This window comes from Adhaeribacter soli (assembly GCF_008727925.1).
GTDB lineage: Bacteria > Bacteroidota > Bacteroidia > Cytophagales > Hymenobacteraceae > Adhaeribacter_A > Adhaeribacter_A soli.
Genome location: NZ_VTWT01000013.1, coordinates 57,672 through 115,342, shown reverse-complemented (window position 1 = coordinate 115,342; position 57,671 = coordinate 57,672). Strand labels below are relative to the sequence as shown.

Here is a 57,671-nt window from a genome sequence, read left to right as displayed (position 1 = left end):
CATGTAAAGCGTTAGTCCCAGTGGCAGTTTAGAGAAATAATTCAGGATGCCGGCAAAGCCGCGTTCCCGCCATTCGTTAAAGAACCCGAATTCCGTTTTGGTTTGCAGCGGCGGCAGAAAGCTTACCAGATCGTAGCGCCCCGGATCCAGTAAAAAGTTGACCGCCCCCCGGAAATGCAACCAGGAATAGAGCCCGATATTTTCTTTTATAATGGCAAAACTTTCCTTCTCAATGTGCTTAAGCCGTTCCTCCAGATTAGCATAATCGGCATCGGTCTGGTTGATCTTTTTAAGAATGGCCTGGGCCGAATCCATGCCGTGCAGGTGCGTTAAAAGGGCATAAGTATTGTAATCGGAGAGGTTGTAGGTTTTAATGGATGTGTAATGAAAGTACCCCGTAACCTGCTGGTTGTAAAAGCATAATGCAAAAATTGAAAAAGGCATGATCAGGCTTTGCAGCAACAATATTTTCTTCCGGTTCTTCCAAACCAGATAAGCCATAAACAGCATATTAGGCAGCCAGAAATAAACCAGAACCGGTTTGGTAAGCACCGCGAGTGCCAGCAGCAGGTTGTAGAAAAGCATCCAGCGCGGGTGCGGCCATTTCAGATACAAAATCAGGAAAAAGAATGACCAGAACAGGCAGGTTTCCAGCACCAGCTCGCTCATGACCATGTTGGTATAAACCAGGTGGGTAGGGAAGAAGACGAGAGCAATAAAGAGAATGCTATGCAGGTATTTCTTCGGTAGTTTTACGTCTTTCAAAAGCCAGACCAAACCGGTAAAATTAAGGAAGGCCAGCAGGTTCTGTAAAACCAGGATCCCGAAATGCGAGGAGGAAACCAGCTGTGTTAAATAAACCAAGTATCCGTAAACCGGCGTCCGGAGCGTCCACATTTGCAGAATGAACGGTTTTTTCCATTCCCAGCTGTAAAGGCTGCCGTGGTTCTTTATGTTTTCGGCCTGGTAAAGGTATTCCTGCGAATCGGTAATGTAAATACTTTTAAAATGCAGGGCGAGGCAAAAAAAGAGCAACTGTAAGGCTAGGGCAGCCAGTAAAATGGGCGCGTGCGCTTTCAGAAAATTCCGGAATTTCATTCCCGAAATTAACAAAATTTCCAATAGGCCGGAACAAAATAAAACCGGAAGCTTTTACAAACTTCCGGTTCCTGATAAATACTTTTTAGCGCTAAAACATTATCCTTTTCAGTTAAAAAAGTCTTGTGTCTTACGTCTTACATCCAGCGTCTAAAGACTAGTGATGATGTCCGCCTGGTCCGTGCACGTGGCCGTGCGCAATTTCTTCGGCGGTAGCGTCGCGTACTTCCTCAACTTTGCCTTCGAAGAACATGGCCATGCCTGCCAGCGGGTGGTTGAAGTTCATGCGTACTTCAGTATCGGTAATGGCTTCTACTTTGCCCTGCAGCTGATTGCCTTCGGCATCGGCCATCGGCAGGAAATTGCCTACCTGCAGCATTTCGTCGTCGATTTTGCCGTCAACTTCAAATACCGCCTTCGGAATATTCACGATCGCGTTCTCATCCGGATGCCCGTAACCTTCTTCAGCTTCCAGCTTGAACTTGAAGGATTCGCCTTCTTCCTTGCCGGTTAAATACTCTTCAAATTTATCGGGTAAGCCCCCAGCGCCGAACAAAAACACCATCGGGTGCTCTTTTTCTGCGGTTTCTACTAATACGTGTTCGCCGGTTTCATCCTGCACTTTAAGCTCGTAGGTGAGCGAAACCACTTTGTTCTCGCTGATCTTCATAATTATTGCGTTTTTTTCAAAGGTAGGGGAAATAATGATTAATGATTAATGAATAATGATTAATAATAGCAAAAAAATAGTTACGGTATTTGGCAGGTTTTGATTTCAAAAAGTCTCAAACAATTTTATGTAATGAACTTTCCTTTGAAAAACTCAAGCTATTCTTCTGTATTGACCTGAACTACAAAAACTATTAATCATTAATCATTAATCATTAACCATTAATCATTAATAAGCTCCCACGCACTTCTGTAAGCACCTATATCCTCCGTGTATTGCACGAATTCCTGGTAGAATGGGTCATAAGTCAACGTGGCACTTTCGCCGACGATTACCAGTTTCTTTTTGGCGCGGGTCATACCTACGTTCATGCGGCGGATATCGGCCAGGAAACCGATCTCTCCGCGGTCGTTGCTACGCACCATACTGATGTAGATGATGTCGCGTTCCTGCCCCTGAAAACTGTCTACCGTGCCTACCGATAATAGCTTCTTTAAGGTAAGCTCGTGCAGTTCCGGGATCTGTTCGATCTGGTCTTTCAGGTAATTGATCTGGGCGCGGTAAGGCGAAATAACTCCTATTCTTAATTTGTTTTCCCTGCCGTTTTCATCTTCTGTTTTCGGAAATTGCTGAAGCAATTGCTGCAGGTGTTTAATGAGCAGATCGGCTTCTTCGGGATTGGCAACGGAGCTGGTTTCCGAAAAAGATTGCTCGTTGTACCCACAGCCGGCCGTATCGATAAATTCCACCGCCAGACCTTCGGTAAAAGCCGGATTGAAATGATGCAGGTCCGAAAAATGAACCGATTCGTGGGCCTTCAGTTCACCGCCATAGAAACGCTTGTTGGAGAAGGTCATGATCTGGTGGTGCATCCGGTACTGGGTTTTCAGCATTACGGCTACGTTTGGCTGACGGTCGATGCATTTTTCAAACAAGGTCCGGCTTAATCCTAAACGGTCTGCTTTTTCCGATTTTACGGTTGGCGGCAACTGAAAATGGTCGCCGGCCAGTACCACGCGGTTGGCACGGGTAATCGGGATCCAGCAGCCGGGTTCCAGCGCCTGGGCGGCCTCGTCGATGAAAACGGTGTCGTAGGTAAGGTGGCGGATTACGCGGTTGGCTGAACCTACGAGCGTACAGGTAATTACCTGCACGCGGCTCAGCAGATCGTCGATGATGTAACGTTCAATTTCGTCGGCTTCCTGCAGCATCATTTTGCTTTCTTCCTTCAGCAGGCGGCGTTGTTCGCGTTCTTCCCAGCCAAATTTGCGCTTGTGCTGAAAGGCCATGCTCTTGTATTCTTCGGCATTGCGGCGCAACAGTTTCAGGTTTTTGTAATCGCGGTGGTTCATGATCTGCGCATCCAGGGTATGCTGCAGGAGCATTTCCGATACCCGCGAGGGGTGGCCGATTCGGATAACGTTCACACCCTGCTCGGCAATCTTTTCGGTAAGCAAATCAACGGCCGTGTTGCTGGGCGCGCATACCAGAAGCCGCTTCTCTGATTCCAAGGTTCTAAGAACGGCCTGCACCAGCGTAGTAGTTTTGCCCGTGCCCGGCGGACCGTGGATAATGGCCACATCTCTGGCGGCTTCAATATTTTTTACCGCTTCGTTTTGCGAATCATTTAATTGCGGAACAGGCCGGAAAGGGATGTTCGGCTTAAAAGCTGCCGGCTGCACGCCGTAAAGCACTTCCCGCAACTGGGCCAATCGGGTGCCCTCGGTTTCAATCACCTTTTTCAGAGCATATTCCATTTCCCGGTAACTCATCTCGTCGAAGGTCAGGTCGATGCCTAATTTTCCGGCTTCGATCCAGTCGGGGAGGTCTTCTTTGTTCGTGGCTAAAGTCAGCTTATTGCGCTTCAGGGTCATGATCACGCCGCTGAGCTGGTTGCTGTTGTGGCCCTGGTCGTTATGCGAATTGGTGAAAATGGAAGCGGCTTTGCCGGTCTGGAAAAGGTGCAGCTGGTCGCGGCCGCCCTGCCGTTCTATTTCAACCACTACTTTGCCGCCGAAACCAATTTCAGTAGCCGTTATGGCAATGGGGTACCAGCACAAACCGCTTTTCTTGCGTTCGGCAATCGGCGATTTGGCGCTTTTAAGTTTATATTGTTCCAGGTCTTCTTCCTGCTCCATTTTGAGCAGCGTTTGCACCTGGCTGAGTTCTTCTTTTACAGTCATTTTATTTTCAGACACAAGTATTAAGACACAAGTATCAGGATTTTTTTTGTTAAAAATTTATATGGTTGAGAAACCGGATCGGGTTTTTCTTTGAAAATGATACGGTTTCGGGAAGTAAAAGTAAGGATAAATGGAAAGGAATTCCCATTCAGTAGCATAGGGTTTAAACTCTATGCCTTCAACTTAAGACAAAAGGACTCTTCCAGACATCTATTTCTGGAAGCAACCTGCCGGGGACATCTTTGTCCCCGGATGCATAAACGCGGACATGGATGTCCGCACCACCATACGTTTCAGACACAGATGTCTGAAACAGCGGTAATTCTTAATTCACAATCCTTAATTTGACAGAATTGGGTTTAAACCCTACCCTACTGCATGGCTTTCATATTTACTTCGAAAACTTATTGCCGCAACTTTCACACTTGTAAACTTCGGTGCCGGCATAATAGAGTTTTTGCCAGAACGGTAGCTTTTCGGCCTTAAAAACGGCTTCCGATTTGCACCGGGGGCACCGGACATGTTGTTTGGCGGCGGCTACATCGGCCTGGAATTTTGCGGTTATTTGTTCAGCGGCCGCAAAATCCTCTTCCGAAACCAGCAACTCAAAATACTGGCCTTCGCCGAAAGGAATGGCCGGCGGACCACTGTTCTTTACGATTGCGGAAATGCCGGCGTCCTGAAAGGCATTGTAGAGTAAAAGGCCTTCTTCGTAGCTTAAATAATTGGCCGCGCTTATCAGTTTACCTTCCACGTTTCTGGGCTAACTTGGTACGTAATCGGATCACATAAAACAGCAGGAACAAGGCGACAAGGGTGGCAAAAACCGTGATCATGTCGTGCTCGGTTTTGGCGGCTTTGGTTTCCTGTAGGCGGTCTTCCAGCTCTTTTATTCTCTGCAGGCGCTGCTTGTCGCGGGTTTCGAGGTTGGCTACTTGCCGCTTCATTTCAAAAATATTTTCTGAAATCATCCGGGTGTCAGCTTTGCGTTCGGTTTGCAGCTTTTCGGTTTTTACCGTCAGGTCGGCGTTTCGTTTTACATAGCTGGCCTGCACGCTGTTAATAATTTCGGTGTCTTTCTTTATAATGGCCTTCAGGTTATCGATGATCTTCATCAGGTCCTTTTTCGATTTCTTGCCCCAGAAATTACTGTTCTGCGCGTTCAGGAATTCGTATTCTTTTATCAGTTCCTGGCGTTCGCGCACCAGCCGCTGGTATTCATCGTCTTGCGCCGAAAGTTGAAGGCAAAGTAAAAGCAGGCAGCAAAGGCTGAGAAGTTTCTTCATGAGGTAATTGGTAGTTTGTATCAGGAATCAAGTATCAAGTATCAGGTAGCGGGAATTAAATCCTCTGAATTAAAACGCAAATTAGTAAATACTCCCCTAAATGTTTCTGGTAATACAAATTCCAGATACCAGATACTAATTCTGAAACCTGATACCTGATACCTGCTCCCTGATACTTGCTACCTGATACCATACTCTAACTCACCAGCTCAGTAGTTTTCGCCTTTAAAATCTTAGCCTTTTTCTTTGATTCAGCCGGTTTGTAGAAATACAGCAGCAAAACCGGCAAAAGGAAAATTTCGGCGGCAATGCCGAAAATAAGGGTTAAGCCAATAAGCAATCCGGTATAGAAAGTGCCGTCGAAACTGGAGAAAAGCAGGGTGAAAAAGCCGCAAACCAGAATGCTGGAGTTGATAATGATGGCCTTACCGGCGTGCTTGAAGGTATAGCGAATGGCTTTGAAAAGGGATGGTTCTTTTAAAGTAACCAGCTTGAATTTGCTGATAAAGTGGATGGTATCGTCGATGGCTATGCCGAAGGCGATGGTGAAAATGATGGACGTGGAAACTTTCATGTTCACCCCGAAAATACCCATTACCGCTCCGATCATGAGAATGGGCACCAGGTTAGGTATAATGGTAATCAGGGCCATCCGGAAACTCCGGAATAACCCCAGCGCAATCAAAACCACAATTAAAATATCGGTTCCCATGCCCAGCATCATGTTCGTGGTCAGGTCTTCGCCGTTTTTATCCATTAACAGGGAGGTGCCGGTCAGGCGGGTTTGCAGCACGTTCGGGTTGGTGTTTTTTGTGATGAAGTTATTTAATTCCGTGTTCATCACTTTGGCTTTGGCGCTGCCAACGTCGGGCATTTTACCGGTCAGTCTACCGTTTTTTCCGTCTTCGGAAATGAGTTGTTTCAGATCGTCCTTTTTGGCGAAAAGTTTTAGTTTGGCAGAAAGGCGCTTCAGTTCTTTTTCGGTTTCTGGAAGTTTGTAAAAATCGTTGCTGCCAACGTTAAAACTTCGGTTCAGGGCTTTTACCACCGTAACTGGCGAAGCCATAAAATTCAGGCCGTACGTTTGGCTCAGGTAGTTTTCAATTTCTTCGGTTTCGCGCAAGGTTTCCAGGTCGTAAATGGTTTTGCCGGGCGCGGCTTTCAGGTGCATTTCGAACGGTCGGACGCCGGCAAATTTTTCTTCGAAATATAAGAAATCCTGCTTTACCGGATCGTCGTCGGAAAGGTCTTCCAGGAAGGTGGAGTTAATCTGGATCTTCGTGATACTGGCCAGGGAAATGATGATGAATCCGGCGCTTATTCCCATGATCGCCAAACGGTGTTTCACTACACGCCGGAACAAATTGCTGAGCAGATCGAACCAGCTGCGGCCGTCTTTGGAAGGTCGGTGCATTTTGGGTTTATCGAGCAGGATCATCATGGCTGGCAGCAGCGTGTAGGCCAGTACGAACGTAAGCAAAACCGAAGTGCCGGTGTACAAACCAAAATTGCTGATCGGCCCGATGGGTGAAGTTACGAGTGAGAAAAAACCGACGGAAGTAGTAATGGAAGTAAGTAACGAAGCAAACCCGGATTCTTTTAAGGTGATTTTTATCGCTTCCATTTTAGGCGTGCCGAAGTCAATTTCCGTTACGTACCGCGTGAGAATGTGCATCACGTCGCTCATGCCTACTACAAACATCATGGTTGGCAAAAGCACCGTCATCAGGTCGATGGAAGCGCCGAAATACCGCATCATGGCCAGGCCCCAGACGATGGCAAAAAGCACCACCGTAAGCGGCAGCACCACGCCCCACCAGGTCCGGAAGGTAAGCCACAGCACTACAATGAGTAGCAGAATTCCCAGCGACATGAGCACGGCTAGTTCGCTTTGCATCCGGTCCACGAAAATAGATTCCGCTACGGATTTTCCGGCTACGTGCGTTTGGGTTAAGCCAAGCCGGGCGAGTTCGGCATTCACGTTTTGCATCAGCGTGTCGGCCGGCAACTTAAGTAAGTTGGGCGAAGTTTTCAGCGCAATGGAAATTGATTTGCTGTCTTCCGAGAAAAAGCTGTTTATCAGGCCCGGGGTCTGGAAGATCAGGGCCGAATCGGCGGGTAACCGTACGGGTTCGTAGGGGTGGAGGTATGGCACTTCAAAAACACCAAAGTCCTCAATAACTGGATTTTTAAGCGTGGTAGGCGAAACCACTTCCGCAATGTGCCGCTGTTTGTTCAGGAAACCGGAAAGGGTATCTATTTTGGCTAAAAAAGCAGGTTCGAAAACGGTTTTTGACGCGTCAATTCCTAACAGAATATAGTCGTTGTCGTTGCCGAACAGGGCGCGGTATTCGTTGTAATAAGCAAGGTCTTCGTCGCCTTGGGGAAAGAAATGGTCGAAATCGTAATCGAACTGCAGCTGGGAGGCGTGGTAGGCGTTGACTCCGGTAATTGCCAGAATAACCGCAATAACCAGATAACAGATTTTTTTATGAGGCATTTTTGCTACTAAACCGGTTAAAAACTATCTTTGGAACCGGAAACTTTCGTTATATTTACAAAGTTAACAACCCAAGCTAAAAAGTATTTGTTTCATTTTTATAATCATCATCACATGAAAAAATTAACCCTTGCAATCGCCCTTTTTGCCTTTGTTGGTTCTGCTTCTGTTAATGCAGCCGTAATTAAGCCGGAAGGCGAGAAAACGGAAAAAGCTGAGAAAGCCGATAAAAAAGCGAAGAAATCTAAAAAGTCTAAAGCCTGTACCCCAGGCGAAGGTGAAGGCACTAAAGCCTGCTGCAAGAAAAAAGAAGCAAAGTCATAGTTGACCCCTCCCAACCCTCCCCTAAAAACAGGGGAGGGCTTTTTTTTCGTCTGCTAAACCAGACGGTAATAAGTTAATAGCAGCTCTTTGTAGCGTAGGGTTTAAACCCTACGCTACTTTTTTTTGGTTTTGCTTATCGTTTTTGAATGGCATAAGCCAAAATTTCAGGAAAGCAACGTTGTAATTCCGGAATAATTTTCAAATTTTCACATCTCCAAATTTTCAAATTAAAGAAATGAAGCAGTACCTGGATCTCATGCAGCACATTCTGGATAACGGAACCAAGAAAGAGGATCGTACCGGCACCGGCACCATTAGTGTGTTCGGGTATCAGATGCGGTTCAATCTTCAGGAAGGTTTTCCGCTGGTTACTACTAAGAAGGTGCATTTGAAAAGCATTATCCATGAACTGCTCTGGTTTCTGAAAGGCGAAACGAATATTAAATACCTGAAGGAGAATGGCGTAAGCATCTGGGATGAATGGGCGGATGAAAATGGCGAACTGGGTCCGGTTTACGGTTCGCAGTGGCGTAGCTGGCCAACGCCGGATGGCGGCCACATCGACCAGATCCAGCAGGTGGTGAATCAGCTGAAAACGAACCCGGATTCGCGCCGCATCATTGTGAGCGCCTGGAACGTAGCGGAAATTAATAATATGAAACTGCCGCCCTGCCATGCGTTTTTCCAGTTCTACGTTGCAGACGGTAAGCTTTCCTGTCAGCTCTATCAGCGCAGCGCTGATACTTTTCTGGGCGTTCCGTTCAACATTGCTTCGTATGCATTATTAACCTTAATGATGGCCCAGGTATGCGACCTCGAACCGGGTGAATTCATCTGGACCGGCGGCGATACCCATTTGTACAGCAATCATATCGAGCAGGCGCAGTTACAATTAACCCGCGAGCCGAAGCCGTTGCCGCAAATGAAACTGAACCCGGAGGTAAAAGATATTTTCGGATTTAAATACGAAGACTTTAAACTGGAGAACTACGAAAGCTGGCCGGCTATTAAAGCGTCGGTAGCGGTGTAGATTTACGATTTTGGATTTACGATTTTTATAAAGGCAGTTGTTTCGCTTTGAAATAGCTGCCTTTTATAATTTAGATGAATTGATTTTCTTTCAGTTTTAGGTTCAGCCAATCGGGGAGCTCTTTAGAAAATTCCGTTGTGCCGATCTGCTGCAAAATTTTTATGCCAGCCGCATTACTGGTGAAAACCGTTTCGGCTTGCAGCAATTCTTCAGTTAGATAAAATCCTTCCTGAAACGCTAAGCTTTCGGCCTGAAAAACGCGTAGCAAATTTTCGCGCATCACGCCTGCTACGCAACCTGTTCTGATTTCAGGGGTGAAAACCGTTTCATTCCAGATCCAGAAAATATTGGAAGCCAGGCATTCGGAAACGTAGCCTTCGGAACTCAACAAAATAATTTCCTCCAGATTTCGCTGCTGCTTTTCGCAGCCGGCCAAAACGTATTGCAGCGAATTCGGGCCTTTAAAAAAGCTGTAAGAGGAGAAATGGGTGCGAACAGATTCTGCAAAATCTGCTTTTTCTATTATTGCCGGAGTTTGTATTTGCGGCGCTGCTGAAATTAAAACTTCAGCCGTATTTTCTTCCGGTGTATATAGTCCTGTCCCGCTCCGCCAGATCTTAAGTTTTAATCTTATCCTGCCTTGGAGCTGATTTTCCTGAATGAGTTTTTCAACCCATAATGCTACTGTTTCCGGCTGAAAAAGTATTTCCGGAAGTTCGATTTGCAAAACCTTCGCCGCCTTTTGTAACCGCGCCAGATGATCTTCCAGAAACCGCACCTTTCCATTTATAAAAAGCATGGTTTCAAAAGCCCCATCGTTGTACTGAAAAGCGCGGTTTGAAAGTTGGATCTGTAGTTTGCTTTCAGGAATTAATTCGAAGTTATATAGAATGTATTTCAAATTTTTCTAATTTATCCGGTCATCTCGACGCAAGGAGAGATCTCATCAAGTTGGTAGAAAGTTAGCTATTGATTTTTATAGTTTATGATCCTGCCATTTCCAAGAGATCTCTCCTAACGTCGAGATGACGCGATCATGTGAAATTACAATAACCGGAATTTCTTCCCCGGCAAACTTTTCACCACGCCATTAAACTCAAGGTTCAGCAGGAGGGAAGCGATCTGGTTTATTGGAATTTGTGCTTTCCAGCTGATATTATCGATGAGCTCATCGTTGGTTTGCTGCAGCACTTCAATAATGGCCCATTCTTCCTGGCTGAAATCTTTCGGATCGTATTGCGTTGGCCGGTTCGGTTTTGCTGGTGACGTAGAAAAAAGGCCAAGCTGTGGCGGCTGTAAAAGTCCATCCCAGTTCAGCAATGCTTCCAGATCTTCGATGCAGGTATAGGGTACTGCTTGTTGGGTTTTGATCAGGTAATTGGTGCCTCCGGAAACTTCCGACGTAATATTTCCCGGCACCGCCATTACTTCTTTGTTGTAGCCATAGGCAATTTCAGCGGTAATCAACGAACCGCTTTTCAAAGCGCCTTCTACAATAATCGTACAATCAGCCAGACCGGCAATAATGCGGTTTCTGGCCGGAAAGAATTGAGGATGCAGCTCCACGCCGAAGATCTTTTCAGATAAAAGGCCGCCTTGTTCCAGCATTTGCTCCGCTGTTTTCTGGTGCGCCGATGGGTAGATCATATCCAGTCCACTGGCAATGGTACCAATGGTTTGCAGACCATACTTCAACGCCGAACGATGCGCTACAATATCGATGCCGTAAGCCAGTCCGGAAATGATGAGCGGGTCGTGCTTTTGCAGGTCGTGGACAATTTTTTCGGTAACCGCTTCGCCGTAGCGGGTTAGTTTGCGCGTACCGACAATGCTGATGGTTTTGGGGTGATTTAAACTCGCGTTGCCTTTGTAAAAAAGCAGGGTAGGCGCATCTGCAATCTGCTTCAGGCGTTTCGGGTAATCTGGATGCGTGTAAAACAGGATTTGGGCATCGTATTTTTCGGCCTGTTGCAAAACTTCTTCCGCTTTCCTCAAAGCCTCCTCACGGCTTTTGAAGGCTTTTAAGGCAGCTGGTCCAATTCCCGGAATGGTTTCGAGTCTGGAAAGGGGCGTTTCAAAAAAGGCTTTCGGTGAACCGCAATAACTTACCAGCTGCCGGGTCAGCATACCGCCAATGCCGGGAATCAGGCCAATGGCTACTTCGTAAAGCTGTTCGTTCACGGCTGGCACTTTTTAAGGGATTTTTGATTGCTTCTTTGAGTGTTTTGTCATTCCGACCTCAGGGAGATCTCTTAAAGTTGGAAGAGAATCTGCTAATCGAACATTAGTTTATCAGGATCTTGACGGCTGTCGAAAAGTGAAACTATTTCAAGTAAATTGTTTGTAACCCTATAAAAAATCAGGTTATGACCGCAGACACTCACTCGGACATTTTCTTCATCTACTGCACGACCTAAGTAATTATGTTGCGAAATAAATCGAATCGTTTCAGCAAATTGCTTTGCTAATTTCCGGCTGTATTTTTTATTGCCAGTTCGCTGAAACCAAAATTCCAGAATTTCCCGACGATCCTGTTTAGCTTCTTTTGACCAGATTATTCGTTTAGCCATTCATCTTCCTCTTTTTCCAGATCTTCGTTTGAAGTAATTTCGCCATTTTTTAACTGCTCTAAACCAGTGCGTACTTTCTTACGCTGCGCATCAGTTAATTTATAAGGTTCCTGTTCCGGAAAGTTAGTATCCAGAATAGTCTTAATAGCCATCAGGTATTTTACGTCCCGGATGCTGGAAATCTTATCGATAAGTAAATTGCGAAGTTGCTGGGTATTCATAATGGAAAACGGTTTTTAAAATAAACGGCTAATGGCTTTTGATGTTGCTTTGTTAAACGCTACAACTGCTTCTTCATCTCCACCAAAAACGCCCGAACCTTCTCCAGACTCTGAATCATTTCCACTTTTTCCTTCGTCTGGACGCTTTTGTTTTTGAGCAGTTCGCGGGCACCCTGAATGGTATAGCCGCGGTCTTTCAGCAAATGGTGGATGGTGCGCAGGGTTTCGATATCGGAAGGGGTGAATAGCCGGTTGCCTTTTTTGTTTTTCTTCGGCTTCAGTTCCTCAAATTCCGTTTCCCAGAACCGGATCAGCGAGGCTGCCACGCCAAACATCGAAGCCACTTCGCCAATGGTGTAATACTGCTTTTCTATATTTTTCTCTTTGTATGGCACGGTTTCGTTGCTCGTTATTCGTTGTTCGAATTTTTCTGGTAATAAGAAATTAATAATTTGTCGCAATAACGTGGGGACAGGTCAAGCCCTGTCCGTACATGAGTCGTGGAAATCAGGATAATCATAAGAATCACAGTTCAGACAAAAAATCCTGTCCATCCTTTAAATCCTGAAAATCGTGTTCAGACAATTTCAAAACTCCCTCCCCTGAATTAGCTGCCGGGGGTGGGGTGTAAATTTAATCAAATCCCCCAAAAACCTACCAGATTCTTCCGAAATATACTACTTTTGCAGTTAGCCTGAAATCCGGCAATCCGCAATTTCAGGCCCGAAACCCTAGCATTTTCATACTTTACATAAATCGAACATTCGAATATCGAATAATCGAACCTACGAAATATGACCTCGAACGAAATACGGAAACAGTTCCTCGATTTTTTTGCTTCAAAAGGCCACCACATCGTGCCTTCCGCGCCCATCGTGGTAAAAGACGACCCGACCCTGATGTTCACCAACTCGGGTATGGCGCCATTTAAAGATTACTTTCTGGGTAATAAACCGGCTCCGTATAAGCGCATCGCCGATACGCAAAAATGCCTCCGGGTTTCAGGCAAACATAACGATCTCGAGGAAGTTGGTTACGACACCTACCATCATACTATGTTCGAGATGCTGGGTAACTGGTCGTTTGGCGATTATTTCAAAAAAGATGCGCTGCACTGGGCCTGGGAACTGCTGACGGAGGTTTACAAACTGCCGAAAGACCGGTTGTACGTGAGCGTGTTCGGCGGCGATCCGAAAGAAAACCTGGAGCGCGACATGGAGGCCTTCGAGATCTGGAAAAACATTCTGGGGGGCGAAGAGCGTATTTTGTTCGGTTCTAAGAAAGACAACTTCTGGGAAATGGGCGATATGGGGCCTTGCGGTCCGTGCTCTGAAATTCACATCGATCTGCGTTCGGAAGAAGAGGTAGCCAAAACGCCGGGCAAAGACCTGGTGAACGCCGACCACCCGCAGGTAGTGGAGATCTGGAACAACGTATTCATGGAGTTCAACCGCCTGGCCGACGGCTCGCTGGTGAAACTGCCAGCGCAGCACGTAGATACCGGAATGGGCTTTGAGCGTTTGTGCATGGCCATCGAAGGCAAGCAGTCGAACTACGATACCTCGGTTTTCCAGCCGCTCATTCAGTTCATTTCCAAGGAAGCCGGCTTAACTTACGGCGAGAACGAAAAGACCGACATTGCCACCCGCGTAATTGCCGACCACATCCGCGCCATTGCCTTCGCCATTGCCGACGGGCAGCTGCCTTCCAACAACAAGGCCGGTTACGTAATTCGTCGCATTTTGCGCCGCGCGGTGCGTTATGCCTTCACGTTCCTGAACTTCAAAAAGCCGTTCCTTTACAGCTTGGTTCCGGTTCTGGCAGAGCAAATGGGCAACACCTTCCCGGAACTGAAAGGTCAGCAAAGCTTCATTATGCGCGTGATCGAGGAAGAAGAAAATGCTTTCCTCCGCACGTTGGAAAACGGATTAAAAAGGGTCCATTCTTTAATACATCGTTTATTTGTAAATCATTTAAATAATATTGATTTACCTTTTTTAGATACTGAAGGAAATAAAATCAAAGCTTCAGATAAGGATATAAATAATCTAAAACGAGATATAGCAGATCAATACAGTTGGGATTTGTCAAAAGATTTGAATATTGATTTTATAAACACTCCTCCATCAAAATTCAACGATGAACAGGAGATAGATTATCAATTTGCTTTAAAATCTTTCAAAGAAAATGCTAACGTAATCGACGGAAAAACTGCCTTCGAACTCTACGATACCTTTGGTTTTCCGCTGGACCTTACCGCGCTGATTGCCAGAGACAAAGGCCTGACCATCGACGAAGCTGGTTTCAATGCTGAAATGGAGCAGCAGAAGAACCGCAGCCGCAACGCTTCCGCTTCGGAACAAGGCGACTGGATGGTGCTGGATGCCGACGCCGAAACCGAATTTACCGGCTACGATCACGTAACCGGCGAAGCGCGCCTAATTAAATACCGCAAAGTAACTACCAAAAATAAAACCGAATACCACCTGGTGCTGGACCGCACGCCATTCTACGCCGAAAGCGGCGGTCAGGTAGGCGACACCGGTTTTCTGGAATCAGGTTTGAGCAAGGTTAAAGTGCACGATACGCGCAAGGAAAACGACCTGATCATTCACGTAACCCACGAACTTCCGGAAGACGTGAACGCGCCGCTTTACGTGAAGATCGACGCGAGCCGCCGCAAAATGACGCAGAAAAACCACTCGGCCACGCACCTGCTGCACGCCGCCCTGCGCAACCACCTCGGCGACCACGTGCACCAGAAAGGCTCCCTGGTAAACGACAAACTCCTGCGCTTCGACTTTTCGCACTTCACCAAAGTCACCGACGAGCAGATCCACGAGATCGAGCGAATGGTAAATTCGAAGATCCGCGCCAACATTCAATTGAACGAACAACGTAACGTACCCATTGCTGAAGCGAAAGAACACGGCGCAATGGCTTTGTTCGGCGAAAAATACGGCGAATACGTGCGCGTAATTACTTTCGATAAAGATTACTCCGTAGAGCTTTGCGGCGGAACCCACGTGGCAAGCACCGGCGAGATCGGTTTCTTCAAGATCGTGTCGGAAAGCTCGGTAGCGGCCGGCGTACGCCGTATTGAAGCGGTTACGGCTAATGCCGCCGAAGAATTTGTACACGAACAAACCAAGCAACTGGAAGAGGTAAAGCAACTGCTGGGCAATCCGCAGACGCTAGCAAAATCGCTGGAAAAAGTGCTGGAAGAAAATTCGGCCCTGAAAAAGCAACTGGAGCAATTCGAGATGAAGCAGGTTACCGACCTGAAAAACACGCTGGCCAACGAAGTGCAGCAACTCAACGGTATCAACTTCATTGCCCGGCAGGTAAGCTTGAGCTCCGCCGATTACGTGAAAAAACTCGCCTTCGACCTGCGCCAGTCCGTAGACAACCTGTTCCTGGTTTTAGCCGCCGAAATAGACGGAAAACCACAGCTCACCGTAATGCTCTCCGATAACCTGGTTTCCGAAAAAGGCCTGAACGCCACGCAGATCGTAAAAGAACTGGCCAAAGAGATCCAGGGCGGCGGCGGTGGACAGCCGTTCTACGCAACCGCCGGCGGTAAAAATGCCGCAGGGCTGGCAAATGTTCCGGCTAAAGCGGAGGCGTTTGTTAAGGGGATTGCTTAATTTATAATTATGTACAACTTTTAATTTCAGAATTAAAATGATTGACCCAACGGAAAAGGTAATTGACGAAGCTTCAAAACTTGTACCTGAGGTATATAAAGATCTAGCAAAACCAGCAACAGTTGTAGTAGGAGAAGTAGCAGGAAGATCAGTAAAAGCATTACTAGCACCAGTTAGAGGGCTTTTATGGGGTTGGGAGAAAATAGAAGAATTAGTTACAGAAGGTGTAAATAAAAGATTTGAGAAAATTCCTGAGGAAAGGCGACAAACACCTGAACCGGAAATAGCTGTTCCTTTAATGCAAGCATTAAGTTACACAGCACAAAATGAAACCCTACGAGAAATGTATTTGAATTTGCTTGCTAATTCAATGGATAAATCAATGAATAGGGAAGTTCATCCTTCATTTGTTGAATTAATAAAACAAATGAATAGTCTTGATGCAAAGGTTTTCGATAGATTGGCACAGATTAGAGGATTTCAATTAGCAATCCATCCAACAATTTCTATTAAAAATAAAGGTAAGATTCTTGTTGATGTTACTCCAGAATGGTTTGTAGGCTGGGTAATACCAGGTCATGATATTTTTGAAGTATCTACTAGTTTAATTAGACTTAGCAAATTTGGTTTAATTGAATTAATGTATGACTCAACCTTAAAAAATCAAACCTCAGATTCCTTAAGGTCTCATAAAGAATTAATTACTATACTTTCTAAATGTCAAGTTGAAAATTCTGATTTAGAATTAGAGATTGAAGCGACTGATTGTGTACTTCATGTCAATGAATTTGGAAAGCAATTTCAAAAGGCATGTAAATAATGAATTCTCATCAAATAAATTTATTTAAAGTTTTGGTAGCAGATAGAAGTTAGTTGCTGGTAAAAACACCAACAACGGCAGAAATGGTTAAATTTATTCTCATTTGAAATTAAGATTATCGACAAAGTATTTCAGAACCAGAGTTGCGATTTGGTCTTCTATCTTCGTTATTTTTGTTGTTTATTCAATAGCAATTAAACTATTTATAGAGGATGATATTGAAAGAGCATTATACTTTTTTCTGCTTGGAACAATTTCCATTATTGTACCTACAGCTGGAATCTTAACTTATAGAGAGAAATTTTCCAGGCTTGATAAGAAAAGGTGGCAAAAGCCCGGAATTAAACCTAAGTTGGAAGTTTTAAGCGACTGGATAATAAACTAAAAGATATAACTGATTAATGACCCAACTAATCATTAATCACTAATCATTAATCACTAAAAATGGAAAGCGCAATTCGCGATAAATATCAGGCAGTAATTGGTTTGGAGGTGCACGCGCAGCTGTTAACCGAGAGCAAAGCCTATTCTTCCGATTCTACGGAATACGGCACCATGCCCAACACCAACCTGAGCGTAATTACCCTCGGTCACCCGGGCACCTTGCCGCGCATCAATAAAAAAGTGGTGGAAATGGCCGTGAAAATGGGCCTGGCTACAAACTGCCAGATCACGGAAAATAACGTGTACGCCCGTAAAAACTATTTCTACCCCGATCTTCCGAAAGGCTACCAGATCACCCAGGATAAAACCCCGATCTGCACCAAAGGCTACGTAGAAATTAAAACCGGCAACGGCGAAGAAAAGCGCATCGGCATTACCCGCATTCACATGGAAGAAGACGCCGGAAAATCGATGCACTTAGCCGGCGAAACCGAAACGCTGGTAGATTTTAACCGCGCCGGCGTTGCCCTGATTGAGATCGTTTCCGAACCGGATATCCGCGATTCCGAAGAAGCCTACGCCTACCTGACCCAGATCAAAAAACTGGTGCAGTACCTCGATATCTGCGACGGCAACATGGAAGAAGGTTCGCTGCGCTGCGATGCCAACATTTCTGTAATGCTCAAAGGTGCTACCAAGTTCGGAACGAAAGTGGAGGTGAAGAACATGAACTCCTTCCGGAACGTGCAGCGCGCCATCGAACACGAGATCGAACGCCAGATCGAGATCCTGGAGAACGGCGGCGAGATCGATTCCCAGACTCGGAACTTCGATGCGAATACCGGCAGCACCACAGCCATGCGTTCCAAAGAAACCCTGAACGATTACCGTTATTTCCCGGAGCCGGATCTGCCACCGTTGAAAGTTTCTCAGGAATGGATCGCGCGCATTAAAGAAGAGATGCCGCACCTGCCGCAATACCTGCACAAGAAATTTACCGAAGAGTATGAACTGCCGGAATACGATGCGCAAGTGCTTACCGACAGCAAAGAAATTGCCCTGTTCTTCGAAGAGATCTGCGAGCACACGAATAAATACAAAGCCGCGTCGAACTGGATGATGGGACCGATCAAATCCTACCTGAACGAACTCACGCTGCACATCGACGATTTCCCGCTGACGCCAAACCAAATTGCCGGCTTAATTGAACTGGTAGAAAAAGGCAAGGTAAATTACAACGCCGCCAGCAAACAGATCTTCCCGCACCTGCTGGAATATCCGGGTAAAAACCCGATGGAAGCGGCTGAAGACCTGAACCTGCTGCAAAGTACTGATACCAATGCATTACAAGAAATCATTTCCGCTGTAGTTGCCTCTAATCCGGCCAAAGTAGCGGAATACAAAGCCGGCAAGCAAAGTTTATTAGGCATGTTCATGGGCGACGTAATGAAGAAAACCCAGGGCAAAGCCGATCCGAAAATTGCGAACGAACTCTTGCGCAAAACGCTTGAGAATGCATAATAAGCGGTAGGGAAGGGGACCGCAAAAGTGGTCCTCCCCCTTGCCCCCTCCAAAGGAGGACCATCGCAAAATGCGTTTTATTGAAAAAAATACGTTATCAGATAAGTCCCCCTTTGGAGGGGGCAAGGGGGAGGAAATTCCACCTTCTGAACTTAGAATAGAAACAATGAAAAAAACAATATTAGTAGTTGCCGGGGCCTTAACCATGTTAAGCGCCTGCAACAAAAAAGGAACAACCGCCGAAACTTCCGGCAACGGCTATAAAATTACCGGCAAATTCAAAAATGCTACCGAAGGCAGCAAAGTGTACCTCGATGAACTGGGCGAGCAGCAATTTATTGGCCGCGATACTGCCGAGATCAAAAAAGACGGCAGCTTTGAAATGACGGGTAAAGTTACCGAAACCGGCATTTACAAACTGGCATTAGGTCCACAAAACGCTATCCTATTCGTTTTGGAAAACAAGCCGATCGAATTTGAGGCTGATGCCAACCGGCTGTCGGAAACCTACACCGTAAAGGGCTCCAAAGATTCTGAGCTGCTGAAAGACCTTAACGGCATCATGATGCAGTCGCAAAAGCAGATGGAAGGCCTGAAACAACGTTATATCGCCGCTTCCGGCTCTGGTAATCAGGATTCCATTAAAGCAGTGGAAGCGGCCGCAAACCGGGTACAGGAAAGCAGCGAAAAGAATTTTAAGGCCTTTATCCGTAAAAACCCGAACTCTATTATGTCGGTGTACAGCACGCTTACGCTCATTAATCCGGAAGATGAGTATGCGTTTGCCGACAGCATGCTTACTGTTTACAAGAAATCCCAGCCGGAATCCAAATACACCAAAGCGCTGAACGAACGCCTTTCCAAACTTGGCTCGGTAACGGTGGGCAGCATGGCGCCGGAAATTACTTTGCCAACGCCGGATGGAGGCACCATGTCCTTATCTTCGTTGAGAGGCAAATACGTGCTCATCGATTTCTGGGCATCCTGGTGCGGTCCGTGCCGCCGCGAAAACCCGAACGTAGTAAAAATGTACAACAAGTACAAAGACAAAGGCTTCGAGATCTTCGGCGTTTCGTTTGACCAGAGCAAAGACAAATGGGTAAAAGCCATCGCTGACGATAAGCTTACCTGGCCGCACGTTTCCGACCTGAAAGGCTGGGAGAGCAGCGCCGCCCGTCTTTACAACATCACCGCCATTCCGCATACTATTTTAATTGATAAAGAAGGCAAGATCATCGCCAAGAACCTCCGCGGTGCCGCACTTGAAGCGAAACTGGCAGAAGTGCTGAAGTAGTCATTTCTCTTCGGAGATATCAAACCTGTGAGGTTTTTAAAACCTCACAGGTTTTTTTGTGAAGAACGCTACCGTTTTGCCCTGACAAATAAAAAGCCTTTCCAGTAATGGAAAGGCTTTTTATTTGTCATCCTGAGCGCCAGCGAAGGACCTCGTCGGCTTACAGCAGTAAAGTCAGAAATTTCAGAATTGCTTAATGCCAACGAGGTGTTTCGCTATCGCTCAACATGACAGCTATGTTTGAGATAGCTTTTAACTATCCTACAAAAACATCCCCTGCAAACCATTCCACAGCAAACGCTTTTTACTTTGGTCGGCTTCCAGTTGGGTTAAGCTTTCCGATAAAAGAACCGGCGTGGGACCAATATGAAAATGCTTGTAAGCAGCCGGGATCTTTTCCAGATCGATCAGACCGGTACCGAAACTAATCAAACTTTTAATCGATAAGCTTCTTCCCAAAACCGCCAGATTCACGTTTTTGCCTTTCGACACATTTACAAAGGCCACATCGTGCATTTCAAACTTTATCGCTTTCAGGATCTTGGTCAGGAATTCGTTTTGCAGGATGGCGTTGAACGCTTTTTCATCTTCCGAAACCAGGATCACCAGCCCTTTAAAAACGGCTTCTTTCCAGATAATGGCCGGCCCGGAAACCGTTGCGTCTTCCCCCGGAGCAGGCACGTTGGCGTTGGCATCGCGGGTTACGAATAACGTTTCAGAATAAAAATTTTTATAGAAAGCAGAATTGAATTCAGACATAACTGTATGAGATAAACGATAGGGTGCCGGCTAAAAAACTACTCCTGCAAATTAAAGATCGCTTTCAGTTCTTCCGCATCGTGAGGTTTCATCCGGCCTGCTAAGATCAAACGTAATTGCCGGCGTTGAAGTGCCCCGTCGTATAAGGCTTTTTCGTTTTCGGTTTCCGGAACTGCCTCCGGCACGTCTATCGGGCTGCCCATCTGGTCCACGGCTACAAACGTAAAGAAGGCTTCGTTGGTCTTTACTTTTCTGCCGGCCGGAATATCTTCGGCATACACTTTAATGTGCACTTCCATACTTGAGTTGAACGCCCGGGTAACCTGCGCTTCTAAGGAAACAACGTTGCCCAGTTTAATGCTTTCCCGGAACGAAACATTATCTACCGAAGCCGTTACCACAATGCGGTTCGAGTGTTTCTGGGCCGCAATCGCCGATACTATATCCATCCAGTGCATCATGCGGCCGCCCATTAAATTGTGCAGCGTATTGGTATCGTTGGGCAATACCAGTTCCGTCATGATGGTGTACGATTCACTTACTTTTTTCTTTTTCCGCATAGCGCTAATAAAAAATACCGCCGCAAAGATACTCCTTGCGGCGGCACATTTAAAATTAAAACGGTTTTACTTTTTGCTTAGAAAACAATAGCCTTTTTCAGGGTAGTAAATCCGTTGGCCTGCAGTTTCACCAAATACACACCTGCTTTTAAAGTAACCTGGCCGGTAATGCTGCTCAGTTTTAATTGCTGCGAGCCTTCCTGGTTTTGTTTTACCAGGGCTTGTCCGATTCGCTGTCCGGTAATGGAAAGTACTTCCAGCGTATAATCCGATTTCCCGGTTAAGGCAAAACCAACGGTAGCATCGCCGTTGCTCGGGTTCGGGTAAACGTTCAGGTTCAGCGCATTTGCCTGGGCGTCTTCCAGGCCGGAGATAGCGTTGCCGGTAATTTCAATATCGTCCAGGTAAAGCGAACTTCCGGAATTGCTGGTTATTTCAAACTTGATCAGGGTGTTTGCAGTGGCGTAGTTGCCCAGGGCCACGGTTTCCTGACGCCATTGGGCTGCATTTGGCGTAAAATTGTTTAAAAAGGTGCCGGTAGTGCTTAAGTTCGCTCCGATCTTATTATAACGCAAAGCCCAGGTTCTTCCGCAATCCTTCGAGAAATAAACAGATAATTTATCGTTGGTAACTGCTGCCCGTTGGGCATAAGCTACTTTAAATTTAAGTGTACTGCCCGTTATATTATTAAAGTTCACTGCAGGCATAATCAGCGTGTTTACTGTTCCAACGGAAACATCTCTGTTCCGCATCCTTAAACTGGATGAACCCGTTGCTGCCGCCGCCTGTGTTTGTTCCCAACTAATAGTACCCGATCTTATTAATTCCCAGCTGAGTTGAGCGTTTAAAGGATCAACCGGAAAAGAAGGGTCTTCAAAACTATTCTGATAAGGTGCTATAGCAATGCTGGTAGCCGGGCTTACTCTTACGGCCTGGTTTCTGGTTATGGTATGGGTGCCCGCCGCATTGGTGGTAGTTAAAACGACATCGTAATCACCCGGAATATTATAAGTTACCATCGGATCCGGATCCGTTGAAGTGGCAGGCGTACCTCCGGGGAAGGACCAGGAATAACTAACCGCGCTATTTGCAGCGATATTATAGGATTGGTCGTTAAAATATACCACATTGCCTTCACATACTCTGTCCGCTGAAGCTTTAAAATCGGCAATTGGGGCGCAGGCTGCAGTATAACCCGGGTTAGTACCGGTAGCAATTAAATTATTAGGGGTAGTCAAATTGCTGCGGCACGACATGCTCAGCGCCGCCGTCATTACCGCTTTCTGGCCGTTGGTAAACATCATGGCGCAGTTGGAATAATCCATATAGTTCTGAACGTTGTCCGGCATGGTGCCATCCGGGTCCGGGTTACCATTTGTACCGCCGCAGGTGTTGGCATTTACAAGGCAGTTTTGCGTGGCAGAGCCAATGGTATTAGGCGTATCGGCTATACCGTCATCCATGCCACAGTTAGCCGGGTCGCCGGGTGAATTGGATCCTCCCCAAACGTGCGGAAGCCCCATGTAGTGGCCAATTTCGTGGGTTAAAGTTCTGGCCGAAAAGTTGCCGCCGTTCGATTTGCCGATGCTGCCAAACTGGGTATTTAATACAACAATGCCCTCAATATTTTGCGGAACGCTGCATGGCAGGTAAGAATAACCGCCGGCGCCGAAAGAGATCCTGTTCACCACCCAGATGTTCAGGTATTTGGTAGGGTCCCACATGATCAGGCTTTTTACATTATTATCGGCGTTATCGGTTAAGGTAGAGTAGGTCCGGGTAATACCATTCGTGCAATTTCCGTTCGGGTCTTTTTGCGCCAGTTTAAATTCAAAGCCCACATTAGCATAGCGGGGCTGGTAAGCAGCAATTACGGAAGCTGTATCCGGGTTGGTTTTAGAATAATCTTCGTTTACAATCCGTAAGGCATCATACACCTGGCCATCCGTAATATTATCGGCCCCATACGTATGGATCACGTGCACAACCACAGGAATGGTTGAATTCGGCGTGGAAGCTCTGCGGGCATTGCTTTGGGTGTTAAGCGATCTTACCATGGCCTCAAATTCCTTCCGGCCTTTGGCGTATTCCGGGTACTGGCGCATAGCAGCTGCAGTCATACTATCGGTAGCGCAATATTTACGGAACGGAATATGCTGGCTTTTTGCCTCGTTAAAACTCAAGCCTAAAACTATGGCGCTGGCCAGGAACAGTACTTTTTTTCTCATATTAAGTAAAAGATAATTTCGGAAGAGAACTGATAAGGTATGTTACTACGCTTATTAGCCTGGAATAAATTTACCTAATAAATAGTTTCAAACCTAATCGGAATTTTATAAACAGCTGAAATACTGCTATAAAGCTATGTTAAATAAGGGGTGAAAAGGATCGGAGACCAGGTTGTTGCTGCCAGCGGTTTTCCGTCAGGAAACTCTATTAAAACTTTTGGTTTATAGGTTAAAGGCAAAACTGGTCTGAACCGGAAATTAACACCGGCTTTTGCCCAATCGGAAACTAGTCTTTAACTTGTTGCCTTATAGGTAAGGTTTGTGAAAATTCATTCCCGCATGGTTTAACCCACGGTAATCTAAAGGCTGATAATCCTGATCAGGCAATTTTATCTTTTATCTATGCGCCGGCAGGTTTGCTAAAAACTACTGCAAACCTACATTTTTATCTCTAGTAGAAAGATGGGACAAAAAAATAAGGCCTGCTCCGGAATCAGGTTCTTGGAGCAGGCCTTTGTAAATTAATTGCAGGTTACTTATTGCGCGATCAGTTTAGTATTGTAAACCTGGTTGCCAATTTGTAATTGAACCAGGTACATGCCGGCTTTATACCCTTTTAACTTATCGTAAACCGGAATTGTATGAGCTCCGGAAGCTAACATTTCTGTGTTTCCTTTGTAGATCTGGTTTCCTACCAGGTCATAGATATTTACGGAAACCTGGTCGGCTTTCTTCAATTCGAAGTTAATACCGGTGGCAGAAGTAAGCGGGTTCGGGAAAAGCTGAATATTGTTGTTTGCAGCGATCTCTTCGTTCGTTCCCAGAATGGTAGTATATACCCGGAAATTATCGATATAAATACTGTTTCCGCCAAAATTCTGCGCTTCAAATTTGAACATTAAACGGCCATTCGTGAGAAGGCTGTTTTGAACCGGAATAGTTTCTTTTCTCCAGTCGTTAGTGCCCGGCGTAAAGTTGCCTACTACAGTTCCGCCATTGGTTACCAATAGGTTTCCGGCCTTGCTGTAGCGAGGGAGCCAGGTAGCGCCGCAATCGGTAGAAAGATAAACTTTCAGTTCTTCACCTGGGGTAGCAGATGTTCTTTTGGCAAATGCCAGGTCAAAATTAGCTACAATATTGGCATTGCCGCTAATATCGATATTCGGGGAGATTATGGTTGAATAAACGCCCTGATTCTCTGCCGAAAAAGCATTGTTGCGCAAGCGGATAGATTTGGTGCCTGAAGCTGCGGCTGCGCCGGTTTGTTCCCAGTTAACGTTATTGGAGCCAACTGCGGTAGATGTCCGTTCCCAGCTTAAGTTAGCGGCTGCGTTGGCAGGGAAGGAGGTGTCTTCAAAATCCTCTACGTATTGCTGCTGACCCTGGGTTTTCACCAGACCGGTAGTTGGCACAATAGTGATAAAATTCTGAACCGTTACACTTTTACTACCTGCGCTATTTCCTGCCGATAAGGTAACCGGGTAAACGCCAGGGGTGTTGTATGTAACTACCGGGTTCTGCTGGGTAGAAGTGCTTGGCGTTCCACCCGGAAAAGACCAGTTCCAGGAAGTTGCCGTGGCGTTATACGTTTTGTCTTCAAAGGTTATGGAAGTACCGGCACAAACGTGGTTGTTCTGCACACCCCAGTAAGGGATCGGAACAGTTGGGCCAACCGTAACCGAAGGGTCTATACCGGTTACACCAGCGTTTGAAGTTGAAGTGAGATTAACCAGTTGGGGAATTGTGGTTAAAGCGGCTTGCGTCCTTTCCTTTTGCCCCAGCGTAAACATATTCTGGCACAGGTCATAACTCATGTAATTTTCCGTCTGGTTAATTACATCGGTAGTATAAGGGCTGCCCGTTCCTACGTCGTTCTGACAATTGTTGGTTTGCGTATTGCAGCCTACATACGTGTCGAATGCAGCAGGCGGGGTATCGCCAACGCGGTCGCCGGTAGTAGTATGATTAATCGGGCTAGGGCACTGGTTGGCGTTATAGTTAGGCTGATAAAACGTGTGTAATAAATTAAAGCAATGGCCTACTTCGTGGGTTGCGGTGCGGCCATCGGAATCAGCAGTAGAACCAGGTACAGCACCTTGCTTGCCCCATTGTTTGTGAAGCATTACTAAGCCGTATTCAGTCCAGGTGCCAGTACCCGGGAACTGAGCGTAACCAAGAATGGTACCGCCGCCAACTGCATTATCGCTGTTAATTGTTTTTACCAGCCATACGTTAAAGTATTTATCGGTAGGCCAGGCCGGGGCAGCTGTTTTTACGTTATTTCTCACCACAGGGCCGTTGGTGGTAAACGAAGTTACCCGGTTAATTCCTTCAGTGGGCTGGCCGTTCGGGTCGATCTTCGCCAGTACGAATTCTACTTCCATATCCGCCGCATAAGGTAAAAAAAGACCTCTTGTAACGTTGGCATCGGCATTGGTACGGCGGAAATCCTGGTTCAATACTTCAATTCCATTTTCTACTTGGGCTTTCGAAATACCATCGAGGCCTTTTTCGGTTACTATGTGTACTACTACGGGTACTTTCAGTACGCCTGCCTGTCTTTTGGCTGCAGGATTCTGTTTTAAATATTGCTGGATCTGTTGTTCGATCGCTTCCCGGGCCTGGGCCTGGCCTGGATATTTTAATTCCAGTTCCTTGGTATGCTCATCGGTGTAGCAGCCGTAATTCCTGTAGTTTTGGGCCTGGGCATTGGTACCCAAAAGCAGTAAACCTGAAGCCGAAGCTAGTAGTAAATGTTTTAATCTCATAGGTTGGTAATATTTGCAGGCAAGATAAGAAATCATTGATAATAAATCAATAATAATTTTAACAGAAAGGGTAAGTTTTAAAGCCGCGGTGGGCTATTATTTAGTTAAGCTTCAATTACTTATTGCCAACCCGATTTTCCGAGTAAGGGCACAAATTTGAAATCTTCCAGTTCTTCTTTCGTAAAATCTGTTTCCGAAATTTTCCTGATCCGGAGCATTTTCTGCGAATTGCTATTGCCCACCGGAATAACCAGAATGCCGCCGGGTTTCAGCTGGGTAAGTAAGGCTCTGGGCACGGTGGGGGCGCCGGCGGTAACTATAATTTTATCGTACGGCGCATAAGCGGGCATGCCTTCGGAGCCGTCGCCGCAAAAGACAAATGGCTTTTTACCCAGGTCGGCAAAAGCTTTTAATACCTTATTATAAAGGGCCTGATTGTATTCTATGGTGTAAACGTTGGGGGTAATTTCCAGCAGCACGCAGCACTGATAACCGGAGCCGGTCCCAATTTCCAACACCTTATCGGTAGGTTTTAGCTCCAGTAATTCGGTCTGGTAGGCTACCGTGTACGGTTGGGAAATGGTCTGGCCTTCGCCAATGGGAAAAGCTTTGTCCTGGTAGGCGTGTTCCAGAAAAGCTTTTTCAAAGAAATAATGACGGGGAATATTTTCGATGGCCCGGAGCACGTTTTCGTCGCGGATGCCTTTTTCGCGCAATTGTCTTACCAATGCTTTGCGCATACCTTTATGCCGGTAAGAATCTACGAACATGTAATAGTTGCTTTTTCAGTTTTATAATTCAACAATCTTATTTCGGGTTTAGCGTTTTTAATCTAAATTTGCTTTTTGAAACTAATTCTTTAACATGCGATTCCGCTCAGTTGTTGCGCTGCTGTTGCCGGTAATTACGTTTACCGCCTTCTCCGGCTGCGAAATTATCAATCCTACGGAAGATACGCCATCTTACCTCGAAATAAATAATTTTACCCTCGATCCGCGTAAAAATACGTCCGAAACTTATGGCACCCCTTCCAATGGTATTTCCGATGCCTGGGTTTATGCCAATGGCAAGCAGATAGGCGTGTTCGAATTGCCGGCTAAAATTCCGATACTGGAAAAGGATTCGGTAAAAATCGAGATCATGCCGGGAATTTATGCCGATGGCATGAAGGGCGTTCGCTTTCAGTATGCTTTTTATACAACCCTTGAAAAGAAGATCTTTTTAAAGCCGGGGGAAGTTACCTCTATTTCGCCAGTAGTAAAGTTTTCTCCTAAAACGGTTATGCCTTTTCCGGTGTATGAAGAATTTACTTCTGTTTCGGGACCGAAAGCTTTAAAACTGGCCACCGGAAGCGCGTATAAACTGGAAACCAATCAGGATTCGCTGGCCGACTTCAGGTTTGCCAATGGCTCGGTGGGCGTGGTTTATGGCAATGCCAGCTCCACCCGTAATATTGTGCTGGAATCTTTTTTTAACGGCAACCTGCCGCAGAACGGTTCGCCGGTTTTTCTGGAATTAGACTACCGTTCTACCATGCCTATGCGGATCGGGGTTTCGGCTACCGTTGGCGGGTTAAGCGTTCCGGCCACCGATCTTCACCTGAATGCCAGCCGGGAGTGGAAAAAAGCGTACGTAAACCTGACCGATGAAGTGAACAGTCCCGGAGTCCGGGGAGCAACTTTCAGCGTGCTCCTGGAAGCTATCCGGACTTCGAACCCGCGCGATTACATTGCTATCGATAATGTCAGACTTATACATTTCTAAGCCTTGACGCGGAATTATCAGAAAATAAAACTTATTCTTGCAGATTACCTGGCTGCCATGGTGGCCTGGATCGTTTTTTACGTGCTGCGTAAATACATCCTGCACGAAATGAATGAAGGGATCTCCTTCTTTCTGCTGGGCAGCGCCATCATGATCGCCACTTTCTGGCTTATTTTGTATACGCTTATCGGGCAATACCGCGATATCTTTCGCAAATCGCGGGTAAAAGAGATTTCCAATTTAGCCCAGGTTTCCTTTTTAGGCGGCATTATCATTTTCTTCGGCCTTTTGCTCGACGATGAAGGAATCGATAATTACCGGCTTTATTACAAAACCATTTCCACCTATTTCCTGCTTCATTTCCTCATTTCGGCCGTTTTCCGGACTATTGTGGTATCGAGCATTCAGAAACTGGTAATTAAACGGCACATCTCTTTTAATACCTTAATTGTTGGTTCTAATTCCAACGCCAAAGAGGTTTTCTGGGAACTGGAAAGAAACAACCGGCATTTGGGGCTCAATATTTTAGGCTTTCTGCAGGTTTTTCAGGCCATGGATACCGCCTTTGTAAAAGATCTGAAGAATCTGGGATATTACTACAAACTGCCCGAACTCATCCGGGAGCATAATATCGAGGAAGTAGTAATAGCCATCGAGCCTTCCGAGCATAAAAAGATAGAAGAAATTCTGGGCCTGATGGAAGGCTACAACGTGCGCATCAGCATACTGCCGGATTTGTACCAGATCTTGCTGGGGTCGGTGAAAGTTAACCACCTGTTCGGCACGCCGCTCATCGAGATCAAGCAGAACCTGATGCCGGTATGGCAGGAAGTGATGAAACGGATCATCGATGTGGTGGCTTCCTGCCTGTTCTTATTGATCTTTTTCCCGGTTTATGCCATGATCGCGGTTATGGTGAAACTCTCCAGTCCGGGGCCGATTTTTTACAAGCAGGAACGGATCGGCAAAGGAGGGAAACCTTTTTATATTTATAAATTCCGGAGCATGTTCATCGATGCGGAGAAAATGGGCCCATCGCTTTCTTCCGATTATGACCCGCGAATTACCAGCTGGGGCCGTTTTATGCGGAAAGTACGTCTGGATGAATTGCCGCAATTCTGGAACGTGATCATTGGGGATATGAGTCTGGTAGGGCCGCGCCCGGAAAGGCAGTTCTTCATCGACCAGATCGTAAAAATTGCGCCGCATTACAAACACCTGCACCGCGTACGTCCGGGCATTACTTCTTTGGGCCAGGTAAAATACGGCTATGCTTCCAGCGTAGACGAAATGGTGCGCCGCCTCAAATTCGACATTCTCTACATCGAAAACATGAGTCTCGCTATGGATTTCCGGGTAATGCTCTACACTGTAAAAATTATCATTGAGGGAAGGGGAAAGTAGTTAAATTTGGAGATTTGGAAATTTGAAGATGGATTCAGGAATGTTCTTCAAAGTCAAAATTCAATCTAAATTGAATAATTAATTTAGGTACTAAATCCATCTGATCCCATTTTCAAATTTCCAAATCTTCAAATTTTAAAATTAAGATTATGTTCACCGGAATAATAGAAGGATTAGGTACCATTAGAAATATCCGCGAGGAGGGAACGAACAAGCATTTTACCTTAACGGCTCCTTTTGTGCAGGAATTAAAGATCGACCAGAGCGTGGCGCACAACGGGGTTTGCCTGACGGTGGTGGCTATTTCCGGCGATGAATATACCGTTACGGCCATTGATGAAACGTTGCAGAAAACGAACCTGGGTTTCTGGAAGGAAAATGATACCGTTAACCTGGAACGTTGCATGCCCGCTTCCGGCCGTTTCGACGGGCACATCGTGCAGGGGCACGTAGACCAGACTGCCGTTTGTAAAAGCATTGAGAACGCCAATGGCAGCTGGATCTTTACGTTTGAATATGAGGCTTCTCAGGGAAATATTACGGTAGAAAAAGGTTCGGTTTGCGTGAACGGCATCAGCTTAACCGTGGTGAATTCCCGGGAAAACGCTTTCTCCGTAGCCATCATTCCATACACTTTCGAGCACACAAATCTGAAAAACCTGAAAGTTGGCGATACGGTTAACCTTGAATTTGATATTATAGGGAAGTACATTGCCCGGATTCTGGGAAACCGGAATTCCTGAAAACAAAAAGAGCTGCCTCATTGAGCAGCTCTTTTTGTTTAAAAGCTATTTTATAAATACAGCTGCAATCAAAAATAATAAACCTGTCATCGTGCCTGCCCGGGAGCATTCCGGGGAGCGGCAGCGAAGAACCTTGTCTGCCTACAGCAGTAAAGCCTAAAATATCAGTTATGCTTCACGCCGACGAGTTGTTTCACTAACGCTCACCATGACACTCTTTCATAAGACTACATTCATTTTAAGACAGCATCTGGCTAAAAAATGGAGGTAGCAGTTTCAAAATTCAGGATATCTCTTGCCGTTGACTTCAGTCAACGGAATTGCTGCATTTTCAATTGACTGACATTTAATCCCGGTTTACAATTTTGCTGAAGGTGGTCTTAGGATCGAGCAGCACGGCTAACTTTTTTTCTTCCAGCTCCCGGAAAAAGTCCTCCCAGGAAATTTCTTCAAACGAATCGTTGCTGTCGCTTTTTTTCGGGAAGTGAATGCGTAGCACACCTTCGCCTTTGCCGTCGTTTTCCGTACCCTTTATAATGGCCGGTACGCCACCGTGCTTTTCAGCCCATTCCTTTATTTCTTTCTGATCGGTAGATTTCTTTGCTTCGCTCATGGTTTCCGGATTTACGTTTGGAAATAAAACCGGACCGGCTGAAAAATGTTAGGGTTTTGCGCTTAAAAAGTAACGAGATTAAAACCCCAGCCTTATTTTGGAACAACGAACCGGTGGTAGGTAACCCCGTAACCGCCCCAGATCCCCAGGCCGCCTTTGATATTGCTTTGAATGGAAACCGGCGCACCGAATGGATTTCCCCGGCTGTTAAAATCGTTTTCCAGGCTGAACCAGAAATTAAAATGCGGCACATCGATGGCACACCATTTCACCGTAATGGTATCGCCTTTCCGGAAATAGCCGTAGGTTTCAAAATCCGGTTCGCGGCCTTTGGACTGTCCCCGGGCCAAAGGGAAATCGATGTAAGGCTGGCCGTTTATGAGTTCGTCGTTAAAAATGGAGCTGTAATACCCCGGATAAAAAGCTTCCTGATTTCGTTTGGTAAAGTAGCGCACCGAATTACCAACCGTATCCGGGTCGCGGTAGCGGTACCAGAGCATGACCAGGGAATCCTTCTTAGGATCGGCGTGTGGTTTCACCCAAAGCGAATCGATCGGCAGCAGGTGCGGAATGCTGGTGTTTGCCGTTAAGGTCTGTCCTTCGGCCTGAACGCGGAGCTTGTAATTTTTACCGGTTTGGCCAAGCAGTTGCAGATTCGTATAGAAATAAAAGGTAAAAGGAAGCCGGCCGGTTTCGGTATTCGGTTGCAGACCGTATTGTTCCGCGATCAGCTTCGAAAGTTCCGGCGTAAGCATATTCGAATTCACTTCCTGCAGTTGGTATTCGGCAGCGCCATCCGAAACAAAAACTTCGGCATTGTGTACAAAAGCAGCCTCAATATCTTTGGGGCTGTAACCACTAAAAATCGGCACACTACGCGTAAGCACCACCACCGGGGGCGCATCCTGCTCGATATGGCCTTCCACCACAATTTTAGCTACACCTTCCGGCAATTCCAGCGTCAGATCCTTCTCACAACCCCACAGAAACGGTAGCAAAACCACCATAAAAACCCCGGAAACCCGTTCCTTCCGAAGTTTTAATAAGAGTTTACTAAAAAATATATTAACCATTAATCATTATTCATTAACCATTATTTACTAGAAGCTATCTCAAAGCCCTGTCATCCTGAGCGCCAGCGAAGGACCTCATTGGCCAACAGCAGCTTAGCCAGAAATATCGGTATTGCTGAACGCCGACAAGTTGTTTCGCTATCGCTCAACATGACATCCCTTTTTGAAATCGTTACCAATCATTAATCATTATTTACTAATCATTATTCACTAATCACTAATCACTAAAAAGTAAAGTTCCACGTAACCGAAGGAATAGGGAAAGGAAAGATGCTTACTTTTTTGGCCTGCAGCTTTACCGTATTGTCGTATGGATTGCCTTCGGTGTCGATGTAATAAAAGAACGGGTTCTGCCGGGCATACACGTTGTAAATGGCAAAGGTCCAGCTCGATTGCAGCTTCCGGTTCGTATTTTTCCGGTACGTCGCCGAAAGGTCCAATCTGTGAATGGCTTCCATTCGGAAATCGTTGCGTTTGCCGTACTGGTAGGTTACCACGCCTTCAATTACGTAGCGCCGAACCGGTACGGTAAGGGGTTGCCCGCTGGCATACACCCAGGTTCCGCCCACGGTCCATTTTTCGTTTACTTTATAAGAAGCCACTGCCGAGAAATCGTGCCGCCGGTCGAAACGCGCAGGGAAAGCCAGGCCTTGGTTCAGGTTCGGGAACTTGCGGTTGGCGTAGGAAAGCGTGTAGCCCAGCCAGCCCTGCAGGTCGCCGAAGTTTTTCCGGAGAAAAAGCTCCAAGCCGTAAGCCTCGCCGTCGCCGGTCACGAATTCGTATTCTAGGTCTTTGTTGCTCGGGCCGGGGGCGTAACCTTCGCGGTATTCCAGCTGGTTTTCCAGGTCTTTGTAATACACTTCCGCCGAAGCTTCGTAATTATTTTCCCGGAAATTGCGGAAGTAACCAACCGAATATTGGGTAGCTTTTTGCGGCGGCAGCAATACCGAAGAAGGTACCCAGATATCGAGCGGTAGCGAAGTGAACGAGTTGGAAACAAGGTGCAGATACTGAGCATTCCGCGCAAACCCGGCTTTCACCGAAGATTCTTTGCTAAACGCGTAACGGAGCGACAAGCGCGGTTCAGCCAGAGCAAAATCCTTCACTTTTTGGCCCGTTTTATATACCGTTGAATCGGAAATCCCACCTTTAGCATTGAACTGGTAGCACGTAAACGGGCCGGTTTGCCGGAAAAAGCTTCCCCGCAGCCCGGCCGCCACTTCCAGGTCTTCCGTTACCGACCAGTTGTAATTTAAATATGCGGCTGCTTCGTGGCTGAATTTATCTTTTACCCGGCTGGTGGAAATGTCTAACCCATCGGAAGTTTTGGCCTGGCCGGTTCGGGGCGTGAGAATGTGGTAGGTGTAGAGGGCGCCCACTTGCAGCCGGTGGCGCGGGTTTGGTTCGAAGTTCAGGTCGGTTTTGGCGCTGTAATCCTGCACACCGGTTAAAAGCTGGGAAGTAAAGGCATCGAATTCCGAATCGAAATTGAATTTATAGCCGCTGTACAAACCCGCCACGTTCAGGAAAACCTTGTCGCTGAAAATATGGTTCCACCGAGCCGAAGCTGCCGTGTTTCCCCAATCGAATTGCGCTTTGAAAGTACCTGCCGATAAGGAAAATTCTCCCACATCCCGCCCGTAATACCCGTTCAGGAACAAGCGGTCTTTTTTGGAAAGGTTGATGTTTACGTTCCCGTTCAGGTCGTAGAAGTAATAAGGCACGCCGCCTTGCTCAGTATTTTTCAGGAAAGGCGAAGCAACCTGATCGATATACGTCCGGCGGCCGGAAACCAGAAAAGACGCTTTTTCTTTCGCAATCGGTCCTTCGAGCGTAAACCGCGAAGCAATTAACCCGATACCGCCGGTACCGCGAAGGGAATCCGGATTGCCATTTTTAGCCTCCACGGCCAACACCGAAGAAAGCCGGCCGCCGTACTGGGCCGGCATGTTGCCTTTTATGAGAGAAATATTCTGAACCGCATCGCTGTTGAAGACCGAAAAGAAATTCATCAGGTGGCCCGGGTTGTAAATAACGGCATCGTCGAGCAAGACCAGGTTCTGATCGGAACCGCCGCCGCGCACGTAAAAACCGGTATTCCCTTCTCCACCCGATTTCACGCCCGGAAGTAATTGCAGCGATTTAATAATATCGGTTTCCCCGAAGAGCACCGGCAGCATTTTTATCTGTTCAATGGGCAGGATAATTTCCCCCATCTGGGTACTCCGCACGTTTTCGTTCGTCCGTTTGGCGGTAACTTCCACTTCCGAAATACTGGCTGCTTCGGGTAATAAACGGAAATTCTGGGTTTGGTCTGAAGAGATTTCAATGCTTTTTTCCTGCCGGGTATAACCCAGGTACTGCACCACAACGGTATGTTTTCCGGCCGGAAAAGAGAGCTGGTACATTCCCTTGTCATTCGCCATGGTGCCGGCTTTCGGATTGGCTTTGGGAAAAACGGTGGAGCCGGGCAGGCTTTCTCCGGTTTCGGCATCGCGGATAAGGCCGCTTAAGGTAAAAGTTGCCTGAGCCAGACTTTGGCCGGAAAACAGTAGGCAGAAGGCCCCAAAAAGTAGAAGATGCTTCAGCACCGGTTAGCGGGTTAGTGTTTTTTTCAGCGTAATACTCCGGATACGGAAATTACTTTCTGAAGTAAGGAAAACGCTCCATCCGGAAATATAGTATGGAAACCAGCCAGCCTAAAAGCACCCCCAGCAAACCGCCGCCAACAATATCGGCGGGGAAATGTACGCCCATGTAAATGCGGCTGTACGAAACCAGGAAGGCCCACAGGAAAAGTAAAAGCTTGAATTTCAGGTAGCGGGGCGGCAGGATTATGGTCAGGAAAGCAGCCAGTACAAAGGTATTGGCCGCGTGCGACGATAGAAAACCGAACTGACCGCCGCAACCCTTCACAATATTGACCACTTCCGAAAACTGGGGATCGTGGCAGGGGCGAAGACGGCCAAAATAAGGCTTGAACAAGCCGGAGGAAATGGAATCGGCCAGGGCAACGGCTAATACCAGCATCAGGATCATTAAAACGCCCCGGCGCCGGTACTGGTAGATCAGGTAAACGATCAAACCCAGGTAAGCCGGCACCCAGAAGTACTTATCCGAAAGCGCGATCATGACCGGGTCGAGCCAGGCGTGGTGCTGCCCGTTCAGGTAAATAAACAGCTCGTGGTCGAGCTGGCGTAACGTTTGGAGCAAAAAATCAGATTTAAAATTGCGTAAGAAAAGAATTCTGAAACTTTGATTTCGTTAAATTCTCAGGACAAAAATAGAACAAATATTCGCTTTTCTAAAGAACTCGATAAACAGATCAGCTCCTGCCTGTTTGCGCTGTATTTTAGTTAAGAGGTAAACTTTAAGAGTTCAAAAGCAAAAGGGCTATTGTGCGCCAAAAGTAAATTTAGCCAGGTCATAAATATTCAGCTGCTTTTCAATTTCCGATACTCTATTCACCATGGTTTCAAATCCATCTTCCCCAAAAAGCTGATGCTCCTTTTTTTCAAAATCTTCGCCTAAAGCACTGTACTCATGGGAAGAAACGATCTTTTTTAAAGCAGGAAATAAAACGGTATCTTCTCTGGCTTCATGCGGTCGGTACATGACCACAAAACCATTCAGAAGCTGGATCAGCTTTTTCGCGTCTGTTGCTGTAAGGGTTTTTGCTTTCGAGAGGTTAAGGATCTGATCGGTCAGAATCCTTCCGGCTTTGTGCTGATCTTTTAAAACTGAAACCAGATCGGTCAAATTACCGGCTTTCTCGAAACGGGGAAAAAGAAAATCTTCTTCCAGTTTTTCATGATAATCTTCTACAAACCTGCGGATAATAGTAGCGCTTTGCAGCAAAGGGGCCAAAGAAAGATCCGCATTTTGCCCCAGTTGGGTTTTATAATGATCGTAGATCAGCAGAATCCGGTTCAAAACGCCGTGTTCCCGCATCAGATCTTCAGCCGGAGAAATTTCTTCTTCTTCTTCGGATTTTTCTGTGCAGCCGGAAAGGAAACCTACTCCCGCAATACCAGCGAAGGTGCCGTAAGCGCTTTTTTTTAGAAAGTCACGTCTGTTGTGGATATTTTTCATTTAAACCCGCATGAAGTTGTACAATTCTGTTTCTGTACAACTTCCTGCAGGAAGATAATGTTTTACTAACCTGAATGAATTACGAACGCGGCAATTACCGTGAATTAAAAAATGTTTAGCCAGTCAATATCCTTCTTCAGCAATGACTGGGTTTCGGCTTCCCGGCTACCCGGATCCGGCTGAAAATTATATTCCCAGGAAGCCAGCGTTGGCAAGCTCATCAGGATGCTTTCGATACGTCCGGAAGTTTCCAGCCCGAATTTCGTGCCCCGGTCTATGGCCAGGTTGAACTCCACGTAACGGCCGCGGCGCAAGAGGTGCCATTGCTTATGCTTCTCAGTATAAGGCAGATCGCGGTTCTTATTTACAATACTGGTATAAGTAGGCGCGAAGGTATAAGCCAGGTCCTTTACAAAGTTGAAACGGTCTTCTATCGTGAAGTTTTCGTTCGCCATCATCCGGTCGAAGAAGACGCCGCCGATGCCGCGGGTTTCCTGGCGATGCGTAATGTAGAAGTATTCGTCGGCCCACTTCTTGAATTCCGGGTAATAGCTGGCGTGGTGCCGGTCGCAAACGTTTTTTAGTTGCTGGTGAAAGAACCGGGCCTGGGTTTTGTCTACATAAATAGGCGTGAGGTCTATGCCGCCGCCAAACCACGCATCGCCGTTGCCGGCTTCGAAGTACCGAACATTCATGTGCGTAATAGGCACCATCGGGTTCTCCGGGTGCAGCACTACCGATACGCCGGTGGCAAAATAATTGGGGTCGGGCAGCAGCAGCGATTTGGCAACTTTCTCCGGCAAAGAACCGGTAACCGCCGAAAAATTTACGCCGCCTTTTTCCAGCACGTTACCATTCTGGATCACGCGGGTACGGCCGCCGCCGCCGGTATGGTGTTGCCACGGGTCTTCGTGAAACCGCGCGCGGCCGTCACATTCTTCCAGGGCCTGACAAAGATCGTCCTGGAACTGACGCATAAATTTTTCGACTTGTTCTCTCATTTCTAAAGATAAAATGGTAGTAAAATGCGCTGCAAAAGTATTCAATTATAACCGGCTTTCCGAAGTGTTGTATCTTGTTTCGAATCCTTGCAGGAAATTTGCCGGTAGAATTTAGAGATCTGGAAGGTGAGTTCCTGAAGTAAGAGAAAAGATATTGGTAGCTGGATATTAGTGTTTTGACTGAAAATATATAAGGGTTTGTGATTCAGTAGTTTATATAATCGTGCTCTCCATCAAATGATGCGGTTTTTTTAGCTTGCAACTTAGTAACTGACCTTACGCAAGTTTTTTGAGGTCCCCCTTTGGAGGGGGTAGGGGGAGGATTTTTACTTTATTTGATCTTCTTAAAAATCAGATAATTCTCCTGTCCTCCCCCTAACCCCTCCAAAGGGGGACTTTTCTCCTGCTTGCATAGTGCCAGTTAGTAATTGGTTTACACAAAAAAACCTTTAACGTTTTTGGTTAAAGGCCGGTAAATGCACTTCGAAAAATTTCGGAAAACCTTTATTGCATGGTTTCCACCCGCTGGTTTATGCGGTCTATATAAACGCTCAGGTCTTTCTTGGCTTCCTCATCGGCTCGGCGGTATAGGTAATTGAGCAACTGCAGCGCATCAATGCATTCTTCCTGGCTCAGCAGGGATATCTGGTTGAGCTTGTACCGGCTTATGGTTGCTTCGTTCAGTATTTTTTCTTTCATAGGTCAAAACCGTTGCCTGAATTTGTCAGAGGCTAAAGCGAATTACGGAATTTATGTTAGCAGGTTGAGGCAAGTTAAGCGGAGATTTTCCATTTTCAAAACCGGGCGAAAAAAGCTATTTTTGTGCTGTATCAAGCCAATGACCTATGTTGAATGAAGTTGCCTCTGCCGAAAAAGTTGCTGTTTCGGTTATGCTGAAAGCCTATAAGCTGATGCTTACGGCTAAAACCATGGCCGACACCTACGAAGAGAATAAAACCGTCTGCAGCAAATACGTGCACAGCACTTCCCGCGGCCATGAAGCCATTCAGCTGGCTACCGCTTTTCAGTTAAAACCTTACGATTTTGCCTCGCTTTATTACCGCGACGAATCCGTTTTATTAGGCATGGGCCTGACGCCTTACGAGCTCATGCTGCAGCTTATGGCCAAAGCCGACGACCCTTTTTCCGGCGGCCGCACCTATTACGGTCACCCAAGTTTGCGCCGCGAAGGATTCCCGGTAATTCCACACCAAAGCTCTGCCACGGGCATGCAGGCCATTCCGGCTACCGGCATGGCACACGCCATTTCCTACCTGGAAAGCCAGCACTTACGTAATTCTGAGGAAACGCCTTCGGTAGTGCTTTGTTCTTTAGGCGATGGTTCGGTTACGGAAGGAGAAGTGGCGGAAGCGTTCCAGATGGCGGTTTTAAAGAATCTGCCCATTGTATATTTAGTGCAGGACAATGATTGGGGGATTTCGGCCACCGGCAAGGAAATGCGCGCCATGGATGCCTACGAATACGCGGCCGGCTTTAAAGGCATGCAGCGCATGCGCGTAAACGGCTCCGATTTTATAAGTTCCTACGAAGGCATGGCGTTGGCTTTCCAGTACGTGCGCGAAGAACGCAAACCGATCCTGGTACACGCCAAATGTCCACTCTTAGGGCACCATACTTCCGGCGTGCGCCGCGAGTGGTACCGGGGCGACAATTTAGCCGAACACGCTTTAACCGACCCGATCCCGCAACTGGAAAAACACTTACTGGCTGCCGATATTTCCCAGAACCAACTGGAAGAAATTGCCGCCGAAGTAAAAGCCTACGTGCAGCAGCAATACGAAAAGGCCCTGGCTGCGCCAAACCCGGACCCAAGTACTTTCGATCAGCACGAATTTGCCCCAACACCGGTAACCGAAGAAAAAGGAAACCGAACCCCAGCCGGCGGTGAGAAAACCATTATGGTAGATGCGGCCCTGCACGCGGTTGACGATATTCTGAAAACCTACCCGGAAGCTTTGTTTTACGGCCAGGATGTGGGCGGTGAACTCGGCGGCGTATTCCGTGAAGCGGCATTGCTGGCTAAAAAATACGGCGACGAACGCGTTTTCAATACTCCGATCCAGGAAGCCTACATCGTTGGTTCAACAGCGGGCATGTCGGCGGTAGGAGCGAAGGCGATCGTGGAAATCCAGTTTGCCGATTATATCTGGCCGGGCATTAACCAGCTGGTGGAAGAACTTTCCAAATCCTGCTACCTTTCCATGGGTAAATTCCCGATCCAGTCGCTGATCCGGGTGCCGATCGGCGCGTATGGCGGCGGCGGACCGTACCATTCCGGTTCGGTGGAATCTACGTTGCTGAATATCCGCGGCATTAAAGTGGTGTACCCAAGCAACGCGGCCGATATGAAAGGTTTGATGAAAGCCGCTTTCCTGGATCCGAACCCGGTAGTAATGCTGGAGCACAAAGGCCTGTACTGGAGCAAAGTTGCCGGAACCGAAGATGCCAAAACCATTGAGCCGGATACCGATTACATCCTGCCTTTAGGCAAAGCCAACGTGGTGCAGCACGCTTCAGAAGAACAACTTCGCCTTGGCAATACGCTTACCGTAATTACTTACGGCATGGGTGTTTACTGGGCCAAAACCGCATCCAAACAGTTTGAAGGTTCCGTAGAAATTGTAGACTTAAGAACCCTGAACCCGCTGGACTTCGAAACGGTAGTAAATTCGGTTAAAAAACACGGCAAAGTACTGGTGCTTACCGAAGAACCGTTAATGAACTCCTTCGCCGAATCGCTGGCCGGCCGGATCTCCAAAGAATGTTTCCAGCAATTGGATGCACCGGTGTTTACCTTAGGAGCAGCCAATTTACCGGCCATCGCCCTGAACGTAGAGCTGGAAAAAATGATGCTGCCGAATCCGGATAAAGTAGCAGCCGCTTTTGATGAATTGCTGAATTACTAAGATCAGGTTTCCGGAGAAACAGTATCATTTTTGAGTAACAAGTAAAAGGCCAGCAGTAATTACTGCCGGCCTTTTACTTGTTATTAAGGATGGGGCTAAGCGGTGGCGAGGCTTTTGTTGTACTATCTGTCAAGTTACTATAAGTTTAATTAATGCCGAAAATTAATTAAGCTATGAACACCTCGCTTTGGAAACTCGTTGTTATTTACTGGTTTCTTTTTGCTTATCATAAAAATTCATTAATTAAACTTGCACATCTACTTGAACCTTAGCCACTTTTAGGTCGAGTAATATTTAAGGTTTAAAAGAATATTTATTTTTATTATTGTTCTATTTTATAATAATAAGTTTATTGCTTAAAGTGGTTTTTCCAGTTGGAGTTAGGAATCTATAATAATAGGTTCCTACTAACAAATCACTAATACAGAACTTTAATTTTTCAGTTTTGCCATCAATAGCAATCTGTTTGACTACTTGTCCCTTAGAGTTGTAAATTATTAGTTGTCCTTGATTCTCATTTTGAGGTAACTTACAATTAATTATGCCTTCACCAGTTGTAGGATTAGGAAATATTTGAAAGAAGCTTGATTCGTTTATTTTATTAATTCCTGTAATATAATTTATGGTAATAATATTTGTTGTGTCTTTACAACTGGTAGAATAACTGATTACAACCTTATAGCTACCGCTAGCTTTCGCAAAATATGTATTTGAGTTGGCTCCTGAAATTGTCGAATCATTTTTTAACCACTTATAATTGCTTCCTGCAAGATTGGTAGTAAGTTTTATGGAATCACCTTTATTAATTATGGTCGAGCCAATAGCTGTTAGAGTGGAAGTATTTTTCAATAATTCACAAATACCTATTTTAAAGAGTCCTGTACCCACTCCTGCATATAAAGTATCCCCATAAGCATATAATTTATTTATAGTTAGGTCCGTTAAACCATTATTTAATGAGTTCCAATTATTCCCATCATTGACAGAATAAAATACACCTCCGCCATTTGTTCCTGCAAAAATTAAATTGCCTACTACAAACGTGCTATTAATAGATGTATTAGTTAAACCATTAACTTGCTTTGTCCAATTATTTCCGTTATCATATGAAAAGTAAACCCCATCATAAGATGAAAATGAGCCCCCATTTTTTGTCCCGGCAATTATTATGGAATCATTTTTTATGGAGAGGGAATAAATGTCTTGCCAAGAACTACCAATCTTAATCCCATTACCACTTGGTGAAGACCAAGTTACCCCATCGTTATTTGAAGATTGAAAGTAACCGCTTCCTTGATATGCAGCAAATAGCAGGTTCTTTTTTACAGCAATATCAGTATTCTTACTAATCCAACTAGATGAAGCATCAAGCCAGCTGTTACCTGAAGTGTTTGAGTACCATATTCCTCTACCATTCATCCCAACTACATAATAAGCATTACTAATTACAACATTATTAGCTGCTTGATTTGTGTATATTGTAGAAAGTGATGCCCAAGTAGCTCCATCATCGTTTGACTTGTAAAGTTTCTCATAACTTGCAACAAGTAAAGTGTTGCCGTCTTTCGCAAACGATTTTGCGATTGTTGAAATACCTAATGAATTATTCCAGTTTTTTCCATTATTAGAACTATAACTTATACCAAAATTTGTCCCAACAATTAAGTTGTTATTACTCTTAAATATTGAGTTTACATTCTGGCTTAATCCAGCCAATTTAGTCCATTGCGCGAAAACAAAATGATTTTGTGCAGAGAAGAATACAATTAAAATTAAGGTTATTTTTTTCATTTGATTATTATTTTAGTTTCCTATTCGTATGGCTTTTCGGCGTCACCTCCTTGTTTTATAATAATGCTTTTCTTTATTTTTTGCTTTTAAAATTTGTTAAACTGGAAATGGCAAAAATAAATTTTATTCATGAGTACTTCTGCCCTTCATAATATTTTTTATAAGACCATCACTACCAAATAGACAGCATTACTGCGCTTATCTACATTATAGCTTCAGGTTTTTTCTGCTGATTAATAAATTCTATTGAGCAGAAATAGCAAACATAGAAATGCTAAAGTAACAAAATGTTACAACTATTTCGCTTGCTTGATTACTTTATTTAACCAATGTTAGATGTAATAAAATAACCAGCGTATTTCTTCCTCTTAATGGAAAATTATCTACAGCCAGTAAATGCAGCAACTTTGGTTTAGAAAGGATAACCAATACCTAAGTTAAAGGAGTTCTGCATGTTTTTGGAGCTGAACATGCGGGTAAAGCGGAAACGGTCCAGCACAAAGCGTTCGCCTTCCGGTTCGGCCGGGTCGAAAACTTTGGTGGCTATATCGAAACGCACGATCAGGAACGAGAAATTCATGCGCAAGCCAAAACCGGTACCTACGGCAATTTCCTTGTAAAAGTCTTTCGAAAAGCTGCCACCGGGGCGACTGTCGTCTTCTTTCAGCGTCCAGACGTTGCCAGCATCTACAAACAGGGCGCCATCGAAATAACTGAAAATATTAAAGCGGTATTCCATGTTCGATTCGATCAGGATCTCTCCGGGTTGCTCGGGTCTGTAATCCCGTTGCGGGAAACCGTTTACCGTTACAATATTCCCGTTATCATCCAGGCGGTAAGGCGGAGAATAAGAGCCGGGACCCAATTTTCGCGGCCGCCAGGCGCGTAAACTGGAACCGCCGCCGGCGAAATAGAATTTGTCATAAGGCAGCACATTGTCGTTGCCTTTCGGTACGGAGGTGGCTAGTCCAAAATTTCCCCGGCCTACTACGAACATTTTTTCTTTCAGCTTGAAATATCGGCGGTAATCGGCATTGAACCGGACGTAACTGTAAGAGCGTAGTGTGTTATTGGTTCTTTCGGAAATAAAATCGGCCAGCCAGCCGCTGAAACCCTCCGTTTTGCCGCCCGTCAGTACACTCGGTAAATTCCCGATCTCGGCGTAGATCTTAATGTATTTGGCGTCGCGGGTCTGGTTTATGTCGTTGCTGTTGTAGAGCATGGTCGCGTTCACGCTCGAAATAACCCCCGATTTAAACGTCTCTATGAGCGGAATTCCTCTGGAACTAAGCGATTCCAGGTAAGTCTGATAGGCAGGGGAAATCCGGGCTACATCCACAAAATTAATATCGGCCAGGGAAAGGATGTATTGCAGCCTTTGCGAGCGGTACCAGAAATAATCGAGCGAAAGCTCGGTAATGGTACGGGTATAATCTTCGCGGTTGGTATAGGTAAACGCCGAATTAATACGCGTGCGCGGGCTGTAAAGGCTAACGTTATACTTATTGATGAGGCTGAGCGGGAACAGGAACTTCGGGAAATACAGTGCCACGTTTCCGCCTAACTCCGTAGTGGTTACCAGACCTTCGGTAACGCTGCTTGGTTGCGCTTCCAGACCTAAGCGGAGGCCCAGTTCCAGGTTTTCGGCGCCGCCAAATACGTTACGCACCTTAAACCGAATGCTCCCGAATGGCAGCGGGCTTAGTTGCGAAGTGGTAAAAGTGGAAATGTTAAAGCCGGCTTCGGTGCTTTCCTGAAAACGCTTGGCCGGCGAAACGTTCACGTAGGCATCGAGCATTGGCTGAAGCGAATCTTTGACCGCAGTGTAATTTACAGCCGCAAACCGGTAAACATCCAGGTCGGCCAGCTGGCGAAGCGTACGGTTGGTACGCACCATGCTGTAAGGCTGGCCGGCAGAAAACCGGATCTTCTTGTCCAGGATCTTCGGGTTAACGTATTTGTTGTACCATAAATAATTTACTTTGTTGTAAACCACCGTATCGCGCTTTACCCCAAAGCGATCCTGGCCGGCATCGCCTACAAAAAAAATCTTCCGGATGGTGTACATTTTATGGCCAACAGTATCGGACGGATTGGAAATAACGGTTTGCATCCGCACCGTATTCCCGCCGTAACTGGTGTCCACGTCGAAGGTGATGAACTGTTTCCGGAAGTCGTAATAGCCGTTATTTCGCAAAAGGGTTTCCAGGCGGTCGCGTTCCTGGGTCAGAAAGGCCTCGTCGTAATTCTTGCCCACGTAAACCGGTTTTTCCGGGTTTTGAACTACCAAACGGTAAACGGCCGTATCAGGAATGTTGTAGGCGTGTTCGGTAATTTTAAAAGGCTGGTTTTCGGTTACATTCAGCGTGAGGTAAACTTTTTTTCCTTTTTCCTTCACTTCGGAATTTACCTTGTTGTGAAAAAAGCCTTTGGAGTTCAGGTAGGTGTTTATCTGAGAAACGGTTTCGGCGGTTAAAACGGAATCGTAGATGGCCGGTGGTTCACCTACGGAGCGCATCAGCCAGTTGCCCTGTTCTTTTTTCCGGGTAAGGCGGGCCAGTCGGTTTTCCCGCTTTTCGGATAATTTTACGACTCTGGCAGAATCGGTACCGGCTTGTTTTATTTTCTTATCGAAGCGGGCCTGCTGGGTTTCGATCTGGCGCTGCACCTTGGCCGGGTTGTAGAGCGCCTTGCCGAAATTGTAAACCGAAAGGTAAGGCATCCAGCCGATTACGGGGATTTTACGGTTGGGCTGCTGCCGGTAAAGGGTTTCGATATCTTCCGGTTTGTTCTGGTTTACGCCGTTCAGTTCAAGGTCGTAAAGCAGCTTTTCATTGCCTTTTAAATGACGGGTGGGAGAGCAGCCGGCCAGGATAAAAATTGTGATTGTAAGACCTAATATGTAAACTCGTGTCGTCAAACCTAGTCGGCTATGTTAAGCAAAGCAGTAATAAAATATATAAATTCCCTGCAAATAAAGAAATATCGAAATCTTCATCAAGCATTTGTGGTGGAAGGCGCAAAAAGTGTGCGCGAATTACTGGCTTCCGATCTCGAAATTGAAAAACTTTTCCTTACCGAAGACTTTCTCCAGAAACATTCCGATGCGCTTCGCAAAGGCTTACCTTATGAACTGGTTACCGAAAAGGAACTGGTGCAGGCCGGTACGTATGAAAGCAATAACGCCGGGCTGGCCATTGCCAAAACCCGAACGCTTCCGGCTTTAAAGGTAAGCGAAAATGAATTGATAATTGCTCTGGACGATATCCGCGATCCGGGAAATTTAGGCACCATCATCCGTATTGCCGACTGGTACGGCATAAAACGCATAGTATGTTCCGAAACCTGCGCCGATTTTTATAATCCAAAAGTAATTGCCGCCACCATGGGCTCTTTTACGCGGGTTTCGGCCTATTACGTAAACCTTCCGGAATTTCTGAGTTCTTTGCCTTCGGGTTTTGCGGTTTACGGTGCGGCCATGGATGGGGAGAATATTCACAAATTAAATTTAAAGCCCGAAGGAGTGCTGATCATGGGCAACGAAGCCAACGGCCTGCGCCCGGAAACGCGGGAGCACCTCACGAGCCTTATCAAGATTCCGGGTTTCGGCCAGGCCGAATCGCTGAACGTGGCCACGGCAACGGCGATTATTGTCGACAATTTTTTCCGGCAGGTTTCCTAGTGCGGAAAAGAGTTTTATTTATTGAGGTTTTATTTGCCGGGTAAAAGCAGGCTGAAAGATGGTTTTTGGTGAAAACACCAAAAACGGTGGGCTAATTTCCGACCCCCTGTAGAGACGTAATATATTACGTCTTTCACAGCATTACGTCTATTTCAACATCGCGACAAATACCAAAGGCTGGTATCCGCCTTGTAGCTGGCTCTGGCATCAATCACCACCGTTTGCACCCCGAATGGAGACGTAATATATTACGTCTCTACAGCCAAAAATCACAATAAATCATCTAAGCCTGACGGCTATGGTGAAAACACCAACAAAGGCGAGCTAATTAAAAAAGAAGGTCATTCCGAGCGAAGCCGAGGAAACTTATGGGAATTACAATGACAAAGCGAGTGTAGCAAGATTTGGCTTACCGTTTAATTTAAATAATCAGCCTCATAAGTTCCCTCGGCTGACGCTCGGGATGACGCAATAATTTAGTTTAGACTCACGGGTAGGGTGAAAACCCGCAACCACCGCGATGAATATGGCATAACAAGTTCTTGAGCCGAAAACCTGCCGTTTCAGGAATAAAAAAAGGAGCCGGAGCCCCTTTCTTAAACAAAATGAAAAAAACTGAAACAACTAAATCTTAATACCGAAGCTCAGGACATTCGCCTGCGGGCCTTTGCCATCTTTGAATAATTCGTTCAGGTTGTAATTGGCAAATAAGTCCACGCCCCGGTAGCCGATCTGGAATTTCAGGCCGTACTGGAATTCTTCCAGATTGAAATTGCCCCGTTCTTTGTCTTTTTCGGTGCGGCCATCCTGCTCAAATTTTACTTTGGTGTGGCTGCCTAAGTGATATCCGGCAAAACCGCCGGCCCCGATCCGGAAGATGGAATGGCCTTTCTGGTTTTTGAAATCAAGCATGGCCATCAGCGGAAGATTAATGGTGGTGGTAGCCAGTTTCGTTTTGTCGAGGTTCCGCGGATCTTTTTCCAGGGTGGTGTAGTTATTACCGGCATCTTCGGTTTCTTTCAGCACGTAATTCCGGTCGAACATATAATTGTTAAAAGCAAGGTCTAAACCCGTACGGAGATAAACCGGGCTCTTTTTACCTCCAACCCGGAGGGTATAATACGGGTTTATGCTCACATACCGCGATCCCCAGGGCTTCAGCCCGGCCACATCCAGCATGTTGTCGCCGGTGTTCAGCAGCGTATTCAGGCCCAGGTCGAAATTCATGCCGCTATCGTGCCGGCTATTTTTTCGCTGCTCTCTTTTTATCGAATCAGCTTCCGTTAGGGTAGATTTAAGGGTAGCCTTTTTCTTGCCTTCTTCCTGATACTCCACATCAATGTTGAAGCTGGTTATTTTGGATTGCCCTTGCTCGTTAGCTTCAAGCCCCTTTATGGTGATGTTGATCTTTTCCGGTTTCCGGCCGCTTTTATCTTCTTTCGACGGCTGGAAACTAACCGTATAATCTTTTCCGTCTACATTTTTCTTTTCCATTTTTTCAGCCTCACCGATGTATTTGTTCAGCATGATCATGAGCGAATCGAGGCTGTAGTTCTGGAAGGATTTCAGCTGGTCGGTATTTTTCAGGATCAGGTTCATTTTGGCGCCGTTGGCTAATTTCACGAGTACAGTATCGTCTTTTGCCGGAGAAGGAAGGCTGATATTTTTGGCCGATAAAGGCAAAGCGGTAGCAGTTGCCAGGCCGAAAGCGGCCAGCAGGATCAAGCGTTTCATAATTTTAAGGGATTTTAGAAAATTAGATGTCTAGTATTTTATTTACTTTTTCGTGATTGCGGGAGCCTAAAGCCAGCTTGGTGTCGGCAAATAAGCCCAGTTCCTGGAGGTTCACCCCCTCGCCGTTTTTCAGGTTTTTGGCCTGTTTGAAAATGCTTTTCAGCTTCGATTGCTTCCCGCTGTTTTCAACAGGGGTTTGCAGGGCAAGTGCCTGTTCTGTATCGGTGCGATCTTTCTTTACAATTACTTCAATCACCATTCCTTCCAGGCCGGAAGCTTTCTCCGTTTTCGCCTGTGGTTTTGCCGGATTTTCGGTATTGCTTGCCAGTAAGCCCTTCTCTTCGACCAGAGCAGGCTGCCGCAATTCCGGGACGGTATTTTTGGTGTGCGGTAACACGATAATAGCTGGCTTCTTTTTGCGCGGCGCTTTTGCCACCTGAACCGTAGCGTTTTCAGCTTTCAGATTTTCAAAAGATCTCGGAGCAGTGTTTTCTTCCGCGTTGGCTGTAGGGTTTGTATTTACAGGTTCCCCGATTTTATCAGAAGTTGCGTTGTCGGCGATTAAGATATTAGCGGTTTGCGCTTCAACTTTCTGAGCTTCATCTTTCTGAACTGAACCAGATTTTATAGTTTCCGCTATTTTTTCTGCCGGTTTATTTACCGCCACCGGCATACTTTCCGGACCTAAAACCTTACTGTTCCGGAGCACGCCTACCGAAATTAAAAGAACTACTATGGCGGCAGCAGCATAGTACCACCAGGCAATTACGCGGCGTTCTTCTTTTTCTTCCGGCTGAACGGTTTCAATTACCGGTGCGGCTTCTGCTTCCTGCATCCGGTTTTGTAAACGGGCCCAGGCATCGGCGGAAGGCTGACGGCTGATATTCTCAAGCCCTTGCTTAAAGCGCGAATCGATATTGTGCTGTTCCATTTTTTTCAAAGCTAACTTTTTCCTGTGCGGTAACCCATTTCTGCAATAAGGCCCGCGCCTTGCTTAACTGCGATTTCGAGGTTCCTTCGTTTATCTGCAGCATGTCGGCAATCTCTTTATGCGAATACCCTTCTATGGCGTAAAGGTTGAACACGGCGCGGTAACCGGCTGGTAATTCATGCAATAGCGCCAGCAATTCCGATTCATTCAAAGCAGTATCGGCCTGTTCCTGAGCTGCCAGCTGGAAATGCTCTTTTTCTACGGCCAGATGCAGCGGTTCCTTCTTACGTAAGAACATCAACGCTTCGTTTACGATCACGCGGCGCAACCAACCTTCAAAATTTCCTTTGCCTTCGTACTGTTTCGCATTCTGAAACACTTTTACCATTCCCGTGATCATTACTTCTTCTGCATCCATCTCGTTTTTCAGGTACCTCAGGCAAACGCCGAGCATTTTGGCCGAGAAGCAGTCATAAACCGCTTTCTGCGCTTTGGCGTCGCCGTTTTTGAGGTCTGCTATCAATTGGTCAGTTATCACAGGTAGAAGTGTTTCAGTCAACAGTTTCTTTCGGGTTTCTGCTTATATAGATGCAAAGGTATTGCCGCTGGTTGCCCGGGCAGTTCCAAAATTCTTAAATTATTTTTAAATATTTTGTAAGTGCTTGAAAATGAAAGTTAAAAAATGAAAATAAAGCTAATGAAGTTTCCCAGATTAGCTCTTGCAGGTAGTAAAATGAAAAACCATCCGTAGCAGTAGCGCAGGGTTTAAACCCTGCGCTACTGCTACGGATGGTTTTTACTCTCTGGTCAGAGGTTTTTACTTTTTGCGTTAAAAGGATAGCGTTTTAGAGGCTCACATTAGGCATTCCAGGGGAATGGCAAGACCGCATCTGGCTAAAATATTCGCCTTGGCTTGTGTCGCACAGGAAAAAGCGCGGTAGCTTTGGTTATTATTCTACTTTCACAAGCTCCTCAGTAGCTCTTTTTTGAGGCTGTCGCCTCACTGAAGTTACAAACTTCAGATTATTTATAGGTCCAGGTTCCCGCTTCGCTCAAACCTGAACTATCGACCAGAGATTGAAAAAACATGAATTACTTATTAAACAATTAACAATTAACAATTTAACCATAAAGCAATTAAACAATTTAAATTACCAAAGCCATTGCGGACAAATCGCCTGGGCGCGGTTCTGCAGTTTCACGCCCAGTACCACTTCGTGGCTGCCGGAGCTGGCGTGGCGAAGTTCGGAAGTAACGGCATCGTAAGAATAGCCTAAGTCCAGCATCGGGGAGAGGTTTACGCCGGCCATTACCGCCATGGCATCTTTGTGACGGTAGGAAGCCCCGGCCCATATGCGTTCCGCTAATAAGGCTTTCACGTTGAAATCGGCCGCAACGGCGCCTTTGGTTACTTTTACCATGGTAGATGGCACTACGGTTAGATTCCGGGAAACGTCGAAACGGTAGCCGCCGGTAAAGTAATAGTGGGCGTGGGTCAGGCCTGGTTGCTGCAGACCGTTGGTAATATAAGCCTGCTCGGTGTTAGCCAGTAATTCCATGGCCGAAACTCCTACAAAGAAATTCTGCGAGTAGATCCAGGTGCCCAGGCCGAAATCCAGCTTTACATCGTTGGTGCGGTCGGAGTAAAGGGCGGGGTCGTTGGACTGCACGGTGGTAACCAAAGCGCGGTTCAAACTGAACTGGTTGATGCCGGCGGCCGTACCCATGGAAACAGTTACCCCTTTGGAAACCGGTAAGTGGAAGGCGTACGTGAAGTTGAAGGTCGAATTCTGGATCGGGCCGGTACGGTCTACCTGAGCCATGCCGCCGATGCCGTGGTGCGAGTTCGCTTTCTTGAATTTATTGTTTTTGTTTACCCGGTAAGCCGGCCGTTTTACCGTGCCGCGCATCATGCTGTTTTTATTTATCCGGTTGCGGTCTTCTTTATTCAGCGCGGTATGGAAACTGGTATAGTAAGTAACCGGAGAACCTTCCAGTCCGGCCCACTGCTTGCGCATACCCAGGCGCACATCCGTGTAATTTTCAATTCCGCTGATCGCCGGGTTCACCAGGTAATTGTTCAGGCTGTACTGGCTGTACTGCGGGCGTTGCTGGGCATTTAATTTTCCTGCTACTAGGGTTAAGAACAGGAATACAGGTAAAAGTTTGTTCATATAAATTATTATGAATTATCGTACAATGGTTACGCTGCCGGACACCGGCGCTTCCTCGGTATTTAAATAAATGATGTAGTAGTAAGTAGCGATCGGTAACTCCTGACCAGTTAAAGAGCGGCCATCCCACGATTTCGGATACCCTACTGATGAGTAAACCTTAGCGCCCCAACGGTTAAAGATCTCCACGCGGCAGTTCTTGTGTTCCGCCAGTCCTTTAATTTCCCAGCCATCGTTAATGCCGTCGTTGTTCGGCGTAAAGGTGTTCGGAATCGCGATCTTCGGCAGCACGGTAATGGTGATCTGATCGGTAGAGATACAACCGGCTTCGGAAACAACTTCCACGGTGTAAGTAGTAGTTTTGGTTGGCGTAGCAGTCGGGTTGGCAACGTTCGTTTTGTTCAGACCTTCGGAAGGGAACCATCGGTAAGAAACGCCGCCTTTGGCTTTCAGGTAAGCGCTTTTGCCGGTAATAATGCTCACGTCTTCGCCGGCATCGGCGGTGTTGCCGCGCACATTTACAGCCACCGGAGTTCTCGAGCTCACGCAACCATCCTGTACCGTTTGCACATAATAAGTTTTGCTTTCTCTCAGAGCCGGCGTAGTAAAGAAATTTCCTTTCGCTACTAACTGACCGCCGGTTGCGGTTTCGTACCACTCATATTCGCCGGTAAAGCCGGTGCGGGTGTTCGGCATAACCAAAGTAGCAGAAGAGCCACCGCAAATGTCCTGGGCTAAAATGGAAGGCGGTGCCGGGATCTGATTTACGTTTACCTGAACAGCGGCACTGATATGCTCGGCGCAATGGCCGGCGCTCACTTTGCGGCGGAACCAGGTAGCTTGCTGTAAAACGCCCGGGCTATAAGAAGCAGCGTTGTTTACACCAGAAGCCGTAATAAAGCCGGTGTTCGGTCCGGAAGTACTCATTTCCCAGAGGTAAGTGAACATACCGGTACCGCCGGTTGGCAGCGAACCCGTTAAAGTTGCCGGAGCTGATCCTGCACAAATGGTCTGGGCCGCGCTGATGGTGTTGTTGGCAATGTTCTGGTTTACCGTAATTTCTACCACGTTGCTGCTTAAAGTATACGCTCCGGAAATTACCGTGCGGCGGAACCAGGTAGTGGTGGTTAATACGCCCGCCTGATAAGTTGCCTGGTTGGCAGTACCGGTTGCGGTAGTGTAGCCAGCAGTTGCGCCGGCAGTACTCATTTCCCACAGGAAAGTGTAGTTACCCGTTCCGCCCACCGGCAGATTGCCTTGCAGCAGATCCGGTTGGTTGTTCTGGCAGATTACCTGGTCTTTCTGGATCACGTTGCTCGCAATAGCTGGTACTACGGTAATTTCCACCACGTTCGAGATCAGGTCACAGTCGCCGGAGCGAACGATGCGACGGTACCAAGTTGTCTGGCCGGTAGCGGTTGGCTGAAAGTTCAGGCCGGTAGCGTTTAAGGAGCTGAATCCTGCATTATTTCCGGTCGTGCTGCTTTCCCAATCATAAGTATAAGTACCATTTCCGCCGGCCGGTTGCGAGCCGGTTAATAAAGCAGGCGTAGCACCCGCGTAAATGGTTTGTGAAGTAGCAATAATGTTATTTGTAAGCACTGGCACTACCGTAACCTCATAAGGAGCTGAGATCTGGGAGCAGTTGCCGGAATAAACCACGCGACGGAACCAGGTTGTTTGCTGCAACGTGCCTGGCGTATAGTTCTGAGTATTATTCGTATGGATGGCCGGAGCGAAACCAGTAGTTGAACCGGAAGTGCTCATCTGCCACTGGTAGGTGTAAGTTCCGTTCCCGCCGGTTGCAGCCAGGGCATTTAAGGTTTGCGGCGATGTGCCGGCGCAAATGGTTTGTGGTTGCGAGGTAATGGTTTTGCTGGCAATGGCCGGAACAACCGTAATCTTTATAGGAGCGCTGATGCTGTTCTGGCAAGGACCGGAAGTAACCACGCGGCGGAACCATGTTGTTTGCGTTAAAGCGCCGGCACTGTAATTGGCAGCGGCGTGGGCGCCGGCAGCCGGCGTGAAGTTCACGTTATCGGTGCTGCTTTCCCAGGTAAACGTATAAACGTTATTGCCGCCGGCCGGTGTAGAACCGATAAAAGAAGCAGGCGTTTCACCGTAGCAAATGGTCTGGTCCGTGGAGATAAAGTTGCTGGTGATTACCGGCAGCACTGTTACCAGATATTTTCCGCGGGCAGCGCTCCGGCAGCCTTGGGCATTGATCGCTTCAACGTAATATTCGGTAGTAGTCTGCAAAGCTGAAGTTGTAAAAATATTGCCGCTGAAGATCGGCTGACCGCCGGTTGGGGTGGTAAACCATTCAGAGCGTAAACCAGTTCCGGAAGCAGTTAACGTTGCAGTTGCACTGGCACAAATGGTCTGGCTAAAGCTAAGCGGTGCGGCAGGTTTCTGCACCACGGTTACTTTAATAGCCGCTGAATAATCGGAGCAGGGGCCGGAGCTTACTTTGCGACGGAACCAGGTAGTCTGGGTCAAGGCATTGGCATTGAAATTCCGGATATTTCCGGCGCCGTAGATTGCGGTAAAGTTGATGCTGTCGGTGCTGCTTTCCCAGGTATAGGTTAAAGTACCGTTACCGCCAAAAGGAGCGGAGCCGGTAAATAAGGCCGGGATCTCGCCGGCGCAAAGGATTTGCTTGCCGGAAATGGTGTTGTTCGTTAAAGCTGGAGTTACAAAAGCGGTAACTTTGGTGCGGGTAAAACTCCGGCAGCCTTCGGCGCTAACGGCTTGTACATAATATTCGGTAGTGCCGTTTAAAGCCGGGGTCTGGAAAGTAGCGCCGGTAAATAATAAAGTACCGTTCTGGGCTGCATTGAACCATTCGTAAGTACCAGTAGAGCCGCTGGCCGTTAAGGTAGCGTTGCTGCCGGCACCGCAAACAGTTACGTCTGCCACAACCGGAGGGGCTGCCACCGGATTCACCATTACCTGTACCGGCGTACGAACCGCATTGGCGCAACCTTCGGCATTATAAGAAACTACGTAATAAGTGGTAGAATTATGTAAAGCTGGGGTGACGAACGTTTTACCGGTGAATAATAAGGTACCTTTCAATAAAGCATCGTACCATTCGTAACGCATAGCAGTTCCCTGAGCCGTAAGCGTAGCGGTAGTGCCCGGACAGATCTGCTGGTTTTGTACCACCTGAGTAGCCGGCAGGGCCTGAATCGTTACCGTCTTCGTATCGGAAACGCGGCAGTTACCGTTGCCATAGGTATAGGTCAGGTTGTAAACGCCCGGCGTGTTGGCTGCAAAGTTTCCGTTAATATCAATAAACGGACTTCCGGTCCAAACGCCTCCGGAAGGAGTAGCTTTAAATAAAACCGTAGCATTCACCGCGCAAAAAGTGGTATCGTTTCCGGCAGAAACCACCGGCAGCGGAACTACCGTGATCACGCGGGAAGCCGAATCAAAGCAACCGTTAGCATTTGTGAAGTTATAGGTTAGCGTATAGTTGCCCGGAACCGAACCGATAAACAGACCACTTCGGCTGATATTCGGACCCGACCATGTGCCGCCTTTCGGCAGGCCTTTCAACTGAACGCCTTGCGGATTTGCGCAAATGGTAGAATCAGCGCCTACGGTTACCACCGGCAGCGGCACTACTTCAATTTTAATGGTTTTCGTAGCAATACAGCCGGCAGTCGTATCTAAAGCCGTAACTGTGTAAACAGTGGTGATAGTAGGATTTGCTATTACCGAAGCTCCGGTAGAATCGCTTAAGCCGACAGCCGGTGACCAGGTATATTTATCGGCGCCGGAAGCGGTAATGGTAGTGGTTTGCTGACCTATACAGATCTTTGTAGCGGAAGCCGTTACCGTTAAAGGGATGGCTGGTTTTACCACCACTGTAATTTGCGTAGTATCGGCGCAGCCGGTTTGCGTGTTTGTTCCAACCACCTTATAAGTAGTGGTAGCAGTAGGATTGGCCGTTACCGTTTTGCCGGTCGTAGCGCTTAAGCCGGTTGCCGGGAACCATTTAAATGTATCGGCGCCGGAAGCAGTTAATACGGCAGCTCCCTGACCGGCACAAATGGCCGGAACGGAAGATACTACTTTCACTACCGGCAACGGATTGATCACTACGGTTTGCGTATCCGGCTGAGAGAAGCCACAAACGTTCGCTGCCCGGAAAATTACCTGGTAAGTGCCCGGCGCCGGGAAGTTGATTTCCGGAAACTGGCTGGAAGCAGAAGTACCGTTTACAAAACTTGCACCGGGAGCGCCTGCAATTTTCCAGTCGTAAGTTGTAACCGCGCTGCCGTTTTCAGTAACTGACGGTTTGTGAGCTGGGTTTTTAGCAGAAAAAGCTACCGTTTGCGATAAGCAATATTGTTGCGTAGCCGGCAATGAAACCACCGGCGCGGCCTGAATTACCACAACCGAATCGGCAACATGAATCTGACCGCAAACATTGGTGGCGGAAAGTTTAATATTATACGAGCCCGGATGGGTGAACGTGATTTCCGGGTTTTCAGAAACGTTCGTAGTATTATTGGTAAATGTAAAGCCGTTGTTTGGCAGTACCTCCCATTTATAAGTTAAGGCCGTTCCCACCGATTGGTTTTGCAGCTTTATTTCCGCCGGAGTACAGGTACCGTTCGGTTTGGAAGCCTGGAAAGCCGCTTTCGGCAGGTCATAAATGGTAATATTTTTACTGGTGGTGTCGCCGGTACATTTGGCGCCCGCGCCGCGTGGAATGGCGATCAGGAAGATCTCGTATTTGCCGGCCTCGGTAAAATTCAGGATCGGCTGAGCGGAAGTGGCATTGGTACCGTTCAGGAAAGACCAACCGGTAGCCGGTGTAACTTTCCACTCGCGGGTATAGGCATTGGTGCTACTGCCAGTAGCATTTGCATTGAAGCCGCCATCGGAAACATCCGTAAGTTTTACCGGTTTGTTCACGCATGAAACGGTATCCGGATTCATTAAAAAGTCAGAGATCGGGCCGCCGGAGATCCGGATTCCACCCACCGTAGCCGGCGTGGTGCCGCAAGGGTTCGTAGCGTAAGCCGTCAGGGTGAAAGCGTTGCCCGGTTTGCCGTAAGCCGATTTGGTGAAGGTGTGCGTAATGCTTTTCGGCAGGTTGGCGTGCGTAAAGTGCATGGCCGGGCTGCCATCGTCGAACTGGAAGGTATAAACCGTGCTTGGTGTATTTCCCTGGGTGTTGATGATGTCGAAGGTAAAGGTGGCCGGGGCGCAATCGTTGGTATTTCCTTGGCTGGCCACCCCGAAGCTCGGGTTACTGCCGTTAAATACGAGGTACGATTTAGAAGAAGAACAGCCGGCGGCATTGGTAACTGTTAAGGTCAGGTTGAAAGAACCTGGTAGCAAATAGGTGTGGGTGGCGTTATTGAAATTGCTGCCGAAAATGGAGGAATTCCCATCGCCCCAATCAATCACGTATTTGGTGTTGGTAGCCTTGGTCTTGGAAATATTATCTACCGTTAACCGAAAATTGGCGCCGGAATAGGAGTAGGTACAATTCATGAAATTGTCTACCGTATCCTGCAGCGCGGCATCCGGAGGGGTTGGGCAGCTTTGGGCTTTTACCGCCTGGCTGCTTAAGATAAGAAGGAACTGGAAAAATAGAATTGCTTGTAAACGGTACCGCATAAGCTGTTTCGTAAAAGCGTATTTCAGACATTCTGCTGCACACAATTTTGCCGGAATTGGAGTTAAACAGGAGTGTAAACCAACCGGTAAAGTTTTAATGTAAAATTGCAGTGTTTGTAAAGTTTGAAATACCCAGTATAAAATTATGATTTAACAGATTTTTTTAAATTTGTCTGATTTTTTCCGGCGCCTTTGTAACTATTCAGAATCTGAACCGTAAAAGCCGCTTTCTGCTTAAAATCAAGGTAGATACAATTCTGAAATCAGCTTTGTTCAACAAACCCGAAATATTTTTGATAGTGCTGTTCGCGTAGGTGATATTGGATTTTAGTAATTTTGGATAATTGCCTGTTAAAATATAGGTATTTTCAAAATTATTTAAAACTTATAACTTGAAACTTGGAATTAATTGGAATAAACCAATAATAATGATCTTTGTCATTTATATAACTTAACCTAAAACCAAGAAATTGTTTTCGAGGAATTTCAGAAGTAGCTGAATATTAGGCAGAAGTATTTTGATGGGAAAGCTATCCAACGGACGAAATTGCTTAAAGTGCTCAGGATGATTTAACAAAAGGATCGGTTCAAAAAAGAAAAATTTCTCTGGAAAAAACTTGCCTTTCACTCCGTAGTTTTCTAACTTAAGCTCAGTATTTATTGTTTAACTAAAGGCTTAATTACTTATGGAAACAAACAAAGTATTGCAATCGCTTGGTGGTTTAGGATATTCCTTATGCCCGGAAAGAGGTAAGTATGAAGTTCGGTACAGTGGTGGTGGGATGAAATCCTTTAATAAGTTGAGCCACGCGGTTAAATTCTACGAAAACCTGGAAGAAGAAAGCGCCCTCTGGAATTTTTCGAAACAGCCGGAGTTATTAGACATAAAGCAGTATAATTAAACTGAACCTAAAAAAGAAAGCCTGCCGGATTGTCCGGCAGGCTTTCTTTTTTAGGTTCAGTTTAAATTAATAATTCCCTCTGAGTGTAGTTTGCAACTACACTTAAATATTAAAAACGACTTGGGGATTAAATCGGGAAAACAATATTTTGGGTGTAGTTACAAACTACACCCAGATTTTGACAAAGCATTAGAATGAAGCAATCTTGCCACGAAAGGAAATCTTTTTTCCTAACGCGTAATCCCAATTGCTAACTAAAACGCCTAAAAAAAAGGTGTTAACACGTTATTTAATAATTATCAGCAGATGTAAACACCCCTCTAGCTCCCCTCAAGGGGAGAATCTTGTTGAGTGAAATGACCCTGCTTCCAAAGGGGGACTTTTCTCTGAAAACGTAATCCAGATAATTAAATAAAGCGCATAAAAAAGAAAGCCTGCCGGATTATCCGGCAGGCTTTCTTTTTATGTTCAGTTTAAATTAATAATTCCCTACAGCAAGCATTACCAGCGTGCAGGCATGCAACGTTTTAATATTCTGGTCTTCAGCCATTCTTTCGAGTTCCAGGTTTTCGGTACCCGGGTTAAAAATGATGCGCTTCGGTTTTAAGGACATGATATAATCGTACCAGGCCGGCTGATTTTGCGGGCCCACGTAAAGGGTTACCGTATCTACTTTATCTACTTTCGGGTTGTCTTTTAAATGCAGAATAGGCAGGTTGCCGATGGCAGTATGCTTGATACCCACCGGCACTACTTCGTGGCCATACTGCAAAAGCTTTTGCACCGCTTTGTAAGCAAAACGGGTAGGATTATCGGTAGCACCGATCACAACGGTCTTTTTCATAATAAGCGGTTTTTATTCTTCCGATTGATACTGTTTTTCCGGGTTAAAAGTTTAAAATAGTCAAATCATCTGCATAATAGCGTAGGGTTTAAACCCTACACTACTATGCAGCCAGAGAACTACTTCAAAATCTTCTCCGCAATTTTTTCCGCGCAACGTTCCCCGTCCATCGCCGCCGAAACAATACCGCCGGCGTAACCCGCACCTTCCGCGCACGGGTACAGGTTTTTAATATGCACGTGCTCCAGGGTTTCTTTATTGCGTGGAATCCTTACCGGTGAAGAAGTCCGGCTTTCCACCCCGACAATTTGCGCATTATTCGATAAATACCCAGGCATTTTCTTGCCCCAGGCCTGAAAGCCCTGTACCAGTCGTTGCGCCAGATTTGAGCCTAAAACCTCGTGCATATCCACCGATTTCAGTCCCGGCTGGTACGAAGTTTCCAGGAGGCTCGCCGATATTTTCCGGTTCGTAAAATCTTTCAGCAGTTGCG

General features: G+C 46.5%; 45 protein-coding genes (2 of these 45 cut by a window edge). 13 read left to right on the top strand and 32 right to left on the bottom strand.

The window, feature by feature from the left end; genetic code table 11:
* From F0P94_RS18525 to F0P94_RS18500, 6 genes are all read right to left on the bottom strand, one after another.
* Positions 1 to 1,098, bottom strand: the 5' portion of a protein-coding gene (locus F0P94_RS18525; RefSeq protein ID WP_150905860.1) for a glycosyltransferase family 39 protein. The gene continues 276 nt to the left of window position 1, outside the view; 1,098 of the gene's 1,374 nt are visible here — the first part of the coding sequence; it begins with the start codon at positions 1,096 to 1,098; the stop codon falls past the left edge of the window.
* Positions 1,099 to 1,255: 157 nt separating this feature from the next.
* Positions 1,256 to 1,768 (bottom strand): FKBP-type peptidyl-prolyl cis-trans isomerase, encoded by a 513-nt coding sequence (locus F0P94_RS18520; protein ID WP_150905859.1) that lies wholly within the window; start codon positions 1,766 to 1,768, stop codon positions 1,256 to 1,258.
* Between the two features lie 221 nt (positions 1,769 to 1,989).
* The gene (locus tag F0P94_RS18515) at positions 1,990 to 3,951 is read right to left on the bottom strand and encodes an AAA domain-containing protein (RefSeq protein ID WP_150905857.1); all 1,962 of its coding nucleotides are present in this window, start codon (positions 3,949 to 3,951) and stop codon (positions 1,990 to 1,992) included.
* A gap of 391 nt (positions 3,952 to 4,342) precedes the next feature.
* Positions 4,343 to 4,705 carry a putative signal transducing protein gene (locus F0P94_RS18510; RefSeq protein ID WP_150905855.1) on the bottom strand — a complete coding sequence of 121 codons (363 nt, stop codon included), beginning with the start codon at positions 4,703 to 4,705 and terminating at the stop codon, positions 4,343 to 4,345.
* Positions 4,695 to 5,237 carry a hypothetical protein gene (locus F0P94_RS18505; RefSeq protein WP_150905853.1) on the bottom strand — a complete coding sequence of 181 codons (543 nt, stop codon included), beginning with the start codon at positions 5,235 to 5,237 and terminating at the stop codon, positions 4,695 to 4,697. Before F0P94_RS18505 ends, F0P94_RS18510 begins: the two co-directional genes overlap by 11 nt.
* Positions 5,238 to 5,433: 196 nt before the next feature.
* A complete protein-coding gene (locus F0P94_RS18500; protein ID WP_150905851.1) occupies positions 5,434 to 7,737 on the bottom strand; it encodes an efflux RND transporter permease subunit in 2,304 nt (767 codons plus the stop codon).
* A 30-nt stretch (positions 7,738 to 7,767) separates the two neighbouring features.
* Here F0P94_RS18500 and F0P94_RS18495 point away from each other — a divergent pair, with 30 nt between their 5' ends.
* Together F0P94_RS18495 and F0P94_RS18490 are read left to right on the top strand one after the other, a co-directional pair.
* Entirely contained in the window at positions 7,768 to 8,061 is a 294-nt protein-coding gene (locus F0P94_RS18495) for a hypothetical protein (protein ID WP_150905849.1), read from the top strand.
* A gap of 235 nt (positions 8,062 to 8,296) precedes the next feature.
* Positions 8,297 to 9,091, top strand: a complete 795-nt coding sequence (locus F0P94_RS18490) for a thymidylate synthase (protein WP_150905847.1) — start codon at positions 8,297 to 8,299, stop codon at positions 9,089 to 9,091.
* Positions 9,092 to 9,161: 70 nt separating this feature from the next.
* Here the strand turns inward: F0P94_RS18490 and F0P94_RS18485 are convergent, their stop codons facing one another.
* The 5 genes from F0P94_RS18485 to F0P94_RS18465 all read right to left on the bottom strand — a co-directional run bounded on the left by F0P94_RS18485 (position 9,162) and on the right by F0P94_RS18465 (position 12,277).
* Positions 9,162 to 9,992 carry an aminotransferase class IV gene (locus tag F0P94_RS18485; RefSeq protein WP_150905845.1) on the bottom strand — a complete coding sequence of 277 codons (831 nt, stop codon included), beginning with the start codon at positions 9,990 to 9,992 and terminating at the stop codon, positions 9,162 to 9,164.
* Between the two features lie 143 nt (positions 9,993 to 10,135).
* Complete coding sequence (gene dprA, locus F0P94_RS18480; RefSeq protein WP_225307288.1) at positions 10,136 to 11,272, bottom strand: DNA-processing protein DprA; 1,137 nt, start codon at positions 11,270 to 11,272, stop codon at positions 10,136 to 10,138.
* Positions 11,273 to 11,364: 92 nt separating this feature from the next.
* Positions 11,365 to 11,661: a type II toxin-antitoxin system RelE/ParE family toxin gene (locus tag F0P94_RS18475; RefSeq protein WP_150905843.1), complete on the bottom strand. Its 297-nt coding sequence runs from the start codon at positions 11,659 to 11,661 to the stop codon at positions 11,365 to 11,367.
* Complete coding sequence (locus tag F0P94_RS18470) at positions 11,646 to 11,882, bottom strand: hypothetical protein (RefSeq protein ID WP_150905841.1); 237 nt, start codon at positions 11,880 to 11,882, stop codon at positions 11,646 to 11,648. Before F0P94_RS18470 ends, F0P94_RS18475 begins: the two co-directional genes overlap by 16 nt.
* 59 nt (positions 11,883 to 11,941) lie before the next feature.
* Positions 11,942 to 12,277 (bottom strand): MerR family transcriptional regulator, encoded by a 336-nt coding sequence (locus F0P94_RS18465; RefSeq protein ID WP_150905839.1) that lies wholly within the window; start codon positions 12,275 to 12,277, stop codon positions 11,942 to 11,944.
* Positions 12,278 to 12,676: 399 nt separating this feature from the next.
* Here F0P94_RS18465 and alaS point away from each other — a divergent pair, with 399 nt between their 5' ends.
* From alaS to F0P94_RS18440, 5 genes are all read left to right on the top strand, one after another.
* On the top strand, positions 12,677 to 15,529 hold the full coding sequence (gene alaS, locus F0P94_RS19940) for an alanine--tRNA ligase (protein WP_225307287.1): 2,853 nt from the start codon (positions 12,677 to 12,679) through the stop codon (positions 15,527 to 15,529).
* A gap of 37 nt (positions 15,530 to 15,566) precedes the next feature.
* Positions 15,567 to 16,349: a DUF4393 domain-containing protein gene (locus F0P94_RS18455; RefSeq protein ID WP_150905837.1), complete on the top strand. Its 783-nt coding sequence runs from the start codon at positions 15,567 to 15,569 to the stop codon at positions 16,347 to 16,349.
* A 103-nt stretch (positions 16,350 to 16,452) separates the two neighbouring features.
* Positions 16,453 to 16,734 (top strand): hypothetical protein, encoded by a 282-nt coding sequence (locus F0P94_RS18450; RefSeq protein ID WP_150905835.1) that lies wholly within the window; start codon positions 16,453 to 16,455, stop codon positions 16,732 to 16,734.
* Between the two features lie 59 nt (positions 16,735 to 16,793).
* Entirely contained in the window at positions 16,794 to 18,254 is a 1,461-nt protein-coding gene (gatB, locus tag F0P94_RS18445) for an Asp-tRNA(Asn)/Glu-tRNA(Gln) amidotransferase subunit GatB (protein WP_150905833.1), read from the top strand.
* Between the two features lie 166 nt (positions 18,255 to 18,420).
* On the top strand, positions 18,421 to 19,548 hold the full coding sequence (locus tag F0P94_RS18440; RefSeq protein ID WP_150905831.1) for a TlpA disulfide reductase family protein: 1,128 nt from the start codon (positions 18,421 to 18,423) through the stop codon (positions 19,546 to 19,548).
* Positions 19,549 to 19,809: 261 nt separating this feature from the next.
* Here the strand turns inward: F0P94_RS18440 and F0P94_RS18435 are convergent, their stop codons facing one another.
* The 5 genes from F0P94_RS18435 to F0P94_RS18415 all read right to left on the bottom strand — a co-directional run bounded on the left by F0P94_RS18435 (position 19,810) and on the right by F0P94_RS18415 (position 26,633).
* Complete coding sequence (locus tag F0P94_RS18435) at positions 19,810 to 20,307, bottom strand: hypothetical protein (RefSeq protein ID WP_150905829.1); 498 nt, start codon at positions 20,305 to 20,307, stop codon at positions 19,810 to 19,812.
* Between the two features lie 38 nt (positions 20,308 to 20,345).
* Positions 20,346 to 20,867 (bottom strand): acyl-CoA thioesterase, encoded by a 522-nt coding sequence (locus F0P94_RS18430; protein WP_150905827.1) that lies wholly within the window; start codon positions 20,865 to 20,867, stop codon positions 20,346 to 20,348.
* Between the two features lie 77 nt (positions 20,868 to 20,944).
* Positions 20,945 to 23,095, bottom strand: a complete 2,151-nt coding sequence (locus tag F0P94_RS18425; RefSeq protein ID WP_150905825.1) for a M43 family zinc metalloprotease — start codon at positions 23,093 to 23,095, stop codon at positions 20,945 to 20,947.
* Between the two features lie 536 nt (positions 23,096 to 23,631).
* Positions 23,632 to 25,863 carry a M43 family zinc metalloprotease gene (locus F0P94_RS18420; RefSeq protein ID WP_191907101.1) on the bottom strand — a complete coding sequence of 744 codons (2,232 nt, stop codon included), beginning with the start codon at positions 25,861 to 25,863 and terminating at the stop codon, positions 23,632 to 23,634.
* 119 nt (positions 25,864 to 25,982) lie between these two features.
* Positions 25,983 to 26,633 carry a protein-L-isoaspartate(D-aspartate) O-methyltransferase gene (locus F0P94_RS18415; RefSeq protein WP_150905821.1) on the bottom strand — a complete coding sequence of 217 codons (651 nt, stop codon included), beginning with the start codon at positions 26,631 to 26,633 and terminating at the stop codon, positions 25,983 to 25,985.
* Positions 26,634 to 26,727: 94 nt separating this feature from the next.
* On the opposite strand from F0P94_RS18415, the gene F0P94_RS18410 reads away from it, so the two are divergent.
* The 3 genes from F0P94_RS18410 (at position 26,728) to F0P94_RS18400 (ending at position 29,774) form a co-directional block, all read left to right on the top strand.
* Positions 26,728 to 27,627, top strand: coding sequence for a hypothetical protein (locus F0P94_RS18410; RefSeq protein WP_150905819.1), 900 nt, complete (start codon positions 26,728 to 26,730; stop codon positions 27,625 to 27,627).
* A gap of 3 nt (positions 27,628 to 27,630) precedes the next feature.
* On the top strand, positions 27,631 to 29,031 hold the full coding sequence (locus F0P94_RS18405; protein WP_225307286.1) for a sugar transferase: 1,401 nt from the start codon (positions 27,631 to 27,633) through the stop codon (positions 29,029 to 29,031).
* A 149-nt stretch (positions 29,032 to 29,180) separates the two neighbouring features.
* Positions 29,181 to 29,774: a riboflavin synthase gene (locus F0P94_RS18400; RefSeq protein ID WP_150905817.1), complete on the top strand. Its 594-nt coding sequence runs from the start codon at positions 29,181 to 29,183 to the stop codon at positions 29,772 to 29,774.
* 346 nt (positions 29,775 to 30,120) lie between these two features.
* On the opposite strand, the gene F0P94_RS18395 is transcribed toward F0P94_RS18400, so the two are convergent.
* The 7 genes from F0P94_RS18395 to F0P94_RS18365 all read right to left on the bottom strand — a co-directional run bounded on the left by F0P94_RS18395 (position 30,121) and on the right by F0P94_RS18365 (position 37,252).
* Positions 30,121 to 30,387, bottom strand: coding sequence for a hypothetical protein (locus F0P94_RS18395; protein ID WP_150905815.1), 267 nt, complete (start codon positions 30,385 to 30,387; stop codon positions 30,121 to 30,123).
* Between the two features lie 92 nt (positions 30,388 to 30,479).
* Entirely contained in the window at positions 30,480 to 31,460 is a 981-nt protein-coding gene (locus F0P94_RS18390) for a DUF4249 family protein (protein ID WP_191907100.1), read from the bottom strand.
* Between the two features lie 224 nt (positions 31,461 to 31,684).
* Entirely contained in the window at positions 31,685 to 34,051 is a 2,367-nt protein-coding gene (locus F0P94_RS18385) for a TonB-dependent receptor (protein WP_225307285.1), read from the bottom strand.
* A gap of 49 nt (positions 34,052 to 34,100) precedes the next feature.
* Positions 34,101 to 34,673 (bottom strand): phosphatase PAP2 family protein, encoded by a 573-nt coding sequence (locus F0P94_RS18380; protein ID WP_150905813.1) that lies wholly within the window; start codon positions 34,671 to 34,673, stop codon positions 34,101 to 34,103.
* A 180-nt stretch (positions 34,674 to 34,853) separates the two neighbouring features.
* Positions 34,854 to 35,552, bottom strand: a complete 699-nt coding sequence (locus F0P94_RS18375) for a hemerythrin domain-containing protein (RefSeq protein ID WP_150905811.1) — start codon at positions 35,550 to 35,552, stop codon at positions 34,854 to 34,856.
* Between the two features lie 104 nt (positions 35,553 to 35,656).
* Positions 35,657 to 36,553, bottom strand: a complete 897-nt coding sequence (gene hemF, locus F0P94_RS18370; protein ID WP_150905809.1) for an oxygen-dependent coproporphyrinogen oxidase — start codon at positions 36,551 to 36,553, stop codon at positions 35,657 to 35,659.
* A 504-nt stretch (positions 36,554 to 37,057) separates the two neighbouring features.
* Positions 37,058 to 37,252 carry a hypothetical protein gene (locus F0P94_RS18365; RefSeq protein ID WP_150905807.1) on the bottom strand — a complete coding sequence of 65 codons (195 nt, stop codon included), beginning with the start codon at positions 37,250 to 37,252 and terminating at the stop codon, positions 37,058 to 37,060.
* Positions 37,253 to 37,398: 146 nt separating this feature from the next.
* On the opposite strand from F0P94_RS18365, the gene F0P94_RS18360 reads away from it, so the two are divergent.
* Positions 37,399 to 39,480 carry an alpha-ketoacid dehydrogenase subunit alpha/beta gene (locus tag F0P94_RS18360; RefSeq protein ID WP_150905805.1) on the top strand — a complete coding sequence of 694 codons (2,082 nt, stop codon included), beginning with the start codon at positions 37,399 to 37,401 and terminating at the stop codon, positions 39,478 to 39,480.
* Between the two features lie 330 nt (positions 39,481 to 39,810).
* Here F0P94_RS18360 and F0P94_RS18355 read toward each other — a convergent pair whose 3' ends face one another.
* Positions 39,811 to 41,271: a T9SS type A sorting domain-containing protein gene (locus F0P94_RS18355; RefSeq protein WP_150905803.1), complete on the bottom strand. Its 1,461-nt coding sequence runs from the start codon at positions 41,269 to 41,271 to the stop codon at positions 39,811 to 39,813.
* A gap of 412 nt (positions 41,272 to 41,683) precedes the next feature.
* Positions 41,684 to 44,191: a translocation and assembly module lipoprotein TamL gene (gene tamL, locus F0P94_RS18350; protein WP_150905801.1), complete on the bottom strand. Its 2,508-nt coding sequence runs from the start codon at positions 44,189 to 44,191 to the stop codon at positions 41,684 to 41,686.
* A gap of 12 nt (positions 44,192 to 44,203) precedes the next feature.
* Here tamL and F0P94_RS18345 point away from each other — a divergent pair, with 12 nt between their 5' ends.
* The gene (locus tag F0P94_RS18345) at positions 44,204 to 44,953 is read left to right on the top strand and encodes a TrmH family RNA methyltransferase (RefSeq protein ID WP_150905799.1); all 750 of its coding nucleotides are present in this window, start codon (positions 44,204 to 44,206) and stop codon (positions 44,951 to 44,953) included.
* A 624-nt stretch (positions 44,954 to 45,577) separates the two neighbouring features.
* On the opposite strand, the gene F0P94_RS18340 is transcribed toward F0P94_RS18345, so the two are convergent.
* The 5 genes from F0P94_RS18340 to F0P94_RS18320 form a co-directional block, all read right to left on the bottom strand.
* Positions 45,578 to 46,687, bottom strand: a complete 1,110-nt coding sequence (locus tag F0P94_RS18340; RefSeq protein WP_150905797.1) for an outer membrane beta-barrel protein — start codon at positions 46,685 to 46,687, stop codon at positions 45,578 to 45,580.
* A gap of 22 nt (positions 46,688 to 46,709) precedes the next feature.
* Positions 46,710 to 47,618 carry a hypothetical protein gene (locus tag F0P94_RS18335; protein ID WP_150905795.1) on the bottom strand — a complete coding sequence of 303 codons (909 nt, stop codon included), beginning with the start codon at positions 47,616 to 47,618 and terminating at the stop codon, positions 46,710 to 46,712.
* On the bottom strand, positions 47,587 to 48,156 hold the full coding sequence (locus F0P94_RS18330; RefSeq protein WP_225307284.1) for an RNA polymerase sigma factor: 570 nt from the start codon (positions 48,154 to 48,156) through the stop codon (positions 47,587 to 47,589). Before F0P94_RS18330 ends, F0P94_RS18335 begins: the two co-directional genes overlap by 32 nt.
* Positions 48,157 to 48,769: 613 nt before the next feature.
* Complete coding sequence (locus F0P94_RS18325; protein ID WP_150905793.1) at positions 48,770 to 49,792, bottom strand: PorP/SprF family type IX secretion system membrane protein; 1,023 nt, start codon at positions 49,790 to 49,792, stop codon at positions 48,770 to 48,772.
* 15 nt (positions 49,793 to 49,807) lie between these two features.
* On the bottom strand, positions 49,808 to 55,432 hold the full coding sequence (locus F0P94_RS18320; protein ID WP_150905791.1) for an Ig-like domain-containing protein: 5,625 nt from the start codon (positions 55,430 to 55,432) through the stop codon (positions 49,808 to 49,810).
* A 686-nt stretch (positions 55,433 to 56,118) separates the two neighbouring features.
* Here F0P94_RS18320 and F0P94_RS18315 point away from each other — a divergent pair.
* Positions 56,119 to 56,334 (top strand): hypothetical protein, encoded by a 216-nt coding sequence (locus tag F0P94_RS18315; protein WP_150905789.1) that lies wholly within the window; start codon positions 56,119 to 56,121, stop codon positions 56,332 to 56,334.
* Positions 56,335 to 56,812: 478 nt separating this feature from the next.
* Here the strand turns inward: F0P94_RS18315 and F0P94_RS18310 are convergent, their stop codons facing one another.
* Positions 56,813 to 57,178 (bottom strand): CoA-binding protein, encoded by a 366-nt coding sequence (locus tag F0P94_RS18310; RefSeq protein ID WP_150905787.1) that lies wholly within the window; start codon positions 57,176 to 57,178, stop codon positions 56,813 to 56,815.
* Positions 57,179 to 57,297: 119 nt separating this feature from the next.
* Positions 57,298 to 57,671, bottom strand: partial view of an NAD(P)/FAD-dependent oxidoreductase gene (locus F0P94_RS18305; RefSeq protein WP_150905785.1) — the 3' portion only. Its footprint extends 1,198 nt past the window's final position; 374 of the gene's 1,572 nt are visible here — the last part of the coding sequence; the start codon falls outside the window, past its right edge; it ends in the stop codon at positions 57,298 to 57,300.

What these genes read in the sequence shown, in the direction of transcription:
- F0P94_RS18520 (WP_150905859.1), bottom strand. Translation starts at nt 1,768, where the DNA reads ATGAAGATCAGCGAGAACAAAGTGGTTTCGCTCACCTACGAGCTTAAA.
- F0P94_RS18515 (WP_150905857.1), bottom strand. Translation starts at nt 3,951, where the DNA reads ATGACTGTAAAAGAAGAACTCAGCCAGGTGCAAACGCTGCTCAAAATG.
- F0P94_RS18505 (WP_150905853.1), bottom strand. Translation starts at nt 5,237, where the DNA reads ATGAAGAAACTTCTCAGCCTTTGCTGCCTGCTTTTACTTTGCCTTCAA.
- F0P94_RS18500 (WP_150905851.1), bottom strand. Translation starts at nt 7,737, where the DNA reads ATGCCTCATAAAAAAATCTGTTATCTGGTTATTGCGGTTATTCTGGCA.
- F0P94_RS18490 (WP_150905847.1), top strand. Translation starts at nt 8,297, where the DNA reads ATGAAGCAGTACCTGGATCTCATGCAGCACATTCTGGATAACGGAACC.
- F0P94_RS18475 (WP_150905843.1), bottom strand. Translation starts at nt 11,661, where the DNA reads ATGGCTAAACGAATAATCTGGTCAAAAGAAGCTAAACAGGATCGTCGG.
- F0P94_RS18470 (WP_150905841.1), bottom strand. Translation starts at nt 11,882, where the DNA reads ATGAATACCCAGCAACTTCGCAATTTACTTATCGATAAGATTTCCAGC.
- alaS (WP_225307287.1), top strand. Translation starts at nt 12,677, where the DNA reads ATGACCTCGAACGAAATACGGAAACAGTTCCTCGATTTTTTTGCTTCA.
- F0P94_RS18455 (WP_150905837.1), top strand. Translation starts at nt 15,567, where the DNA reads ATGATTGACCCAACGGAAAAGGTAATTGACGAAGCTTCAAAACTTGTA.
- gatB (WP_150905833.1), top strand. Translation starts at nt 16,794, where the DNA reads ATGGAAAGCGCAATTCGCGATAAATATCAGGCAGTAATTGGTTTGGAG.
- F0P94_RS18440 (WP_150905831.1), top strand. Translation starts at nt 18,421, where the DNA reads ATGAAAAAAACAATATTAGTAGTTGCCGGGGCCTTAACCATGTTAAGC.
- F0P94_RS18435 (WP_150905829.1), bottom strand. Translation starts at nt 20,307, where the DNA reads ATGTCTGAATTCAATTCTGCTTTCTATAAAAATTTTTATTCTGAAACG.
- F0P94_RS18430 (WP_150905827.1), bottom strand. Translation starts at nt 20,867, where the DNA reads ATGCGGAAAAAGAAAAAAGTAAGTGAATCGTACACCATCATGACGGAA.
- F0P94_RS18425 (WP_150905825.1), bottom strand. Translation starts at nt 23,095, where the DNA reads ATGAGAAAAAAAGTACTGTTCCTGGCCAGCGCCATAGTTTTAGGCTTG.
- F0P94_RS18420 (WP_191907101.1), bottom strand. Translation starts at nt 25,863, where the DNA reads ATGAGATTAAAACATTTACTACTAGCTTCGGCTTCAGGTTTACTGCTT.
- F0P94_RS18415 (WP_150905821.1), bottom strand. Translation starts at nt 26,633, where the DNA reads ATGTTCGTAGATTCTTACCGGCATAAAGGTATGCGCAAAGCATTGGTA.
- F0P94_RS18410 (WP_150905819.1), top strand. Translation starts at nt 26,728, where the DNA reads ATGCGATTCCGCTCAGTTGTTGCGCTGCTGTTGCCGGTAATTACGTTT.
- F0P94_RS18400 (WP_150905817.1), top strand. Translation starts at nt 29,181, where the DNA reads ATGTTCACCGGAATAATAGAAGGATTAGGTACCATTAGAAATATCCGC.
- F0P94_RS18395 (WP_150905815.1), bottom strand. Translation starts at nt 30,387, where the DNA reads ATGAGCGAAGCAAAGAAATCTACCGATCAGAAAGAAATAAAGGAATGG.
- F0P94_RS18390 (WP_191907100.1), bottom strand. Translation starts at nt 31,460, where the DNA reads ATGGTTAATATATTTTTTAGTAAACTCTTATTAAAACTTCGGAAGGAA.
- F0P94_RS18375 (WP_150905811.1), bottom strand. Translation starts at nt 35,552, where the DNA reads ATGAAAAATATCCACAACAGACGTGACTTTCTAAAAAAAAGCGCTTAC.
- hemF (WP_150905809.1), bottom strand. Translation starts at nt 36,553, where the DNA reads ATGAGAGAACAAGTCGAAAAATTTATGCGTCAGTTCCAGGACGATCTT.
- F0P94_RS18365 (WP_150905807.1), bottom strand. Translation starts at nt 37,252, where the DNA reads ATGAAAGAAAAAATACTGAACGAAGCAACCATAAGCCGGTACAAGCTC.
- F0P94_RS18360 (WP_150905805.1), top strand. Translation starts at nt 37,399, where the DNA reads ATGTTGAATGAAGTTGCCTCTGCCGAAAAAGTTGCTGTTTCGGTTATG.
- F0P94_RS18355 (WP_150905803.1), bottom strand. Translation starts at nt 41,271, where the DNA reads ATGAAAAAAATAACCTTAATTTTAATTGTATTCTTCTCTGCACAAAAT.
- F0P94_RS18345 (WP_150905799.1), top strand. Translation starts at nt 44,204, where the DNA reads ATGTTAAGCAAAGCAGTAATAAAATATATAAATTCCCTGCAAATAAAG.
- F0P94_RS18340 (WP_150905797.1), bottom strand. Translation starts at nt 46,687, where the DNA reads ATGAAACGCTTGATCCTGCTGGCCGCTTTCGGCCTGGCAACTGCTACC.
- F0P94_RS18335 (WP_150905795.1), bottom strand. Translation starts at nt 47,618, where the DNA reads ATGGAACAGCACAATATCGATTCGCGCTTTAAGCAAGGGCTTGAGAAT.
- F0P94_RS18325 (WP_150905793.1), bottom strand. Translation starts at nt 49,792, where the DNA reads ATGAACAAACTTTTACCTGTATTCCTGTTCTTAACCCTAGTAGCAGGA.
- F0P94_RS18320 (WP_150905791.1), bottom strand. Translation starts at nt 55,432, where the DNA reads ATGCGGTACCGTTTACAAGCAATTCTATTTTTCCAGTTCCTTCTTATC.
- F0P94_RS18315 (WP_150905789.1), top strand. Translation starts at nt 56,119, where the DNA reads ATGGAAACAAACAAAGTATTGCAATCGCTTGGTGGTTTAGGATATTCC.
- F0P94_RS18310 (WP_150905787.1), bottom strand. Translation starts at nt 57,178, where the DNA reads ATGAAAAAGACCGTTGTGATCGGTGCTACCGATAATCCTACCCGTTTT.